A 49,736-nucleotide genomic window follows, 5' to 3' on the forward strand; every position below is an offset into this window, starting at 1 on the left:
AATTTGGTACGCGCATCCAAACGCACGGTTTCTGATAATGTCCGCACTTGGGCGTTAGCTGTGGTTGTATCTGCAATATAAGATGCTGGTTTTTTACCATCACCGCGCAGACTTGCAACTAGTTTAGTGGGATCTGAGTCGAAGTAGTGGGAAACATCCGTTAAGCTAATCTCGGAAGAATCCAGATTTTGGAAAGTTGCATCAGCAGTTTTCAATGTACTTTCAAAAATACCGCGCGATTCGTCCATAATTCCGGGGTTATCGGAATTGAAGGAGAAGGATTTCCGGTTGAGATACATTTCCTGCAACTCGGCTTCGCTATCCCAAGTGCTGTTTTCTACTGCCAAGTTGATATTTGACGAGTAGGAACCAGAAGCGTTGGAGAAAACGCGCGTTGCTGCTTGACGCAGATTAATCCCCATTTCTTCAGCTTGTTGCAAAGCGTGTTTGCGAACAAAGTTCATATCTAAGGGTTCATCTGCCTCGGCCGCCATCTTCACCCCTTGATCTAGCAGGTTCATTTGGTTGATGAACAAGTCGCGGAATACACCAGAACAGTTGATTACTACATCAATTCTGGGTCGTCCCAACTCTTCTAAAGATATCAATTCCAACTTGTTCACTCGTCCCAAGGCATCGGGAACTGGACGCACGCCCACCATCCACATAATTTGCGCTAGGGATTCACCGTAAGTTTTGATGTTATCGGTTCCCCAGAGGACGCAGGCGATGGTTTCTGGCCATTTTCCATCATTTTCAGACTTGTTACGGATTAAAAGCCTGTCTACAACGATTTTGGCTGACTGTACTGCTGCTGTTGTTGGGATGGATTGCGGATCTAAAGCATGGATATTCTTACCTGTGGGCAATACATCCGGGTTGCGGATGGGATCACCACCAGGGCCAGGTAAAATGTACTCACCTTCCAAGCCTCTGAGTAATGCTCCCAGTTCGTTATCGGCACAAACTTGTTGCAGGCAGAATTCCAAATACTCAAACAGGGGTTTTAGAGCTGCGGTGTCAATTTTGGGATAACCTGCTTTATGCAATGCTTCTACCCAAGGTTCCTTTTTGCCCATGTTGAAGAAATTCAACCGGGAAACCAGAGAAACTCGTCCTTCCGCGTCGATTTGCTCTTGGACAAGGGCGGTAACTGCTGCACGGGTTGCTAAAGTGATATCTTGCAATAACTGGACATCTTCTAAAATGCCTCTGTCGTTATTTTGGTAAATATCATCAATGCTACGCCCAATGCTGTTAGCGATAATTCCTGGTAAACCTTGAAGTCCTTCTTCTTGACGATCTAGACTAGCAATATTTACCAGAGTTGCGATCGCTTCTTCGGCACTTGGAGGTTTACCAATGACGTGCAAACCACAAGGCAATAACCGCGATTCGATTTCCATCAACTTGCGGTAGACGTTGCCAACAATATTATCGCGATCGTCGGCACTCATCTCCTTGGCATCGGTTTCTGGCAGGTTGATATCCTTATCCAGATTCACGATCCGGCATTTGTCCATGATGCTGTTGACAATGGAAACACCTCGTCCACTATCTTTCAAGGTTTGGTAGGAAGCAATTAATTCGCTGAGTTCCTTCAAACCTTTATACAAACCAGCATTTTCTGCCGGCGGTGTCAAGTAGGAAATTGTTTCGGCATAACTCCGACGTTTGGCAATTGTCGCTTCACTCGGATTATTCGCTGCATAGTAATACAGGTTGGGAATTGAGCCAATTAAGTTATCTGGATAACAATCACCAGACATCCCCATCTGTTTACCTGGCATGAATTCTAAGGAACCGTGTGTACCAAAGTGCAGTACAGCATCAGCTTGCCAAACTTGCTCTAGGTAAGTGTAGTAGGCAGCAAAACCGTGGTGAGGACTAGCTGAACGTGAGAACAACAGCCGCATTGGATCGCCTTCGTAACCAAATGTGGGTTGCACACCGATGAAAACGTTACCGAATTGCTTACCATAAATCAGCAGATTTTGCCCGTCGCTGTTGAGATGTCCGGGAGGTGGGCCCCAGTTTTCCTCTAGGCGGTGAGAGTATGGGGTCAGCGCCTCATACTCAGGAACCGACATTTTATAAGCAACATTCAGTTCTGGGCTGTTGTATTGTGCTTGGGCATCGTGAATGACTTCTTGCAGCAGCGCTTCGGCTGATTCTGGCAATTCTGGTAAGTCGTAGCCGTTATTTTTGAGGGCTTTCATTACCTCGTAGATGGAAGCAAATACATCTAAATAAGCGGCGGTTCCCACGTTGCCTTTATCTGGTGGGAAACTGAAAACGGTGATAGCGACTTTTTTATCCAGCTTCGGCTTGCGGCGGAGGTTAGCCCATTTTAAGGCGCGTTCGGCTACAGCTTCAACCCGATCGCGCAGTGCGATCGCTTTCCCTGTAGTTCCATCTCTACCCGATAATACAATCGGCTCAATTGCCCCATCCAATTCGGGAATCGCAATTTGCAAAGCTACTTGTATCGGATGTAACCCCAAATCGCTATCCATCCACTCTTCTGTGGTTTGGAATACTAAGGGTAACGCCACCATATAAGGACGGTTTAAGCGTTTGAGTGACTCAATTGCTTTGGGATGATCTTGTCTAGCTGGGCCACCCACTAAAGCAAAACCAGTCAGCGAGATCACTGCATCTACTAACTGTATCTTGGTAATTGGTTCATAGAAGTAGGCATCCACAGGCTTGGAGAAATCCAAACCACCAGCAAACACAGGTAATACCCGTGCGCCTAATGCTTCCAATTCCTGCACCATTGCCACATAATGGGCATCATCCCCTGTAACTAGGTGAGTGCGTTGCAATACCAACCCGACACAAGGAGCTAGAGGATCTTTGAGATCACTAGAAATATCCTTACGAGCTGTATACCAATTGAGGTATTCTCTCACATCCTCAAACATACTGGGAGCCAAAGGATGCCAAATCCCTAAATCGGGATAAACCACCGGCTGTTGGTATGTAGAAGGTGCAAAATCTTGTTTATCTATACCTTTAAATACATATTTATCAGCTAGCATCAGCAAGAAGTTTTCCAGATTTTCTGGAGAACCACCTAGCCAATACTGAAAACTGAGCATGAAATTTCGGGCATCCTGTGCCTTGTCCATCGGTAAAAACTTCAGCACTTGCGGCAGGGTTCGCAACAGCTTCAGCATTCCATCTTGGAAACCCGCACCGGATTTTTCCTTGCGTTTCCGCATGAATTGCGCGATCGCACTTTTTGACTGACCCAATTGTGCCAAAGAAAAGCTGCCCATTTTACTTAGGCGCATTACTTCTGGCATTGAGGGAAAGACAACAGAAACATCCAAGCGATCGCGGTGTGGTTCTACTGCTGCTACTACTTTCTGTGCTAAGTCTTCGATGAAAATGAGCGAGGCGATGAAGATATTCGCACTCTCAATTTCTCGTTTGAACTCCTCGTAATTCTCTGGGTCGCGGAGTTCCTCAATCAAGTACCCACTGATTTCAATCGCCAAGTCGGGATTGTTCGCGTTAATCGTGCGAACCGCTTGCGACAATGCGCTCTGGTACTGGGACTCAAGCACGACATAGACCACCTTGATTAAACTACGTCCGCGTAAGTTATCAGGCGCAATGTGTCTAATGGTGGACTTGACGTGTGTGAACATGCTTCTTCGGCTCCTTTGATGCGTGTTCTCTGAAGGAAGTTCCTAGCGGCATCATCAGCCACAGGTAACTTGTGATCTTTTAGGTAATATCTGTTTTTTATCAGAAAACGCTTACCCAGTAGGCATTTTATCGCCTATATGACACAAATCGATATAAAAAACGAAATATTTCTTTGTAATTGTTGACTTTATATAAAAGTATTCGCTCACATATTTGTAAACATTTTGTAATATTATTTAATGGTTAAATAGCTATTTAGTTATCTAATCTAGTTACAAAACAAAACTTGCCTATGCTGACTAAATATTTTTTAGTATGCATAGACAGACTTTAATTATGTAGTTGTGATACCATTTCTTTGTGAGGCCGCGCCAAATTTTCTTTCTTCCTTTGTGTCCTTCTCTGACGAGACGCTCCGCGAATGCGCCCTTTGCGGTTCGTTCCTTATATAATTTGGCGCATCTTTATACAGAATTGGTATGAGTTATGCTGGATGGCAGAGAGACGGGGTTTCTTTCGGGTTAAAGTGATAAATTATCAAAGATTACATTTCAGTTGAAAACCGCTATATCAACATCAACGCCAAACAACAGAAATTTGATATCTGCTTAAAAACAAGCAACTTTTATTTAGCTAATATTGGCTTGCTATTTAAAGTATCTATAATTCCATCATGGAATTTATTCACTGAAGATAAAATTCCATTTTCTTTATCATTCAGTAATGAATCTTTTACCTCATTCTTTTTATATTGGTTTATATGGTCAAACTTGGGTCAATTTTGTAGAACCATGTCAAGATTTAGTCACGGATTTAATGAAATTAAGTCCCAATAAACGCAAGTATTATGAACGGGGTCTCAGGGCTATGAAGCTTATTTTATCAGTATCATAGCCTTTTTTGTCGCCCCGTCAGGATCATTGGTTATTTACAAATAACTAATGACTAATGATAAATTCACAAGTTAATGCTTATTTACGACTTTGTGATTCATCTTGATTTTGAGTTTTTTGATGAGGAAAGCGAATTCCTACAAAGATATCGTACATAAACTCTAAAAAGTCTTTCTTTTGTAGTAAGCCTGAAGTTTGATAACAGCCTTTTTCATCTAACAAAGGCTTCATCAGATAGTATGTAGACTGATATTTGTACCAGGGAATACAAGTCCATAAATGATGAATTAAATGGTAGTTCTGACCTAAAATTAGGATGTTAAGAATTGGGCTAGGATATACACGAGCATTTTTCCAGCGATCGCGTTCCACAAAGGGACGATGGGGCAAATAATCGAAAAACAACCCCAGTATTAATCCCACTATACCAGAAGGTACAACCCAAAAATTGAGAACGTACATTAAAAAATGATATTGAACTGAGATATAAACAATTGCAACGACAATTAAACGGCTAATTAACCATTCCCATAGCTCATATTTGCGCCACAGTCGCCGTCGAAAGAAAAACACCTCATGGGACAAGAATCGAAATGCAATCAGCCACAGTGGGCCACCTGTAGAAACAAAATGATCTGGGTCATCTTTGGGATGGTTGACATGAGCATGATGCTGCAAATGTACTCGTGTAAACACTGGGAAAACAAACCCTAGCATCAAGGCGCTACCATGCCCTAGCATGGCATTAATTACTCGATTGCGGTGGGCTGATTGGTGACAAGCATCATGAATTACTGTTCCGGCACAATGCAAAGAAATAGTATTAAAACCAAAACATAGCCAGTCTGGCCATTCCCAAAGCCAGTAACCACAATGAGATGACACTAGTACTGTCACAGATGCAAAAAACAGTAGTAGTGTAGGATTGAAATCACCAGGAGGCGCTAAAAATTCCTTCGGTGGAGCTTTCAGCAGTTTAGGTGATTCTGAAGTTACTGTTCTTACTTCTGTATCTACTACGTCTTTAAAGATGACTTCCAAGTTATTGCCATTTAGCTTTTTAGAGTCATCAACGGCTGGGTCGATGATGATTAGGCTTTTGTCCGGGATGTCAAAAAAATTAGGATCTAAAGAGGTCATAATTTTCCTGGTCGTGATTCGTTGATAAAATGGGCTTGAAATCCCAAACTCAGCCAGCACAGAATAGATTTCTTGCCTCGATTAGAGAGATGAAAAGATTGAAAATTTAGCCAATACTCTTCTCTATTCAAATTAGGTAGGGACTGTAAGAGATAGGGAATAGAAAAAAATGTTAATTCCTTGCTAAACTACACACATAAACAAAATATTTGATTTTTCATTTCAAGAGTTACTCCTGTTACTCGTAATGCCAGCGACAACGGCATACACAGATTTGGGTTTGATATCGACATTTATCGATTTGCCCAGTCAATGTTTTTGACGATGTGCTGAAATTGTGCTTTGTTATTGCTTTTGTGAAAAACAATTTTCAACAATATAAAGAATACAGTTATTTTAATGATAAATGCAAGAGTTTTGTCGGAATTTGACGTATAATAAAAATATTTTAGATACAGATATCATACTTCTAACAAAAATGGATATTTTATTTCTTTAAAAAAATCATCCCTTTTCCTGTCAGATCGATAAGTATATATACTAGCGATCGCTTACCCCTTTCGATTCCGCGCAGTTGCTGTCTCCTGCTTTTAACCAAAACTCCATCGCGGGGGTGTCTTGGTAGCCAGAATAGAGAAAACTTAGCGCGAACCGTAACACTTATTTGTGGAGCATACCACTTCCTACTGCGATCGCTAGTTCGACGTTAACTAAAATATCAAATTTCCATACTTAACAATAAAGATTTTGCTATGCGTCAATTATTGCTAGTTTTGTGCAGTATCCTAACTCTCAGCAGTTTAGATACCTCCGCCATGACAATAGCAGGTACAACACCTGATTTATCTGAGATGCGCTTAGTTCAAAAGCTCAACTGCAATAATCCTCAAACTCAAGCAGCAATTAATGAATGTACGAAGTTATCTTATCAAAATGCAGATAAAAAACTGAATCAAGTTTATCAACAATTGGTATCTACATTAGAAAAATCTAGAAAACAGAAATTGATTGCTGCACAGGTAGCATGGGTCAAGTTTCGAGATACCAATTGTGAGTTTGAGAGAAGCAAATATGAGGGCGGAAGTATTGTCCCTACCATTTATTTTGGCTGTTTGGAAAATACCACAAAACTACGTACCCAACAACTACAAGAATATCTCAAACCGTAGTTTTTCAGTTTCCCCAGTCATATCGTGTTCGGGTAAAGACTTATCATTTAGAGGATGTTTGAAAAGTCATGATTGATGTATCAAATATTCTTTTACCCCACCCTAAGCCTCCCCTTATAAAGGCTACGGTGTACACACAAGTCTGAAATAGCTGATTAACCGAAGTTTTACCCCACCCTAACCCTCCCCTTGCAAAGGGGAGGGAACTAGATTTTCCGGTTTCCCCCCTTTACAAGGGGGGATTAAGGGGGGTAATTCGACTTGTGTATACACGGTAGCCTTTATAAGGGGGGATTAAGGGGGGTAATCATTCGATTAGTATCACATAGAACTTTTCAAACAACCTCTTAGACCGCAGGTGGTGCAGGGTGCAGGTGCAGGGAGAAAGAGGTTTTCCGATTTTTGCACAGATGCGGTAATCGTAAGTTATTAACCGAAGATCGCAATATCTAAATCCAAAGCTACGCCGAATAGCCTAATTGATAAATACTATACAAGTTTCTTAACTCGCAATGCCATTGTATCGGCACACAATGCTAATGCAGCAATCTAAAATCGGGTTTCATACTCAACTTGAAGTTGATTGTCATCCCCCACATCAGTTGAGCCTCGCATCAGAATTTCGTCATTGACTCGATAGAGGACATTGAAACGGAAAGAGTCATTGCTAGAAAGAGCGCGTGATAAAGAGGCAGAGAAATTTTTATTGATGTCAAACACACCTTCAGCTGATAAATTAAGAATTGAAGCTTTTGATGTTTTTGATTCATCATTATTAATAGATGGAGTCGGAAATATCCGAAACTCACTGAAACCAACAGCTTGTCCGACCGCAGTGATAGTTCCTTGTAAACTACCTAAAATGGTAGAACTAGCGAAATTAGTCAGTCCTTGGCCTGCATCTGCTTGACCACTGAAAGAACCCAGAATTGAGCCACCCAGCAAAGCAACTATTTCTCCCTTACTACGACTAGGTTCGCTCGTCAGTTCTAGGTTCTCAGCCAATTTACTAGCAGGGCCGTTCGCCCTAGCTTGAACGGTAACGCTACGTAAAGTCCCAAAGTTGCTTACAGAAACATCGCTGACTTCAGAAGACAAGGGTGATTCCAAAGTTTGAGTGTTCTTTGCTGATGCTTCCGGTACAATTGCCGTCAGTCGGACATCTAAAGTCGGGTCAAGTCCTTGACTTGGAATAAATCGCGCAGTTTGTTCATAGCCCCGCGCCAAGGTAAACTCAGTGGAAAATAAGCTCAGTCGTCCTCCTGTCAAACGAATCAATCCTTCAGGAAGCGGTTTTGCTAATGTACCATTGATAGTCAAGCCGCCTGTTGCGTCAAAGTTTAATATAGGCTGACTTAATGCCGCTCCTCCTGGTACAAAGCTTAGTAGAGATTGAGTTGTAACGCGAATATTTTTGTCTAAAATCAACTTTAAATCTGTAAACGTTACAGGTAAATTGCTTGGAGTTACTGCGCTAGTGTTTGCGTCGGCTGTCACCACTGGCTTAGTACTTGCGTCTGCTGTAGCCACTGGGTTAGCGCTATTGTCTGCTGTCGGTGTGGCGTTAGGGTTAGTCTGTTGTCTATCTAGATTTATGACCTTAGTATTAGCCTCAGTTGTAGCTGTTGATTTTTTAGTAGTAGTCGAGTTGCCAATAATTACCTGACCATTACTCAGTTTAATCTCTCCACCAATTACAGGTTTTAACGCTGTACCGCGAACCACGACATCACCACCAACACCGCCTTCATACAATCCTGCCAGCTTAAAATTGAGTTTGTCTGCTATTGATACTGTCAAGGGATTCGCTGCGGCTTGTTGAGCATCAAAAATTGGCAAGATGCCTGATGCAGTTACTTTCCCTTGATTGTAATTACCTTGGATATTTTCAACGCTTACCGTACTACCATTAAATAGCGCTGTTCCTGTGACATTTGTTAAAGGGTCGGATAAGGCTTGAGCGCGAAAGGTAGCATTATTAAGTGTGGCGTTGCCGTTAATAATTGGTTCATTTAAAGTACCTTGAACATTTAAATCTACTTTTCCTTGACCGTCTACCCAAGCGACTTGATTGTTGGTAAGCAGATTTAACAGTGCCAATCCTTCATTTTGCACATTGGCGTTGATGCTGATTTGATTGCTATCCGGTTGCACTTTGGCAAAAGGTAACGGAGCAGGTACGCTACCTTTAATGGCGACTGGCTGCGTTCCTGTCACGAGTAAGGTACTATCAAAATTCAAGCGAGCTTTGTTGTAATCAAAGTTTACCTCTCCGGTTTGCACGGGTTGTTTATTAAGAGTCGCATTCGCTAACGCCACTTTGCCTTTTACATTCGGGTCTTGCAAACTCCCTGCTAAAGTGGCATCAGCATTAACTTTCCCGGTGATATCTATGGGGTATTTTTCGATAAAAGGCTCTAAAAGTGATAAAGGTAGACTGGCTACATTCAATTTTCCAGATAGTTGCTCAGTTCCTAACTGTCCTGAAAACGCCACTAGTCCGCCATCAATCCCCACACTCAAGGGCGAAAGTGTGACAAGACCATTGGCAAAAGTGCCTTGAGCAACGAGTTGATTGATGGAATAATTACCCCATTGCCAATTAGCACCTTGAAAATTAAAGCCGACATTCAACCCAGATTTTAACGAGCCATTGGCTGTAATTGCTCCGCTTAATGCACCCGTTAATTCTGCAAGGCTGGGCAAAGATGGGGTTTGTTTTGTCTCTACTTGCTGTTCTTTGGCATTGGCTGCTGTAATATTCGAGAAATATCCTAACTGTGTTTTCAAATCTGCATTGGGCAAACTGATAGACTCTGTTTGAAGTGCTTCGGCTCCAGCTAAGGTTGGAGGCTGTAACCCACTATTAAGGTCTTTAAAGTCGTAGATATTAAACGCTTGTAAAAGTCTCTGGATTTTGGCTTGGGCAAAATTAGCTTGGAATTGAAATTGCGGGTCATTGCCCATTTGCACATTACCACTAAGAGCGATGTTGCTATCACCAATCTGCAATAGACCATTAGCCAAGCTAGCTGTACCATCAGCATAATTGATGCTGCCGCGAAATTCATCGGCTGCAACTCTGGCAACGCGAGGACGTGCGATCGCCACATCCCCCGCAATGGCATAATTATTTAGATTAACAACTAAATTTCCCGATAATTGCCCCGCCAAAGGTTTCAATTGATTGTTCGGTAAAAAGCCGCCAACAAGAGCGATGGGGAACTGTTGGGCGTTGATGAGCAAGTTATCTCCCTCAGTTCTACCTGTGGTAATTGCCCCATCACGTTTAACTAAAAATGAGGTGGGACGATAATCTGCACCTAAGTTAAGCGCTATCCTATCTTGTTTCCCAGCTAATCGCAGACTTGCCCCTTGTCCCCCTTGCAAATTCACGTTTCCGGTTAAAAGTGGGTCAAATGCCAAGTTACTGACATTGAAATTCCGCAGTCGGATATTCCCTTTAGCTTGAGGAACATCTGGAGTACCTGTAACTTTCCCATTAAAATCAAGTCGTCCTGCTATTGCTACATCCCCAGGAACTTTAAAGCCAGTATTTTGTAAGTTGAAATTCTGCGCCAGCACATTTAAATCAAATCTGGCAATTTGGGGCGCGCCAGTTGGGGGAGACTGAATAGCGATCGCACCATTAGCACTCAATCCTGGGGTACTTGCGTTTTCAACGATAATCTGCTGTCCATTCCACTGAAATTTTGCGGTAACAGGTTTTGCCAGCAGCGCTACCCCTTGAGGAAGGCTGATTTGTCCGGCGGCGCGAATATCTGCAAGTTGGAAAGATTTGGTTGTACCTGCTAACTGAATATTGCTATTCAGCTGTCCTCGCAATTGTGGTGAAAAGCGGCTGAGTTGAATTTGAGAAGTTTTGACAGATCCTTGCCAGCGTTGTTGTGCAAGTTCACCTGTAGCTCTAATTGTCCCCCCGGCGACGTTCACAACCGCATCGGGAAAGACGATATTCTCTCCTTGTTTGGTAACAACAACTCGTCCGGTGGTGGGATAGGTGGCACTCGGCGCTTGCACCCGCGCTACTGTTTGCAGATTGCTTAGAGTACCCGAAATATCCGCATTTGCCGAGACATTCCCAATGGTGATGGAGGGTGAGGAATTGTAGGCTTTAGCGATCGCATCTCCTGGTATATTTTTTGCTTGCACATTCAACGCCACCCTACCTTGGGGTGCAAGCTGAACTCGTCCGCTAGCTGTAACTTGCCCTCCCACATCTGGATTTGCTTGAACGCGAGAAACATTGACGTTTAAGGGTGTACCCAGAGAACCAGAAATTTTAGCGTTCGCAGATATACCACCAACATTAATGGGAGTGGAAATACCATAACCTTGAGCGATCGCATTTGCTGGGATACCTTGAGCTTGAATATCTACACCTACCTGACCTTGGGGAGCCAATTGAATTTGACCATTGGCGGTGATTTTCCCCCCGGCTGGCGGCGTTACCTGAACATTAGAAACATCAAGTTTCAATGGCTGTTTGCGAAGTGAGCCAGAAATTTGGGCTTTTGCAGAAACATTGCCCACTGCGATCGGGAGAGTAACGCCATAACCCCGTGCTAGTATATCTCCTGATATCCCATCAGCTTGAGCATTAAATATTACCCCATCTTTGGTTCCTAGATTAGCTTGACCGCCGCCTGTAATTTCACCACCAGCTGCGGGGACTATTTTCAAATTGGAGACAGTAAGTTGAGATGCAGTTTGAGATGCATTCAAGCGGAAATCAGTATTAATGGTTTTAAATTGAATGCGGTCAACTTGAATCGGTTTGGTGTTATTTACCGTACCGCTTAGAACTGGTTGTTGAAGTGCGCCTAGTATTTTAATATTTGCTTGAATTTCGCCACTAGCTGGGACTGACGAATTTACTTTTAGGGTATCTAAGATATTTTTCGCACTAACTGGTTTAATCTGAGCAGAGACATTAAAACCTGTTTGAGTATTAATTGTTCCATTAGCCAGAATGGGAACTTTGCCAAAGTTCGTACTCAGATTATCTAAAGTAACTGTCTGACCCTGAAATAGAAATTTCCCATTAAAATTAGAAATCGGCTGAGGAATATTTTGAATTTTTGCAGTGATTTGATTAGCTGTAGCTGTCCCGGTAATTGCAATGTCTGACAGTTTGGCTGGAATTTGAACCCCTAAGTCAGCATTTAAATACCCAGCTTGCAGAGCGATCGGTAACTGAATTAATCGAGTGATATCAGATACTTGTAAATTTTGTGTTTGTAGTTGAAGGTTAGTTTGTTGAGCTTTTACTTGGGTTTCGCCAACAATTTTAACATTCCCTCCCCTAGTGAGTTGAGTATTGAAGTCATAACCGATCCTTTGATTTTTGTCGGAAAATCGGGCAATACCACCAACTCGATCTAAGATTACTGAGCCTTTCGGTTTAGTTGCTGCGGTGAATGGCATCAACTCGATATTGCCATCTTGAATTTGCAGCGACTGTAACTCAGTTTGAATAAAGCCTTGTCCCTCCCCAGCCTTAACCTGGGCTGTCACCCAACGACCATCTTTATCCTGTTGAACGTAGACATTAGGTTGAACTAAGGTGACATTTAATTCCAGTTTTCGGCTAAGGAGGAGTTGCAACGGCGAGAATTGCACCTCCAAAGCTTTCGCTACCACCGAATCTCCATCGCTAGCAGTTGCTGGTATCGATAAAGAGCTAAATCTCAGACTAGTGAGCGAAAAACGTTCAACGTTCCCAACTTTTACCGAACGCCCCAGCAATTGCTGAAGATTTTGCTGCACTAATGGCGCTAAATCTTTGTATATATAGTTTCTAGCCCACCAAGCACCAACTATAATTCCAACTAGCAAAACCCCAGCCAGAGCCAAACTGGTACGTCCTAAAAGCAGGAGCCACAGACGACGATTAGATGGTTTTTGATTGTTTTCTGAATTTGGCGATCGCGTCATGATTATTACCAGTACCAGTAATTTTTCTGGAGTGAAGCTAGAGATAAATTAGTTAGTTGCATCAGCGAGTCACAAAATATGGTTTCACAATATCAGGACTTACGCAAGAACTTTGTGGCAAGCTGCTTTTATTTTCTAGAAGAGGGTGCGCCAATAAGACACATTTCGAGTGCATCTATCTTATTTGATGATTTTGTCTAATTCCTGAATTTATTTCGCTTAATAATTCGTTTTTCACCAGATATTAGCTTTGTTGATTTTCTTATTTGCCAAATTTGCCAGGATGAGGAAGATTATTGATTACTGCTTAAATTTGAACAGTATTTTCAGGCAATTTTATAACCATTTAAATTGATATCTTTGAGATATTATATCTTATTTACTTAATACCGTTTCTTTATAAAGCTGTATATATTTACCCCAAGCTACGCTGTTCTCCCAAAGCATCGGTTAGACTACAAAGAGGTCTTGTTAGATGCGTCTTAATAAATAATTAGTATAAAGTATAAATATTAATTATCCTTTAAAAAGTAGGTAGTATTTTATTATTAAATTACTTTGCGATCGCTCCTGTATATACGACCCTGGTTATAAACTTTAACCTCTGTAGAATCTAACTTAGTATAGATGACTATGGTAATTTAATTTCCCGAATAACAGGATGCGAATCTCTAGGGTACACTACATGAACGCACATAGGTGTCAAGTTAACGTGAAAGTTATATCCCACAAGGAACTGAAGTTCCAAGAAGAATAGCAAAAGTCATCTTCAGATGACTAAATATACCTAAAAATCCTTAGTCATCTTTTAGATGACTTTAACTGTTAGCCTTGAACTTGAATTCAAGGTGGGTGACGAAGCCAACAGTTAAGCTATTTGCTTAAGTTGACACCATATTTGATTAAGCGTAACCCTTCTAGTCTGAGAGCTTCAGGATAGAGAGCTTTGTAAATATTGCAATTTGGAGATTGAATATCGTAACGACCTGTAGCTTTAAAAGTTGCCAGAGAACAACCACCTGTACACCAATATTTCCACTCACAAGTACGACAACCTTCTTTTTCTTCAACTGACAAATTCTGAATACCTGCTTTATCTTGTCGCACAAGAGTTAAAGGATCTTGAGTTTTAGAAGAAGATATAGTTTTATGTAGCTGCATCTGACATTTAGCAATTTGCCCTTTGTAATCAAATACGAGATAGCTTTGCCCAACTCCACAAGTTCGTTTATGAGGAGATGCTAAATTAGCACGATCGATCAATGAGCCTAGTAAACTCCGATTAGGTAATTTCAATTCAATAACTTTGAATGCTGCCAACATTCCCTCAATTAACCGAGATTCTTCTAGTTGCAAGTCTTCGTAAGAAGTTGACAGTTCGTTTTCTCGATAGAAATTTAAACTAAAAGGTAGATTATATTCTAATATCCATTCCAGAAGATCGGGTAATCCTTCTGCATTCCGCCCACTAACTGTAATGGAAATATCTGGAATCAGACCATTTTGCAAAGCAATCTTAATACCTCGTTCAACATCTTGAAACGATCCCTTTCCGCTTGCATAAGAACGTTGGATATTATGGAAATTTGATAATCCATCTAGTGAAATCATGAGACGTAGATTTAAGGTTTGCAGCATCTCAATCATCTCAGGTGTAATCAATGTTCCATTACTGAGAACGACTCCATCTAATATAATATTTGTTTCTTTGCTAAGAGATTGAGCGTATAAATGCAGATCCTTAATTAAAGCAGAGCAAAGTAATGCCTCTCCTCCTGCATATTTCAGTTTGACGCGGCGGTAATGATTTAACTTAGCAGAGCGAAATGTAGATTCAATAGCTGCTTTACCTATATCTATTGACATATCCTTTGCTTCGTGCGGAAGATAGCAATAGTCGCATCTTAAATTACAGCGATCGGTGATATGCAACCAGGCTGTTAAAGTTTCTGGAATTTCATTTAAGTTAAATGAGGAATAATTATTGGGTGCAATTAAACGTGCTTGATATAGTTCTTGAATCGCTGCTTGTAAGTCTGTTGGGTCAATGTCAGGATGCTCGATTGCAATATCATCTAATTTATGAGGATTTGTAAATTGGTCGAGTAAATATATCGCTGATTTATTCAGAACTGCTACTTTATGATAAGTACCATAACAGATAGAATAAGTATCATCTAAATTCATCATCTGTGAATTAGGAACTCTCACAAATTCTGTGTCCAACATCCCTAGAGATAATTGGCTATCTGAGCTTAATTCTGTTAAAGGGGATAAGTCACAAGCACAATCACCTCCATCACAGTCGCATTGCCCAGTTGGTACATAAGTAGAATTGAGAGAAACTAAAATTTGGGGTCGATCAATTTTTTTACTAAACATGAGAAGATGGCTGTTTTGTCGCACGTATTCTAGTCAGAAACATTTGTTGATCGCACCATTCCTTAAGAGCTTTATGATCTTTCCACTGAGATTTTAGTTGCTGAATCAGAGTTTTAGAAAGTTCTATAGGCAACCGTTCAATTTTCTTTTGGAGTAGATTTAGCTCATGTTTGATCGAATACGGCCCGAAACCTCCATGTTGAAAGATTTGGGGTATTCCTTGAGCATATTTACTAAAAGCAAAATTGTAGTTAGCTTTTAGGAATTCAACATCACCTTCTATCCGTAACATCCGGCCAAAGTATAGTGTATGAATATTTTGATATGAGTGGAAGCGATCGCTAAGTTCTTGTGCATAGTCTGAAATATGCTCGTAGGCTTTTGCATAATAATCAAATTCAGCTTTACCTACAAGGCTATCAATAGCATATCGCGTGTCATTGTACTCTAAACTAGTCTGATAAGAGCGATCGTTGAGTTTTAGAGCTTGGTCTTGCAGGGTGCGATCGCCTGTTTGAAACCCAAGATGCCAATAGATACTGGCAATTTGGTGCAAAATTCCAGGTAATTCCTCTTCAAGTCCGTATTTCTCTGCCAGTCTCAGGCTTTTTTCTAAAGCATTTTGAGCAAGACTTAGTAGATTCAAATCCCACTGTACCTGTGTCACATCCCAAACAGCTTCATTTACTACCTCAGCACTAAACCACTGATTTAAGCCTAACTGAAAGTATGCCCGACACAATATTTGATTATCGTTTTCCTCATTGTCGCAACGGCTTAAGGCTCGTTCAAGTAGCTGTTTAGCTTTAAGATAATTACCATTATCTACTAAAATAGTCGCAGAGGCAATTTCGGCGTTAGCTATTTCGCGTTCGCTCTCAACACTCGACCACATATCAATAGCAGCCTTAAAACACTGTTCAGCTTTTACATAATCTTTTTGTTGCCCATACAAAAAGCCCAAGTTATTCTGAATACTAGCCATAACTTGAGTTAAACCTTTGTCAGGAATGTCAATTTCCATAGCAGCATCCCAACCTAATTTGTAATATTTCTCGGCTTCTCGAAAGTTATTAAGTTGTCGATGCAGATAACCAACTAAGTTAGCGACAGCCGGAATAGCGTATGATAGATTTTTGCCTTGAACTAGGGATAAACACTCTTGTTGATATCTTAAGGCTTCATTATAAAGATGTAACTTGGTATTTAGCATTCCCAAGACATTATAAATATCTGCTTGATGAGAAGAATTATCAGATTGTTCTGATAACATCCCCTCTAGCTTGATCAGTTCATTTTCTTTGGTACTTTTATCTTTAAGAGCGTGAACAATCTTTGATTCAAAAATAATCAGTTTAAATTTTTGATCTGAGGTTATTTCTGTTTCAAACTGTTTGGCAATTGCCAATAATTGATTTACAAAGCCAAATTTTTTCGATTGGCGGCGTATCCTATCAGTAACTTCATGCCAAGTTTCAAAGCCGATTGTCGGATCGGCATATAAAGCATTCCAAAGCCATCGCGTAGTATTGAATTCCCGCAGTTGTTTAACTTCTTCAATCAAAAACTCGATACTAGCGACTTGATGAAAATCATCAGAGTAACGTTGAACCTCCAATATCCTTTTTTGTGGACCTAAATCATAATCTTTTCGCTCAAAATATTTGGCAGCAATCCGACTATCTCGTTTTCTCCATTCCAAATCTGGGTCAATATCTGCCCATACATATTTCTCAACCAAGTCTCGCACAATATCATGTAATGATATTTGAGAACCACCGATTACTGGTTTGATAAAAAAGTAGCTTTGGGCATCAATAAATAATCTTTGAGCCTCTTCTGTAGATAGTTCTAATAAATTAGCAATATCAGAGCTATCTAATGGATAGATACGTGAAAGTAACAGAGTTAATCGATCCATTGATGTCCGAAGCTGCGTAATATGTCGAACCATTTCAGCTTCAAAGCCACCAGTTTTTTCTAACCGGCTGGGAATAGTTTCTATATCTTCACTCTCTAACCAATCTGGTATGACTTCCCGATAAGCATACTCTACTCCAAATTCAATCATTATCGGGCTACCACCAGAAAGAACTATGATTTTTTTAACCAATTCTTGTCCGAGAGTAAAGTGAAGTTGCTCCTCCTTACAAAGAATATATTTTTGGACATCATCATGAGTAAATTCATTTAATTCCAAATAAGCTAATTGGTCTTCTGTGAATGACTTTTCGAGAATTTGACGAGCAATACTAGGGCGACCTGCTAAAATAAATATGGCATTCTCTAGTTGATGGCATAAATTGCCAATACACTCCCAAACTTGCTCTCTTACATCTGCTTGTCCTAACTTCTCAACCGTATCAATTAGAAATACCAATCTCTGTTGGCTGGATTTTCGATTAATTTCATCAACCAAGAACTTTTCAAGTTGTCCGCGTTCTTGTTCGTATGCAATTTGACTGAGGCGGTTTTCATCTTCTCGCAGTTGTCGTAACCGCAGCAACCATTCTTTATATGTATGATCGTATAATTGTTTGGCGATTTGAGTGTATAAATCTTCTGCATCATTAAAAACAGGGATATCGCAATCGATAATTTCAGTTGTTCCAATTTGAACTTGGCTTAAACGTGATTTTAATGCGTGAATTAACCAAGTTTTGCCAATTCCACCTCTACCCTCTATTAATACTACACGCAGTTTCTGGGAATCCTGAACCAGGGAAATAATTCGATTTAGATGTTCTGCACGACCGACAAACTCTAATTTATTTAGTTCAGACATAATAGACTCCTATTTAATTCTTACAACAACCCAGTACACATCTATTCGCTACTTAGTTATTTTGAATTGCTTCATCAAACTTCTGAATCAAATATCTATAGGGTGCGTCATTGTATTCCTCGTTGTGTAGATAGTAATTGACTACAAACTGAAATTCCCAGTCATTTTCTACTTCCGATTTAAGGGTATAAATAAATTCATGAAATTGCTCTCTATCTGTATTGCGGAATATTCCCAGAGTTTCTTCAACGGTTTTATCAAAGAAATCATTACGGAGTTCTTGTCTATAAGCCAGACTATCAGGGCCAAAATTGATAAATCCAGCGTGTTTCTGAAGACTTTGAAAAAAATATTGCATAGACCAAGTACCCGCAACAGCAGAATTATTCTTTGATTTCAGTTCATGAATATATTCCCAGCAGATTTGAGCCGCTTCGCTACAAAGTTCTTGAAAGTTATCAGGCGATGTTTCTCGGAGAAGACCAATAACTAGCAGCCGCCGTGTCATTCCATCTTTGATCATCGTTTTATCACGAGTAAAAATAGATGTCTTTGTTAGTTCAAAACTTAATTTATAGCTATCCTCACTGAAAGGTAACTTAAATCTCCGAACCGCTTCCTTTAATACCCAAGTCCCATTGAGGATGGGAAATATACTCAACTTTTCAATAGATTCGTATAGATGATTATTTTCTTTTGTCAAGCTTTCTTTAATCTGATCTCTACACCTTTTGAGGTTTTGTTCCCATAATTGATTGCCATAAATGTTTAAAAGCCAACTTACCGGATAACAACCATCTCGATAAACTTTTAGTGCTTCAGCAATTCCCCCTGGATGTCCACCAGTTAAATATAATAAATGTCCTGCTAGTAAAGCCAGACTTTCAGAATTCATATCTATAGGCTGGAGATATTTTGTTGCTGTATCTTGAATTACTTCCCAGTTAAAAGGAGAGAGTGTTAGTTTAGGAAAAATCCGATCTAATGGGAGATCGATTAGACAGCGAGCTGCAATCACAACGCGAAGTCTCCGAGAATTATCTTTAAAAAACTTTAATTCTTTCAAACATTTTTCAATTCTCCATGCAAATTCTTTAAAGTCATTAAAAAGTTCATTTAAACGTTGTTTTTGTGGGGCACTGCCATCTAAATCAATTAGCAGTACAATACCTTTTTTCCCCTGAAATTGCCATTTAGCCCAATTTCTATGCAATACTGAGCCTAAACGTTCTCCCCAAGTTAAATCATGCCCTTCTGGAAGCGTCAGTTGCAGAGAACTTGCCAATCGTTTTTCTAAGTCTTCAATATTTTCATAACCAGAGATGGAAGCGTAAGCACAACACCATTCTAATTCTTGAAATTTCCCCAATATCTGTTTGAGAAATTCTGTTTTTCCGTAACCTTCAGGTGCTGTCACCAGACGATAAGGGGGAGAATTAGTGGCTGTAATTTCATTAATTGCCGCATCTCGATTCGTGAATGGGATCTTATCAGGCTGAAGCTCTAAGGAATGAGGATTTATCTCGCTTAATTCTGATTGAGCTTTTTCTATTTCCTTGAATTTATCTTGAAGTTGCTTTTGCAATTTACTTTTATCTACATTATTCAGCGTCCATCCTATTTGATTGCTGAGAGTTTCAGCCTCAGTGTTTAAATTAGCTATTAACTGTTCTAGATGGTTTTTTTGTAAATCTAAAGAGCTTTTCATTTTATTTAGGGATTAAATTAATAGTTTATGGCATTAAGTTCGCTTTCTACTTGCTCAAGCTCTTGTAGTATAGTATCAATTTGGCGTTGGAGTTTATTGCGATCGCCAGCATTAAGTGTATAGTTTAGTTGATTGTAAGCCGCCTCATAATCACTACTGAGAACGTCAAAGCGTTGTTGCAAAGTTTTGATTTTGAGTTGTTGTACTCTACTCTTAATATTCTGGATATGTGCATTTGACGAAATCGGCAAGTTTATTTCATCCCATGCTTCAATCAATACATCCGCAGGAATCATGAAAGCAGTTTTGATATCTTCTCGCCGCTTCTCTGCCGCTACTGCCATTCCAACCACTCCTACAAGGGTTTCATCCCATATCGGCGCGCCACTAAAACCCGGTTCTATCTTGTAGCCAGTTACCTTACTATCTTCTAATTGCACCCATCCCTTTCCTTGTCCGTCTCGCAACACACCTGTAGCCCAAACACCATCATGATGTCCGTCAGGAAAACCGAATATGCGGAAAGGATGCTGCCAAACATTGCTAGTTTTTATTAGCTGGATAGGTTGGGCTTCTTTAGGTAACTGCCCTTCTATTTGCAATCCGGCAATATCTTCAGGCTCAGAAGTTGATGCATTGCTAACTAGGGGTTGCCAAAAAACAACTTTAGCTTTTAGTTGTTGTCCTGATGCAATTAGCGGGAAATCTAAATAAATATCATGATTAGGAGCTTCAACTATATCCTCTGGTAAAGATAAAGCTGAGGTAACAACATGAGCGCACGTCAGGATGTAATTTTGAGTTCGCCCAGAGACTAAAAAACCTACACCAACTACCGCACCATTGGCATGAAAAATCCGGGCGATCGCTGACCTAAAAGTTTGAATATAATTATCTGTACTTGCTACCATATTATGCATTGTCTTGCTTCCATTTCAAGGTAATTTCGTAGTTAGCTTCAAGTACCATTTGCCCTGTAGCCGGTCTAGCAACACGTACAAGAGCATTACTATTTTCTGGCTCATCAACTTCAGCTAAAAGTTTTGTGCCATCTTTGAGAGAAAACGAACCCCATACTCCTACGGAGAGGCAAGCTACTAATACATTTAACAATTGTTATATTAGTTATATCTGTAGCTTGACTTCAATTAGTAATTATACTGACTCGGTGAAAAAATTACTTGAATTTTAAGTAAGTAGACAAGAATAAATTAAACTATGTTACGCAATGTAACATAGTTTAATTTCCGTATAATGTTCTGTGTCATTAATTTTGCAAGGTTTGTAGTCAGCGATTTATCGCTCAATTTTAAGCACTGAAGTGCTTACTACAAACTTTTATAACCCATCAGAATTAATGGAACAGACCAGTAGTAGTCTGGCAAGTTTAATTTGTTAGGTTGGTAGTCTGCGCTTTAGCGAAGACAGCGCCAACTACCAACCATATAACAATATAAGAGATTTGACGAAATTAGAAAGAGTTAATTTAAGTGTTCGTCGTCGAAGCACTAAGGAATTTTTACTGGCAAAGAGTTCATCAGTTCGGAGAACACTTAGCACAAAAATCAGGACTAAATTTGCAGTATTGGCTACCTGTTAATTGGTAAGCTGTACAATAAGGAAAACTGGTAAGTTTGATTTTGGCTGCTTGTAATTTGGAACCATTTGAGAGCGTTTCAGTAAGTTTGGTTTTATCAGCCAGAAGGATAGCTAAAAGCTTAGGTAAGACCATACAAGCAACAATATTGAGAAGTGTTAGCAGTATCGAGTCTGTCAAATTCATAGATAATCATCCCCTGTGAAACGTAGGCGATTGCTGTTCTGAGATGCAAACACAATCATTGCTTGCACTCTATGTAAATTAACTTTAACATAAATTTTTGTAAATATAAACGTGGAATTCCTGGAATTATCGTACACAGAAGGGAATGTTGATAATAAGGACGGTTATTGTAGCGGAATAACAAAATAAGCTCGAAAATAATAAGTTTAAAATCTTTAGGTAAGGTTTATGTCAAAAACCCAAACCGCGTCTTCTTTTTTATCTAACATTAGTGAACGAGAACGCCAAGCATTAAAGCGATTGGTAGATTACACAAATGTAGAATCGCTGCCAGAAGTTTGGCCTTTAGCAGCTCAAAAATTTGGTGATGTTGTCGCTCTCCGTAGCCCTCACAGTAAACCAGAAGTAGTAATTACTTATACCCAGTTAGCAGAGCAACTGCAACTATTTGCTGCTGGGTTACAGGCGTTGGGAGTAAAGGTAGGCGATCGCATTTCTCTAATTGCTGATAATAGTCCTCGCTGGTTTATTGCCGATCAAGGCATAATGACCGCCGGGGCTGTTGATGCGGTGCGTAGCTCCCAAGCGGAAAAAGAAGAACTGGTGTTTATCATAACCAATAGCGGCAGTACAGCGATCGTCGCTGAGGATTTAAAAACACTTAAAAAACTACAAGACCGCCTCAAAGATTTACCAATTCAACTGGTAATCCTACTTTCCGATGAAGCACCACCAACAGACGAAACCCTAAAAGTGCTGAACTTTAAACAGTTGATTGAAATTGGGGTAAATCATCATTTTGTGCCAGTCAAACAAAATCGTGAGGCTCTCGCAACCCTAATTTATACCTCTGGCACCACAGGTAAACCCAAAGGTGTAATGCTGTCTCATAACAACTTGATGCACCAAGTAACAACATTTGGGACAGTATTGCAACCAAATGCTGGCGATATCGTTCTCAGCATCCTACCTTCGTGGCACAGCTACGAACGAACTGTTGAATACTACCTACTATCTCAAGGTTGCACTCAAGTTTATACTAATTTGCGTTCTGTAAAAGGGGATTTGAGACAATTTAAACCCAACTATATGGTGGGTGTACCCCGCCTGTGGGAATCGATTTATGAAGGAGTGCAAAAGCAGTTCCGCGAACAGCCAGCGAATAAGCAACGCCTAATTAACTTTTTATTGGGTATTAGCGAAAAATATATCAAAGCGCGGCGAGTTGCTGAAGGATTAGATTTAAGTAATCTTCATGCTTCAGGTAGCGAACGATTAGCAGCTAGGATACAAGCATCGGCTTTATTACCCCTCCATGCCTTGGGAGAACGACTGGTTTACGCCAAAGTTCGGGAAGCCACAGGAGGAGAAGTTAAGCAGATGATTAGCGGCGGCGGTGCGCTTCCCAGACACATCGATAACTTCTTTGAAATTATTGGTGTGCAGATTTTGCAAGGTTATGGCTTGACAGAAACTTCTCCTGTTACTCATGTACGTCGTCCCTGGCGAAATTTGATTGGTGCATCAGGTCAACCATTACCCGCTACAGAAGCTAAAATCGTTGATCCTGAGACAAAAGCGCCTTTACCAATAGAGAAGCGAGGCTTAGTATTGTTGAGGGGGCCACAGATTATGCAAGGCTATTACCAAGATCCCGAAGCGACAGCGAAAGCAATTGACGCGGAAGGTTGGTTTAATAGCGGCGATTTGGGTTGGCTGACACCACAAGACGACTTAGTGCTGACAGGCAGAGCGAAGGATACGATTGTATTGACTAACGGGGAAAACATTGAGCCACAGCCAATTGAAGATGCCTGTTTGCGATCGCCATACATCGATCAAATTATGCTCGTCGGCCAAGATCAGCGCAGCCTGGGAGCCTTGATTGTCCCCAATGTCGAAGCCATAGAAAAATGGGTAGCAAGTCAGAATCTAACCTTAGATACGCCCGCAGATAGTCAAAAAATTGACTTCGAGAGTAGAATGATCCAGGATTTATTTCGGCAAGAATTAAATCGGGAAGTGCAAAATCGTCCAGGTTATCGACCAGATGACCGCATCGGAACGTTTAAACTCATTCTGGAACCATTTTCAATAGAAAATGGTTTGATGACCCAAACAATGAAAGTTCGACGACATATCGTCACGGAACGCTATCGCGCTATTATTGACGGCATCTTTGCCTGATGATTCCACCTGTTAACTGTAAAGAGTGAACGTGAAATATTTATGGATGTCTCCAAATCTAATTTGCTCCTGAAGCGCGTCGTCAACGTCAAAGTCATTGTTACTCCCCTCTGGAAAGAGGAAGTACAACAGCAATTGCAAACGCAAATCAATCAACTTGACCAGCAACTGCAACAGCTAGACGTTGAAGGACAAAGAGCGATCGCCGCAATTCAAAAGCAGAGTCTGCAACCACCCGGCCCCCAGACCCTCCAACAAATTGACAATATCCAACTCCAAGTCAATCAAAAGAAAAGTGAATTTTTGGAGCAAAAAAATCAGTTGCTGCAAAATCTCCAGCAAGTGCAGTTTCTCCAGCAAGATCAGGAAGTCAACCAATTCCAAATGGAAGGCTTTTTCCGAGTAGAAATCGGTGATAACCTGATTAGCAAAATGCAAGTCGAAATTGTTCTGCGCGATGGCGTTGTAGAAGAAATTCGCGGCGACATTTAAATTTTTCATTTGTCATTTGTCATTTGTTTTATGACTAATGACTAATGACAGATGTGATTTAACTTCGTGTGAGAGCGGCTCCCAATTGAACATTCTTCCTGGGAGCCAGCCCAAATAATTTGCCAGACTGGAGGTGAGCTAATAAAAAGCGATCGCCCAAAGGCTGTCATCTCAGCTCGATATTTAACCTTACCAACAGAATTATCACCCCGCTTGATTTGCGTAATCGTCACTAACGCCTGATTTGGCTGCGGATAAACTACCTCTATCTTTCGCGTTCCTGCCACTGCTATATCCTCAAAGGCATTCAGGGCGAGGGTAGTAGGATTACTGCCTTGGAGAGATGAGTTGAGCTTTTCTAAAGGTATAGTTTGATAATCAGAACGCTCTGAGAATTCTGCAACTTCCTGAGACTGATGTATTGCTCCCACCTGCTGGGTTTGCCCATCATTTGTCTCAACAATCGGTACAGATTTCTGATGCAGGGTAATATAAACTCCAGCACCAACCGTAGCAGAGATACTAAGTATCACAATTAAAAAGAATTTCAGCTTTGCCGACATAAAAGTAAACAGGAATTTCAAATAGGTTTATTACCAGTTTTGAATTCTAGATTGAACTGCATCTCTATCCTCTATTAGTGAGAAGCTCTTGTATCTTAAGTAAGTAGTGGTTATGAGGAATATAAATAGCAATCCGATTTAATCTGTGAGAAACTCGTGGTAGTTTTTTGCAACTCAATGACTAAAACGAGACCGAGAGATTGGCTAACCATTGAGTATAGCTCTGTATTATAGACCTCTAAGCCATATTTAGGTTCCTAGAGTCATTTGTTATTGGTCATAGCCTTTCAGGAGTGCTGAGTGCTGAGTGCTGAGTGGGAAATCTCACTTATTTACTCAGTACTGGCTCAACGCCCCGCTACTGCTAACTCTTAACTCCTAACTCCTAACTCTTAACTCCTAACTCCTAACGCCCAACCTAAAATATAAACAGTCTAAAACTCTCCCATCAAGATACAATTCGATCTGACAAAAGCTGTTAAAGTCCATAAACCATTGATTCCCAAACCACCCTATGAGCATTCATGAAGTATTTATGCCGGCGCTGAGTTCCACCATGACGGAAGGCAAAATCGTCTCCTGGGTGAAATCGCCAGGGGACAAAGTGGAAAAAGGCGAAACAGTGGTGGTTGTAGAGTCAGATAAGGCAGATATGGATGTAGAAACCTTCTATGAGGGATTTCTTGCCCATATTATAGTTGAAGCTGGTGAAACTGCCCCGGTAGGATCTGCGATCGCCTTCATCGCTGAAACGGAAGCTGAAATTGAACAGGCCAAATCTCTGGCCAATTCCGGCGGCGTGGCTACTACTACCTCTTCCCCGGAACCAGTCGCCGCCAGCACCGCCTCAACTGCAACACCTGCCTTAGCGTCTCAAAACGGCTCTAACCACAAAGAAGGAAGGCTTGTAGCCTCGCCCCGTGCGCGGAAGTTAGCGAAAGAACTCAAAGTTGATTTAACTACACTCCAAGGTAGTGGGCCCCACGGTCGCATTGTCGCCGAAGATGTAGAAGCATTATCTAATAAAGGCAAACAACCCGCCCCAGTTGCTCCACCAGCACCCGTACCAACCAGCACCCCAGTTGCACCCCCAGCACCCCGAACACCAGCACCCACGGCAGCAGTAGCGGCTGTTCCTGGTCAAATCGTTCCTCTAACTACCTTCCAAAATGCCGTCGTGCGGAATATGGTAGCTACTATATCCGTGCCAGTTTTCCGTGTCGGTTATACAATTACCACTGATGGATTAGACAAACTTTATAAACAAATTAAATCCAAAGGTGTAACTATGACAGCGCTACTAGCGAAAGCTGTAGCAGTGACGTTGCAAAAACACCCATTGTTAAATGCTAGCTACTCAGACCAGGGGATTGTGTATCATTCTGATATCAACATTTCCGTAGCTGTGGCGATGGATGATGGCGGATTGATTACACCTGTGCTGCAAAATGCCGACGCGGTGGATATTTATTCTCTGTCGCGGACTTGGAAATCTTTGGTAGAACGGGCGAGGGCAAAACAACTACAACCCCAAGAATATAACAGTGGTACATTTACCCTGTCCAACTTAGGGATGTTTGGCGTAGATAAATTTGATGCGATTTTGCCGCCTGGACAAGGTTCAATTTTAGCGATCGGGGCATCCCGTCCGCAAGTGGTAGCAACACCCGACGGTTTATTTGGCGTGCGCCAACAAATGCAAGTCAATATTACTTCTGACCACCGAATTATTTACGGTGCCCATGCTGCGGCATTCTTGCAAGATTTAGCAAAATTGATTGAGACGAATCCTCAATCTTTGACAATGTAATTTTGAAAAAACACCAAATTTAAATGTTAGCGCTATCAGCGAATAGCATTTTTCGTAGAATAGCGCTAACAATAAATAATGCCTACACTTAAATTTTTATGGACAAACTACTACCAATATTACCAAGCCCAGCAAATTTGTTCGCTATTTATTTACTTCTTATTCCAGAGGCTTAAAAATGCTTGAGAGATGGCTGGGGTAATCTGACTTTGTAAGTGATTTAATGCATCACGATGATTTGCATTGTTGTCATCATAATAAGTAAACAGATTAGTCAGCTTGACAATCTCTGGATTTTGATCGTTTGTTCCCCTCCATTTGTTAGTAACTTTGTGTAAAACGTCCTTGGGTAGATTTTGTTGTAAGTTATTTAATGCTGCAATGTAAGAAGGATTTTGAGGATTTTTTTGGAATTGCAAGCACAAATCTCTCAGTTTGAGTTGTGACTGAGGCGGAGTCTGCGGCTTATCTGTTAAACTAGCTTGCTGTAGAATTTGACGCTGTTCAATAGTAGCAATGCCATTTTCAGTTAAACCCTGAGATTTTTGAAATTTTTTGACTGCTATATAAGTAGCTGGCCCATAAAAAGGCTTATTTGGAGGAATTTCGGCATTTGTTGCAAAACCGTGAAACTTCAATCTATTCTGAAGTCCGATGACTGTATCTTCCATGACAGTTCGAGTTTCAGAATCAGCGTTACCATTAACGACAAGTTTTTGCGAATACTGTTTCTGAAACTTTTTAATCGCTTCTTCGGTAGGATCGTCTGTCAAGGAGTTATTATTCCGTTTCCAGGGAGCAAATTTAGTGAGATCCGGCTTAGGATCGATCTCAGGAGTTAAATATCCCAATCCGATCAATACGTGACGGATGACTTCAGGGCTACTAACGGCCATGCTTTTTGGTTCCTTTGCGATTAAACTACCATTTAATGTATCTTGTTTTACAAAAATTAGGTAAGTAGAAATAAATAAGTCTAACATTTCTTATTTGGAAGGTGTTTCAAAAGTTAAGCGATGTGTGACTACAAGCTGCAACTCTTTGAGATGTTCGCTGTAGGCGACTACAGACAGTGAATTTTTTAATCAAGATGCTTGGTGCATTTGAGCATAGGCTTCATAGACACCCTTCACGTTGTACCAGTTGAGGAAAATTCGGGCGATTTCTAAAGCCAATTGCGGTTTACCTAAATTAATCAGCCATTGCAATAGCGGTGACATTGTGCGTTCATTTAGCGTACCATTGAGTGAGAGAATACCCCAAAGTAAGCGATGTAGCCAAGTCATTTGAATCATCATTCGCACTTCCCATGTGGGATGCTTTTGATAGAATAAAACTCCCATCCGTCCGCGTTGAATTTCTTGGTCAATTAATCGGGGAATTTGCTCTAAGTTAAATGCTGGATGCCAGTGATATCCTACGGCTTTTGGACATTTAATTAGTGTCAAACCTAGTTTTTTCAGCCGCACACCTAATTCTAAATCTTCCCAGCCATAGAGTTGAAAGCTGGTATCAAAAAGTCCGGCTTTATCTAACCAATGTTTGGGAATTGCGACATTTCCCGTAGCAAAAAAAGCTGCTGAAAAATCTGTGACTTTGTAGGGTTCAGCCGTTGGATTGTTAAAATTACAAGTATTAATAACTGCACCGTAAGTGAAAAAGCGATCGCTTCCCAATTTTTCTTTCCCCTGCACTAGTGCGTCAGCATGAGCTTGCAGGAAATTATTCAGCACTACTAAATCACTATCAATAAAGATAATTGTGTCTCCCAGCGCCTGTTCTACCCCCAAATTCCGAGCCGCAGCCGGGCCAGCATGATCTTGCCCAAACCAGCGCACATGGGGAAACTCCTCTTTATGCGCTGTTAACCACTCCAATGTGCCATCAGTAGAACCATCATCTACCAAGACAATCTCGTAACCAGTAACCGAACTTGGCTGACTCAACTCCTGCACCTCCAAGGCGCGGAGGCACTTTTCTAAAATCGGTTGGCGATTATAAGTCGGTATCACAACGCTGAAAAACACAGTCTCACCCACAGCACTATTTACACATCTCTAGGATAGGACAGATGAGGTACTGACACTGTTCCTTTGCTGATTCTGGTTAAGAAAATGTGATAGTAAATAATTTTTAGTTAACCAAAATATAACCTAAATTTAATCATCGTAACCCATAATTAGTGAAAAACAGATTATTTATCTAAATAAAAACAATCTAACTCACTTTTATTTAAGTTGTCGCCATCAAAAAATTATTAGCTTTTTAAAATACAGTAAATTATCAATAATTACTCATTTTTTTTGTAATCAATCGAGTTTGTTTATCAGAAATTTTTCCTCTCACACCAAAGAAAAGTTTGATGTCTAAATTAAGTCGGAGAGAAATTTTAATATTTTTGGCTGGCAGTGCTGGTGCTGCTATTTTGGGAGAGAAACTCCTAAATGGTTTTGCCAACGGTGCAGAAACAAAAACCATCCCACTTAGCTTTACACCTGTACGCCTACCACATCCTCTACCAATTTATCAACAGCAAAAAAACTTCTTGCCAGCAGGAATAGCTCAGGGAGAAATAGTTAATGCATCTGCGGATATTAAGTTAAGTAGCTACAACGTTATTGATGATGTGGTAGTGCCGCCAGAGTACGAACGTTATGTAATTGTTAGTTGGGGCGATCGCGTCTTTCCTAACAAAGATGATTATTTCGGTTACAACAACGATTTCACTGGGTTTATTCCCCTTGGGAAAACTAACGATGTCGGGTATTTATGGGTGAATCATGAATACGTGAGTTTTCCATTTTCTAGTTTAGTAGTAGACGATTCATCCGATTTAAAAAAACTACCCGACGCATTTGAAAAAGTAATTGGTTGGGCTTTACCTTCCACCAGAAATATTGAAGTAGAAGGTGAATTTTTATATAACCAAGGTGGCTCAATCGTCCGCATCTCTCGCCAGAATACAAGTAAACGTTTTGCTGTAGTTAAAGATGCCAAAAATCGCCGCATTCATGGCCTTTCTGGGTTGGGAATCAATAGCCAACGCAATGATGACTACAAAAGTATCACGGCTTGGGGAAGTCGTAACCATCAAAAAGGTGACAAAAATTATTTAATTGGGACTGGCCAGGCTGCAACCCAAGTTTTTAATCTCTCCTCTGATGAATTGGGTAACAAAATTATTGGTACTGCTTTCAACTGTTCTGGCGGTAAAACTCCTTGGGGAACGATTTTATCTGCGGAAGAAAACTTCCAAAATAATGTCACAGAAGGAGTCAAGGCTAATGGTACTCAGACAGATTACACGGAAAAAACTATCGGCAAGACTTTTGGTTTAGTTGGCGAAAAATACGGCTGGATTGTCGAAATTGACCCCAAAAATCCGAAATTTCGCCCCCGCAAACACACTTCGTTGGGTCGTTTTCGCCATGAAAATGTTGCCCTGCGGGTTGAAAAAGGTAAGAAATTGGTTGCTTACTTGGGTGATGACAGACGTGGAGGACACACTTGGAAATTTGTCAGTGCAAGCACTATTTCTTCACCCACCAGTAAAACTAACAGTAGCTTATGGGAAAATGGGACTTTGTATGTTGCTCGTTACAATCCAGACGGTACAGGTAAATGGATACCGTTACTTTTAACTACTGCTACCAATCCAATTACGCCGACGGTTCTATCTTCTGTAGAATTTGCGGCGTTGCAGAAGGTACAAAAAGAAGGTCTTTTACCATTACCGAGACGCAATGGGATTGCAGGTGAAACCAAAGATGGTGGTACATTTAAATGCGATCGCACTAACGAAGCAAAAGCACTACCTGATTATCAAAATAAAAAGCTATCTGACTTCTACTCTAGCCAAGGTGCTGTTCTCAGTGATGCCTTTTTAGCTGCAAACTTAGTCGGCGGAACTCCCACAGCGCGTCCAGAAGATATAGAAGTGCATCCAACCACCAAAGAAGTATTCATCGCCTATACTGACGGTGCGCCGGGAAGCGATGGTTATCCTGATTCGCGGATTTTTCAAGTTGCCAAGTTAAGTACAGATGCGAATGCAACGCAGCAATCAGGAGGATTGTACAAGATTATTGAAGATAGTGCTGATGCTACAGGTTTAACCTTTAAATGGCGGAGATTTGCCCAAGGTGGCGAAGCCGGCTCGGTTAATGGTGCTGGTTTTGCCAACGTCGATAATTTAGTGTTCGACAATCAAGGAAATGTTTGGGGTGTCACGGATATGTCTACCGGCACTCACAACGGTTTTGATGTCGGTGCTGAGGGTAAACAAACCAAAATCGATCACACAGCTAGCGGTAATGTTTCTGATTTTACAGGAGTATTCGGTAATAACTGGCTGTTTTTTATCCCCACCAGTGGTAAAAATGCCGGACAGGTAATACCGTTTGCTCATGGGCCAGTGCGTTGTGAGATGACAGGGCCAAGTTTTGTGGGAAATACACTAATTATTTCAGTACAACATCCTGGTGAAGATTGTCCAATTAACGATGGCACAATCTTAAGTCGCAGTATTGAATTACTGGATTTAAATGGTACTACATTTAATCAAACTCGAAGTTTACCTCGTGGCAGTAGTTGGCCGAGTAATATCTCAAAAACTGATGGTGGTAAAGAGCAATCTACAGGTATTCCCCGACCATCGGTAATTGGTATTTGTCCAAAAAATTCTCGCAGTAAGTTTATTTAACCAAATCTTATCAAAACAGAATTCAGGAGTAAAACACGCTTTCTAGCTGGGTAACAGACTTACCTTGTGTAGCTCACCAACTTTAAATCTGCTGTATTTTGAGATTTAGTAGCGAAAAAAAGTTTTAATCAAATACAAAATAAATCCCCATTAATCAAGATATAACCTAATCTTAATTTTTGGTGATTAAGTTGGATGAAAAACTGAAAATTTTTGTCTAGTTATGTAACCTAAATAGCAAACAACCCTTTGTTTAATAACAGGTTACTTACTACTCAAAGTCTATGGCATTTCACGTAAATAATTGATGGCTTTTTCTGTCAGTAATCAAGATTTGCCTTGATGAAATTTTTGGTGTCACAACAGAGGAAAGTTTAATGTCTCAATTAAGTCGCAGACAAATTTTAGTATTTTTTGCTGGCAGTGCTGGTGCGGCTGTCTTGGGAGAGACGATTATAGATGGTGTTTCTAATATTGCCGGAGCAAATAACAGGCCACTGAGCTTTACACCAGTGCGCTTACCCCATTCCCTACCTGTTTATAAACAGCAGAAAAGCTTCTTACCAACGGGAATCGGTCAGGGACAGGTAATTAATGGATCTGCAAATGCGAAGTTAAATAGCTACAACGTAGTTGATGATGTGGTAGTGCCACCAGAGTATGAACGCTATGTAATTATTAGCTGGGGCGATCGCGTTTTTCCCAACAAAGATGAATATTTCGGTTACAACAACGATTATACGGGTTTTATTCCTCTGGGCAGAACCAACGATGTCGGCTATTTGTGGGTGAATCACGAATATGTGAGTTTTCCGTTTTCCGATTTAGCACCAGAAGCCCCTGCTGATGTTAAAGGATTGCCTACCACCTTTGAATCAGTGATTGGCTGGGCTTTACCGACCACCAGAGGTATTGAATTTGACGGCGAAGTTCTATATAACTTAGGCGGTTCCATCGTCCGCATCTCCCGACGTAATTCCAGTAACCGTTATGCTGTGGTTAAAGGTGATGCGAAAAATCGCCGCCTTCATGGTCTTTCTGGGTTGGGAATTAATAGCCAAAGAAGTGATGAATATAAAAATGTCACTTCTTGGGGAAGTCGTAGCTACCAAAAAGGCGATCGAAACTATCTCATCGCCACTGGCCCAGCTGCAACTCAAGTATTTAACCTCTCCTCCGATGGATTAGGTAACAAAATTATTGGTACTGGATATAACTGTTCTGGCGGTACAACTCCTTGGGGAACTATTTTAAGTGGTGAAGAGAACTTTCAAGGAAGTGTAGGAGGTTTTGTTGGTGTTACAGAATCAGTTAACCCTAATGGGACTCAAACAGGTTACATCGATGGTACTACTGGTAAGACCTTCGGTTTAGTTGGTGAAAAATACGGTTGGGTTGTCGAAATTGACCCCGTTAATCCAAATTTCCGCCCTCGCAAGCATACTTCACTGGGTCGTTTCCGCCATGAAAATGTTGCCATCCGTGCCGAAGCTCAGAAGCCATTAATCGCCTACATGGGTGATGATAGACGTGGGGGACACACTTGGAAATTTATCAGTGCAGGTGTGATTTCTTCACCAAGCAGTAAAGCCAACAGCAGTTTATGGGAAAGTGGTACATTGTATGCCGCCCGTTACAATCCAGATGGTACGGGTCAATGGATACCGTTAAGTTTAAACAGTCCCACTAATCCCATTTCGCCATCGCTAATTTCTTCGGTGGAGTTTGCTGCTTTGGGTTCTGCTCAAAGAAATGGTCTTTTACCTCTACCAAAACGCAATGGGATTGCAGGTCAAACTACAGATGGTGGTTCCCTTGCAGTCGATCGCACCAATGAAGCAGAGAGACTACCTGCTTATCAAGGTAAAAAGCTATCTGACTTCTACACTTCTCAAGGTGCTATTCTTGCTGATGCCTTCTTAGCAGCAAATTTGGCTGGCGGAACACCCACCGCACGTCCAGAAGATATAGAAGTGCATCCAACCACCAAAGAAGTTTTCATTGCCTATACTGACGGTGCGCCAGGAGGCGACGGTTATCCAGATTCGCGCATTTTCCAGGTTGCCAAGTTGAGTAAAAATGTCAACGCAACGCAACAATCCGGGGGATTGTACAAGATTATTGAAGATAGTGCCGATGGTACTGGTCTAACTTTCCGTTGGCAAAGATTTGCTCAGGGTGGAGAAGCTGGATCAATTTCTGGTGCTGGTTTTGCCAATGTAGATAACCTAGTGTTCGACAATAAGGCAAATATTTGGGGGGTAACAGATATGTCTACCACCACTCACAATGGTTTTAATGTCGGTGCTGCTGGGACAGTAACTACCATCGACCATACAGCTAGTGGTAATGTTTCCAACTTTACCGGAGTTTTCGGTAATAACTGGCTATTCTACATTCCCACTACTGGGACTCATGCGGGAGAAGTAATACCCTTTGCTCAAGGGCCAGTGCGTTGTGAGATGACAGGGCCAACTTTTGTGGGAGATACGCTGATTATTTCGGTACAGCATCCCGGCGAAGATAGCCCAATTAACGATGGCACGATTCTGAGTCGTGAGATTGAATTACTGGATTTGAATGGTGTTACATTCAATCAGGCTCGGACTGTGCCTCGTGGTAGTAGTTGGCCAAGCAACATCCCAATTGCTGACGGTGGAAAGGGTCAACCTAGAAGTCTTCCCAAACCATCTGTAATTGGTATCAAACGCAAGAATCCTACTGGCAATTTTACTTAACTATGTGTGTAGAGACGTTAAATAATAACGTCTCTAGATTAATTTTAAGTAGGACTATTAATTTGTTACTCTAGATAGTTTTTTCTTGCGTTTCATCCCTAACGCTATAGTACTAGCGATCGCTATACCACCAAGAGTCATTGGTTCGGGTACGGTGGTACTCTTAGAGTAAGTTACCGTACCCACCTCTGTTGTAGACAATAAGTCAGCACTTAGAATGCTATAAAACTTTGTTCCTCCTGTATTTGGATTAACTGGATCGTTACCAATGAAAAACCGATCTTCAACTAAATAGCTCAATCTTGACAGGTTGCCATTTGTGAAGCTGACTACAGGAGATGACGGGTAATCGAAATCACTTGCCTCTGTATACTGAGTACCTAAGTAGTCAAACAAAATAGATAATCCATTGTTAACGCCTAGAGTTTCCTCGCCTAACCCGGTTAAGGTTGAGTCATCATACCGAAAAGAGCCAAAATACTGACCGGGATTGCTACCAGATGTTGCATTCACGGTGAAACCATAATTAACTAAGGCCGCTTGCGTCGGTTTAGGGACAGCAGCAACCGAGACAGCAACAGCAAAAGCAGCAATGCTAATATTTTTAGCTAATTTCATCAGAAAACGCTCCGAAGCTCAAAAATGAATAATTCTGTAATTTAACTTAAATAAACTTTTAACCTATGTATATAGGTTAAGAAATAATAAACAAAAGATGATCGTGGTTAAATCTTTAAGTTTTTCAGCTATATATAAATTTTGTGTAAATTTATTTCAATGTGAAAAATTAGATCCTCGACTTCTTGAAGAGTCGGGGATCTGGACACCGCGCATTTTCACATCTAATTTAGAACTACCATACTTGCTAAAATCAAGCATGGAGATTTGCTTGTTCCTGCAACCACGGATCTATAGGTTGTCCATCTTTGCGACGTAATTCAATTTCCACTACCATCACTTCTTTGGAACCAGGAGGCGCGGGTTTTTTATGGAAAATAATATCATAATCTTCGGGATTGTGTTTATGTTCTTTCAACCATTCCTGTACCTTGGTTGTGGCAAAAAATGATTGCCCTTGCTCAAACATTCGGGTAATCTGCAATTGCAGTGTATAAGGATTTATCCGACTCATTTTCTACCGCCTTTGTTAAGTTAATTTTAGGGTAAGCAAATTACCTATCCTAGATAATCTTAATGTTAATGCGAAGTACTCACACCTGACACTTCGCGTATAGGTAGAACTTCCAGTTTCAACGCCTTGTTATCTGTATGAACAATGTCCGAACCTTGTTCGTTTGCAATCTCTCTTCCACTGGTTGATAAATTATTATTTGTACTGCTTGACTTTCACCATCTTTAGCAGTGGTTACAACTTAGAATGTTATAGTAGTACCTCACAAAAATTGTCACAAACTTGACTGCAATCTACCACTAAAGTTGTACGTACACTAATACCAATTCTGTATGAAGATGCGCCCATAGTACAAGAAATAAAGAACGAACCGCCAAGTACGCCAAGTACGCCATCGCGTAGCGTCTCGTAGAGAAGAAAGAAGAAATTAAGAGATTTGGCGCGGATTGACAAAGAAATGCTATAAGGACGAGGAAACGGATTAGTTAAGGATTGTTCAGAATTTTACACTGCTTCTACAACATTTAACCACTTAATTCTGTTATAGATTGGAGAGAGGCGCGTCGCTTCAAAAACTGACCAACAGACTGAGATCGTTGTTATGCAGAGCAAAAATCAAGCTGTTTTCGCTTTAATTCTAAAAAGCACTATTGTATTTTTACCCTTACTGTTATCCGTTGGAATTGCCAGTGGACAATCTGCACCATCACCCAATCCAGCACTAACTCCGACTCCGGTGTTATCGAGTCCAGAACGGGAAGAATTAGCACGACTGCGATCGGAAAAGCGAATTCAACAGCAAGTCCAGTCTGATTTTAAGAGTACTTTTAGTCGTACAACTATTTTACTTGATGTTTGGCTAGTTATATTAAGTCTCTTTCCAATCGCAGTCATTGCTTTATTATGGTTGCTGCGACGGGTGATAATCCGAGAAATTGTTGACAGGGCAATGCAACAAGTAGAGGGAATGGAAAAATTACAAAATCAGCTAACCACCGTTAAACAAGAAGCTGAAAATGTTATTCAAGATGCGAAAAAAATAAATTATGAATTAGAACAGGAAACGACTGCTTTACAACAAAAAATTAAAAATGAACAAGAAAATGTATCTATTCTGATATCAGATATAGATTTAGCTAAAGCGCAGGTATTAAGTAGATTAGAAGCTGAACTAAAAAAATCTCAAGAAAATATAGAAAATTTAGAGTCAAAATTTGCTTCGGGGTTATCTAAGTTAGAGTTTGATGCTCAACAACAAAAAGATATAGCACTGGAGAATTTAGGAAAATTAGCATCTGCGATCGCAGATGAATTATCTAAGTTAAAGTTAGGTGTGCAACAACAGCAAGAACTAGCTGTTGCTGATTTAGAAATATCAAAATCTGAGTTCACATCTCAACTTTCGGAATTACAGGTTGATACTCAACAACAAAAAGATATAATTTTTGAAAGTTTAACAAAATTACAATCAGAATTTGTAGAAAAATTATCCGAATTACAGGTTGATGCTCAAACGCAAAAAGAGATTGTAGTTGATAATTTAGGCGTATTTGACCGAGAATTCAAATCTCAATTATCGGAATTGCAACTCGATGCTCAAGAGCAAAAAAGTAAAATTATTACTAGTTTAGCAGCATTGCAGTCAGAATTTAAATTGCAATTATCGGAATTGCAACTCGATGCTCAAAAATGCAAAGAGTTAATCATTGAGAATTTAGAAAAATCTGGTTCGGAGTTTAGTTCGCAATTTTCAGAATTGCAATGGAATGCTCAACAACAAAAGATTCTAATTTTAGAGAAGTTAGAAAGATTAGAAACGGAGTTTGTCTCTCAACTCTCTGAGTTACAATTGGATGCCCAAGAAAGAAAGGATCTGATTCTTCAAGAACTAACTGAAATTACGCCGGAATCGATTTTAGAGGTGGTGAATTTTGAAGTTGAGGAAGAAATACAGGAACAGCCAGAACAACCAAAAATCAGTGCTGATGAGTATGTAAAACAGGGAGACGATCTGTTTTCTCAAAGGCGCTATGAAGATGCGATCGCAGCTTACAACCAAGCCGTTAAAATCCAACCCGATCAACCTGTAACTTGGTTAAAACGTGGTCTAACTCTGGCAAGATTGAAACGCTACAAAGATGCGATCGCGTCTTATGATAAGGCGATTGCGATTCAACCAGATTATCATCAAGCTTGGTGCGATCGCGGCGTTGCTTTGGGTAACTTAGAACAGCATCAACAAGCCTTTGCCTCATTTGAAAAAGCTACACAAATCAAACCTGACGATGCCATTGCCTGGTTAAACTGCGGTCTTTCTCTAGTAGCATTAGAACAATACGAAGAGGCAATCATATCCTTTGATAAAGCCTTAGAATTCCAACCCAATTCTCCCAAAATCTGGGATAAACGCGGTTATACTTTGGTAATATTGGGGCGCGATGATGAAGCGATCGCTAGTTTTAACAAAGCCTTAGAAATTAAACCAGATTATGCCAGTGCCTATTACAACAAAGCAGCCTGTTACGCACTGCAAAGACAAATTGACCGATCTCTATTAACTCTACAACAAGCAATTGAACTTAATCCCAGGTATAAAGAAGACGCAGCAACTGACCTAGATTTTGATGATATTGCTGATGATGAGCGCTTTAAACAGTTGGTTGCAGAATGAAATGTCATTTGTCATTTGTCATTTGTTATTCTCCCCCTGCTCCCCTGCTCCCTTGCTCCCCAGACATAGCTTTGAGTTTAGATGTAAAAGAATCAGAGCGATCGCTTTTTTCGGGAGTAAATTGCCCGATTGGGGCATGAATAGCAGCAGGTGGGAGTAGTTTCGGTTGTCGTTGACGATGGTTTGGCGCTGGACTTTCTGGTGCAGTTTGTCTTTGGCTGATAGCAGATGAACGCTCAAGGGTTGCTGAAGAGGCAAATTTCCCAGAAAGCGGAGACTTCAAGACGGTTTTTTTGTCTCTATCTTCCTGCTTCCCCTCTTCTTCACTTAAAGATGTCTTTGGTTCATAACTTTTTAGTTGAAGAGTTGCAGTATTGCCGTATTGATAGCTGTTGTGAGTCTTAGCTGGCGGTAATTGAGGACTCGTCACTTTCTCGACAGTAGAGTTTTTCTTGGCTGGCGGTAGGGCTGGTGCAGCCAATGAGGTTAAGCTTTGAGGAAATTTGCTACAAACCATCCGTTCAAATTCCATGTTGAAATGATATGTAGCCTGATCCCGGCGCTGCCAAAATATTAAAATTTGCTGCACGGAAACCGCTTTATAACGACCTTGATATAGTGCCTCAATCACTGCCAGGTGTAGCCAATTTAGTGGGTACTGCGTTTGCCAACGCTCAACTAGCTCATTGGCACTATACCCATTGAGATCGAAACTATAGTTAATTAATAAGGCGATCGCCAAGTTTGCAGAAGTATCTGGAAGTGTTGTTAACATGGGGCTATTAGTTTTAGGCAATAGGTCTAAGATTTGTCACCCACCGCATATTAGCCTAACGTGCTTTTAACTACATAGTTTTTTTTTCCATGAGTTACCAAGCCGATAGGCAGTGTTCCTTATTCTACTTGTCAACTTCTAGAATGCAACCCTACATAGGCTGATTTAATCGCAGATGTTCGCCCAATGGCAACTAATGCCTGATAAACCATCGCTGCAACTTCGGCGCGTGTTGCCGGACGTGAAGATGCAAGTACTTTTGGATCTGGATAGTTGACAACTATTCCCCGTTGTGTAGCAGTAGCAACGGCTTTTCGGGCAGAGTCGGGAATGGTATGACGATCGCTATATACTTCTAAAACATCGCTATCAACAGCTGGTAATCCCAGTCCGTTTACTAGAGAGACAATCACCTGTAGGCGTTGCACACTTTGATCGGGGCGGAAAGTGCGATCGCTAAATCCGCCAACGAAGCCACCGCTAGCCGCGATTTGGATAGCGCTATAAGCCCAAAAATCCTTGGGTACATCCGTAAAATCAGGTGTCGAGATTTTCGGAAATGGATTAAATGCGATCGCCACCAAAGCTGCATACTGGGCGCGAGTCATAAGTTTATCTGGCTGGTAGCTACCATCGGCAAAAGCATGAGTTAAATCCATCCTCGCTAATGCCTGAATAAATGATTTTGCCCAATGTCCATCTAGTTCCAGAGATGGGGATTCTGTCAGAGCGGCAGAGTCACTGGTGTTAACCGCAACTCGATTGCTGGGAATTAATTCGACCCAGCCCTTGACTAGAGCCGGATTTAATTGATTACCTACGGAAACTAGTTTTTGTGTAGTAGCATTATGTAAATCAAATTCACCATGATCGCGAAAAATATTATCAGCAGAATCTTGGATATTACCTAAATCGGGAACTGCATTGCCATTGACTAATAAACCACCTTGGGTATTTTTCGCAATGAGATTTTGACGCAGTACAGGTTGGGCGTTGCGAGAAAGTGCGATCGCTGTGCGATTTTCTGATAATTTATTATTAGCGATCGTCGGAGCGGCAAAGTCACTAATTGCTATCCCTAAAGGGTTTCTTTGAAATACATTCCGCAGTACTTCTCCCTGGCTATGACCTGCCATCACTAACCCGCTAGCAGTATTTTGCACAAATATATTATCTAAAATTGCGGGTTTAGCAGTCCCAGTGGTAAACACACCTTCCCGCCCACAGTTGCTCAGAGTATTGTTACTTAGAGTAGGTGCAGCCGATTCAATCCAGATACCAGTACCTTTGGCTGAAGGATTGGTGACAGTTACACCTAAAAGACTGGCATTATCTACCAAAAGCAGCGTTATATTTTGTATACCAAAACTGGGACTTTGAAACTCGCCACTCCCAAAAATTACAATCCCTGCACCTTTGTTAGCTTCATTACCCAGCACTGTCGTCCCTCCAGGGACAATCAGTGGAAACACCTCACCATTAGCAGCGCTGTAATTTCCCGACTCCAGATGAATTATCGTCGGGATTTTAATTACTTTTAAAGCACGGGTGAGGCTTTTAAACGGATTCAACCGTGAACCAGTATTGGTATCATTCCCTGTCATAGGGTTGACATAGAGTGTGACAACGAGGGTAGAGTTCACCATTGATAGTTGAGAGTCAGTTGTTTTAATTATGACAATCTTAAATAACAATACTTGTAGCAAACTTTTTCACAGTAATATCCTTGTGTATAAAAAATATATCCACGTGACTTTTTCTGACAAGCAGATCGTGTGTACACACAAGTTATAGACTCTTATGCAACATTACAAATTCTCATCTTAATTGCATTGTCATCCGAAACAATGCCATTGTCAGCCGAAACAATGCCATTGTCAGTCAAAACAATCGCATTGTCAGTCAAAACAAAGCCATTGCAACTCCAAAAGACTTGTGTGTAAAGTGTAGCGCCTGTAGGAGGGAGATTAAGAGGGGACAGTGCGATATTCTCCCTAGTACTAGTACAGCACGCCGGAAGTAAACCACCTATTTCAAATCTATGAAACGCTTACGCTGTATTCATTTTTAATTTTTAATTTTTAATTTTTAATTCCGCCTTGCGGTACTAGCCCTTTCAAGGTGGGTAAAAATTTTGTTCAAAAAATTTCTCTTTCATCTCTTACCTCTGTGTTCTCTGCGCATCTGTGGTTAGATAAATTACTTTGAAACCGCAGATTCACAGAGAACACAGAGAAAAAAAGAGATTTTTCAAGTCACCTTGAAAGGGCTGCTCCCTAGTACTTACGCATTGACAGACATAACCAAATATGCATTATCTCTCGTTACAGGGCTGCTGCTCTGTATAGAAACGAGATTAAACATTCTCATCCAGAATAGTTCCTTCTATATTGGCTCCATCCAAATTTGCTCCGCTTAAATTTGTCTGGCTCAAATCTGCTTCAGTGAGATTTGCCTGGGATAAGTCAGCTACGGTTAAATCTGCACCACTTAAATCGGCTCCATCCAGATTCGCCGCTATCAAGCTTGCTTCCTGCAAATCCGCTTCATTCAATTTAGTTTCAATCAATTTAGCAACCGTCAAATCAGCGTGACTCAAATTAGCTCCTTCCATTGCTGCTTCATCCAAGATTGCTCCATCCAAAATAGCTCCGCTTAAGTTGCTACCACTGAGATTGGCATTGCTCAAATCTGCTCCATTTAAATCTGCTTCAATCAAACTGGCGTGAGCTAAATTAGCGTGACTCAGATTAGCTCCATCTAAAATTGCTCGATCTAAAATTATGCCACTGAGATTGGCTTCCCTTAAGTTGGCCTCGCTCAAGTTGACACCAGTAAAGTCTCTGACACCTGCGGCATAGTTTTTCAGGAGTTGATCTGCTTTCATATCTGTCGCTGTGCTAAGGAACGTTTAATTAATTCGTAATTCGTAATGACGCTCTCTACGAGACGCTAAAAGGTACGCGGAGTCGCTACCGCTACGCTAACGTAATTCGTAATTTTTGAGTGTAATTGACCTTTGTGTATACGTGGCTTGTTTCAGTTTGGGTTTAAATAAGAGTCTGAAACAGTCTTTAATTGAGAATTACGTTAGCGCAGTAGTAAGGAGGCCGCAAGCGTCATTCTCAATTACAAACAAAGAATTTTGGACTATCCAGACAGGCATTAAAATCCCCAGCACGCGCCACCAAGGATTAGTGTGATGAATCAAACTAGAATGGATATTGAATCACATTTGTCTACAGTAGCTATTTTTAACTGCTGGCGCTACTACCTAGAGTTGTGAGTTAATTTCAGACTTGAGAGGGATGGTCGGAGACTGGGAACGAGACAATAATCTAAATTTTCTTGTGGGATGGCTGTCCTCACCCGTCCTACACGATTGTGCAGGATGCCCACCCCCCCAAGATAGATAATTTATTTATTGGATAGTCCTTAACTGGAAGGAAAATTTTGCTTTTACAAGAACGTTATCGTTTAATCAAGCAGATTGGTAAAGGGGGATTTTGTAAAACCTTCCTCGCTGTAGATGAGGGTGAGTTTCCTCCGGTTCCTTGCGTTGTTCAAGAATTCTCGCAGGAAGACGAAACATTTAAAAATTTTCAGCAAAAGGCGCAAAAGTTAGAGGAATTAGGAAAGCATCCCCAAATTCCCGCCTTATTAAATTATTTTCAGCATAACGGGCATTTTTATTTAGTGCAGGAGTTTATTACAGGAACTAATTTAGCTCAGGTGGTTGAAGAAGAAGGCGCTTTTAATGAAACTCAAATTTGGCAACTTTTAGAAGATGTGTTGCCAGTTTTTCAGTTTATTAGCGATCGCCAAATCATCCACCGCGATATCAAACCCCAAAATATCATCCGCAGATCCCCAATTACCAAGAAGGGGGATTTCGTTATAGTCGATTTTTCCACTGCGAAAATCGTCACTGAAATCGATCGGCTAACATCTGAAACCAGTATTGGCAGTCCAGAATATATAGCACCAGAGCAAACGAAGGGAAAAGCCGTTTTTGCTAGTGACTTATATAGCTTGGGTGTCACTTGTATTTACTTACTTACTCAGATTCCTCCCTTCGATTTATTTGATATTGCAAATGATTGCTGGGTTTGGCAACAATATCTGACTACAAAGGTAAGCGATGTCTGGCGACAAGACTCAAAGAATCTACGCTTGGCGCAAATTCTCGACAAGCTGCTGCAAAATGCTGTTAACCGTCGCTTTCAATCAGGCGATGAAGTTATGCAAGCAATGGGTATAGAATGTAAAACTGAAAATTTGAAATTACCAAATTCTCCTTGGCGATGCTTCCATACCCTGAGTGGAAATTCTGGTGTGTTGAGTAGGGTGAATACCATTGCCATCAGTCCTGACGGTTACACTTTAGCTAGTGGTAGTGATGACAAAAACATTAATTTGTGGGATTTAAATAACAAAAAAATCCTAGCTAGCTTATCAGGACATTCCCAAGCGGTAAAATCAGTTGCCTTCAGTCCTGATGGTCAAATTTTGGCAACTGCTAGCGACGATAAAACTATCAAATTATGGGAGGTTGAAACATTAAAGGAAATCTGCACCCTCTTGGGACACTCACACGCGGTAAAATCAGTTGCTTTCAGTCCTGATGGGCAGATTCTTGCTAGTGGTAGCTGGGATAAGACAGTCAAACTTTGGGATGTAAATACTGGCAGAGAAATTAGCACCATAACTGGACACCAATTACAGGTAAATTCAGTAGCATTTAGTCCCCAAGGACAGCTTTTAGCTAGCGCTAGTTATGACAGAACAATTCGCTTGTGGAAGATAGAAGGTTCGCCAAGAGAACTTCAAAACCGCCCATGCTATAGCTTGTTAAGCACCCTTTCGGGTCATGCATGGGCGGTTTTGACAGTCGCTTTTAGTCCCGATGGTCAAATTTTGGCGACGGGTAGTGATGATAACACCATTAAATTGTGGGAGGTAAACACTGGTCAGCTAATTTGCACACTAGTAGGCCATTCCTGGTCTGTGGTGGCTGTGGCTTTTACTGCCGATGGCGAAACGCTCCTAAGTGCAAGTTGCGATAAAACAGTTAAACTTTGGAGGGTAAGCACAGCAGAAGAGATTGTTACTCTCTCTGGTCATGTAGACTCAGTATCTGCTGTTGCTGTGAGCCAAGTTACACAATTAATTGCAAGTGGCAGCCGAGACAAGACTATCAAACTGTGGCAGCTTGTAGAACAGGACAATAGCTAATTTTGTAATATCAAGCGCTACCTGTAAAGGCAACTTCAGGAAATTTCAACTGAGCTTCTGCCATTGGACGGTTTCTGCCTTCCTCTTGCCAGTAGTTAATCACTTCTGTCGCTTTGTTAAGCAACTCAACACGATCCAGGTCAGTAATCCAATGTTTGGACTCTAATTCCTTTTTTAACTCTTCCCAGGCATCATTTCTGGGCCAAAAAAAGTACTTAGTCAAGGGACTAGTGCCTTTGCCTACAACTTGATCGACTGCGAGAGCAACGTTTTCGTCTAACCAGAGAATTTTCAAAATAAACTTGGTCAATCACACCTCCGGGAATTTCCGGGCATTATTTAACTAGGATAGCGATCGCTTATTTTAACGCAATACTCAATCAAATGACCAAACAGCGATCGAGAATGGTCTACCATAAGGTTTAGTCGGCGCTAACTAAAAAATGCTTATGACTGCTCAACTGCCCCAATCTCAAACAACATCTGGTTCAGATTTGTATGAGCAAGACTTTTACCTGTGGATTCAAACCACCGCAGAATTGCTCAAACAAGGTCGGCTCACAGAACTGGATTTAGAGAATTTGATTGAAGAAATTGAAACGATGGGCAGAAGTGAAAAGAAAGCACTCAGAAGCAATTTGGAAGTGGTGCTGATGCATCTATTGAAGTATAAATATCAAGCCGAGAAGCGCTCTGGTAGTTGGCGAGCAACTATTCGGGAGCATCGCAAGCGCATCAGACAAGCTCTAGAAGAAAGTCCTAGCCTTAAACCCTATTTTGATCAGGTTTTCGGGCTGTGTTATGACGATGCTAGACTCTTGGCTGCCGATGAAACTGAATTGGATGTAACTATCTTCCCGGAACAATCTCCCTTCACTCCAGAACAAGCCCTCAACCCCGATTTTTTACCGGAGTCATAATCTCACCCTGACCTAGAAGATTTTGCTGTTAATTTTGAATTTTTAATTTTTTAATTCGGAGCGAAGCGACGTGACTGCCCAACTGCCCCAATCTCAAACGATATCTGGTTCAGATTTGTATGAGCAAGATTTTTACCTGTGGATTCAAACCACAGCAGAATTGCTCAAACAAGGTCGGCTCACAGAACTGGATTTAGAGAATCTGATTGAAGAAATTGAAACAATGGGCAGAAGTGAAAAGCGGGCTTTGGAGAGCAATCTGGAAGTGTTGCTGATGCATCTGCTGAAATACCAAATTCAAACTGAAAGACGCTCAAAAAGTTGGCAGTACACAATATTGGAACACCGTAGACGAGTCCAAAAGGCACTCCTGGAAAGTCCGAGTTTGAAACCTCACTTCGATCAGGTTTTTGAGGAAAGCTATCAAACCGCTAGACGACTGGCTGTAATTGAAACTGGATTAGACATCGCTACTTTCCCAGAAAAATCTCTCTTCACGCCAGAGCAAGCCCTCGACTCCGATTTTTTGCCGCAGTCATAATCTGACGCTCTTACTTGGATGAATAATCAGTGAAAGCAAGCTATCGATAAAGCGATCGCCTTCTATTGGTATAATATCTGCACCATGCAGTAAGTTTCGCGTAGTCACAATATGCAGTAGCGTTCCGATAAACATTCTAGCTGCAACTTCTGGGTCGGCAATCTGAAGTTTAGGATGAGTTGCAAAGTATTGGGTTATAAAGTCAAGATTTGGTTTCTCAACATTTTGGATAAAAGCGCGCCCTAGTTCTGGAAAGCGACCTGATTCACCAATGACGATTCGGAAAAGTGCTATATCTTGTGGGTTATCAGCAGCACAGTTAAGCATTTTAATAGCATGACGTTTCAAGAATACAACGGGTTCTTCTTGGGATGAGGGGAAATCTTGTTGCTCAAAAAAGTTTACTTTCTCTGCCATTCGTTGAATTAGGGCAGTAAATAATGTCTCCTTATCGGCAAAACGTCGGTAAACTGTGGCTTTAGAAACCCCTGCGGCTGCCACAATTTTATCGATCCTGGCTCCTGCATAGCCATGCTCTATAAATTCCTGCATCGCTCCCCGCAGGATAGCTTCGGTTTTTTCTGAAGATAACTCCCGTTCTGCACTCTTAACAAAGTTGCTCATCACTCAATTTTCCCGGTTTGTTCGGCATCCACTAATACTATTGACTGATTTCCATCATATCCTATTGACAAGACGAAACAGTTTTGTTTTACTTAGTTTTATCTCAAACGAAACTGTTTCGTTTTACGCGATGCGATGAAAAGGTCATAAAGCTGCAAAAGGGAGGTTGAAGTATGCGATCGCTAGCACACATTGATCAAACAAACGATCCTCTGCCAATTGTGATTTTAGGGGGTGGTTTTGCCGGATTGTTTGCAGCACTCCATCTGCGAGATTTACATTCCGGCCCGATTATTTTGATTGACCAATCGTGGAGTTTTGTTTTTAAGCCACTATTGTATGAACTACTTACTAGCGAAGTCAAGCTAGAGTTAATCTCTCCCCGCTACGATGAATTGTTGCACAACAGTGGTATTACCTTTGTACTTGGTACAGTAGAAGCCATCGATCTGGAGCAAAAGCAGGTAAAGCTCAACTCTGGCTTAAAGTATTCCTACCGTCATTTAGTACTGGCATTAGGCAGCACTACAAGCTACCTTGGCATACCTGGGGCAAAAGAACACGCGCTATCATTCCGCACAGGCTATGATGTGTTTGCGTTAGGACAGCACTTACGAAACCGCTTGCAGATTGCAACTCAAACCGAAGATATAGAGGAACGCCGTGCTTTGCTGACAGTGGCCATTGTGGGTGGTGGCGCATCTGGGGTGGAAATGGCAGCAACGCTAGCGGATTTACTGCCAACTTGGTACATTCCTTTAGGCGGGAACCCCCAGGACATTCAGATTGTAATTTTACAGCGTGGTTCCGAGATTCTTAAAGAATCCACAAGCGATCGCCTCCGTGAAACTGCACAGTTAGAGCTACAACAGCGAACCGTCTCTGTCGGAGTGTTGTTAGAATCTGAGGTCAAAGCGATTCATCCGGGAGTTGTAGAATTTGAACGCAGTGGACAGCTAGAGAGATTAGCCGCCGCGACAGTAGTGTGGACAACTGGGAACGCAACGCATCCAGTGATTGACTCGCTAGCGATCGCGCCTGAAAACCGAGATAAACATAAGCGCCTCCTAGTTAAACCGACGCTGCAACTGCCAGATTTTCCCGAAGTGTTTGCGGGGGGAGACTGTGCCATCGAACCGTTGAATCCCCAACCTGCTACCGCTCAGGTTGCCTATCAACAAGGAGCTGCGATCGCTCATAATATTAAGGCGCTGATTAACGGGAAATCTCCTACCCCTGCAACGGTTAATCTGCGGGGTACGTTGATGAAATTGGGAATGCACGAGAGTGCTGTAGAAATCTTCGATCGCTACGAAATCAAAGGCCAGTTAGGTCAGGCAATTCGCCTAGCAACCTATCTCGAACTCATGCCGACTCCAGCCCGTAACTTTGTCAACCGGACGGGATGGTTTACTGAAGAGATTTTGAAGCAGATTGCTCGTGTATAAAGCAAACTTCAGCCTTTGGTAAGACTAATTATTAAAAGAAGAATAGTAATATGAACGGGTTCTCTCTAGCTGACCTCACAGCACAGCCTCAACTAGTAGCTCCAGTTATTCAACAACTCGAACAAGTCAAACTCACCTACACACAAGACCAGATTGATAGTTTGTCTGGAAACCTTTTGTTTGTAGCTTGTCTTTGTATTGTAGCAGGTTCCTTCTCTATGGGAGTTGTGGTTGGAAGACGGCATACAAGACACCACCAACTAATAGCAATTCGGCTGCGGCAAATTCAAACCTTAGAAAGAATTTGGCAAATGACTACTAAACGCAGAGATTAAACTGCCAATATTTTTTACATCATTCCTAGTAAAAATCATCGAAAACTTCAGTGCTTTAGGTGAAAAAGTAATTGAATTTATACCACTTTTAAAAATGTTTAAGAAAGATTCAAATCTGCAAACCTAGATTTAACAAATACCAAGGGAGTTAAATATCTTATGTCACCCGATCGCCCAATTAAATCTGCATCTTCCGAGCCAACTGCTGATCTAAAAAACACTGCTGTAAACGGCTCTAGTGCAGTCTTAGCACCAGAATCTACCGAGCCGATTAGTACTGAGGAAACTGCTTCTAAACGCCCTCCACAGCGCAAGAGATGGCTTTGGGTCATACTGGCTGTTCTGCTGATTGGGGGTGGGGGCTTTGTGGGCTGGAAATTATTAGGCAAGCGAGAAGCCCCGCCACCACCACCACCGCCTCTGCCCGTGAAGGTGCAGACTCTTGAATCAAGTCAAGTACAATCGACCTCTGACTTTGTTGGCACATTAGAAGCCCAAGAGCGCGTTTCGCTTCAGCCGCAAGTTCAGGGGCGAATCGAACGCATATTTGTATCTAGTGGCGATCGCGTCACCGAAGGAACCCCAATTGTCTCTCTAAGTTTAGATCAGACTACAGCCAATATCTCCAGCGCTGTTGCTGTGGTTAACTCCAATCGGGCGGCTGTAACAACCGCCCAGGCACAGCTAGAAGCCAAACGAGCCGATGAAGTCAAAGCAGCCGCAGATGTGAAATTACAGCAAGTGCAGTTCCAGCGAACCAAGGTGCTGGTAACTGAAGGCGCACAGGCAAAGCAAGAACTGGATATTGCTAAAAATAACTTAGATGCAGCGATCGCCACCCTAAATGCTGCCAAAAAGCAGGTAAATGCCGGACAAGCAAGTATTAATCAGGCACTATCGAACGTGCAGCAAGCCCAGGCTCAAGTTGCCTCAAGTCAAGTTAATCTGAAGCAGAAGCAAGTGGTTGCACCGCTTGATGGGATTGTTGGCGATTTCTCCGTCAAAGTGGGCGATTATGTGAATACTGGCGGCAACTTGACCACAATTACCAAAAACGATCTTTTGGATATGCGAATTTTGGTGCCGTCTAACAATGCTGCCCAATTGCGTCGGGGATTAGCTGTGGAGCTACTGGATACCAATACAGGTAAGCGTTTAACCATCGGCAGTATTAACTTTATTGCGCCACAAGTGAATACAGCTGCCCAATCTATCTTAGTCAAAGCTCGATTTACTAATGCAAATGGCAAATTGCGGGATGGGCAATATGTCCGCGCCCGGATTATCTGGAGCCAGCAGGCGGGGATTTTGATTCCGATTCAAGTGGTGAATCGCATTGGGGGACAGAGTTTTGTCTATGTGGTGGAAGAAGACAAGTCAAAGAAAAAGGTGGTGGAAGAAGACAAGTCAAAACAAAAACCGCGATTCGTCGTACATCAAAAACCTGTGAAATTGGGTGAAGTGCAAAACGATCGCTATCCGATTTTAGAGGGAATTAAACCAGGCGATCGCATAGCGGTGTCTAACATTCTCAAACTGCGAGATGGCGCACCCGTCCAACCACAACCTTAGTTTAAACGCATAGGCGTTTCGCCTTCCCGCAGGGTAGGGGCGCAGAGGTAAACGCAGAGGGACGCGAAGAATTAAGAAATGTTGTACTTATCTCTATGAAGATGCGCCTAATTATTAAAAAACCTCTGCGTCCCTTTGCGCTAACCTCCGCGTACCTTTGCGTTAAAAAAACGATATTAGGAATATATCATCATGTCGATCGCAGACCCCTTTATCAAGCGACCTGTTTTATCAACAGTTTGCACCCTCTTAATCTTGCTAATCGGTGGCATCTGTATTCCCTTGCTGCCGATTAACAACTTACCAGAAATTGCACCGATTCAGGTACAAACTACCAGCACCTATATTGGCGCAGATGCCCAAACCGTTGAAGACACCGTATCAACCTTGGTTGAGCGGCAAGTAAACGGGGTTGAGGGGATGCAGTACATGACTTCAAGCAGTGGTAACGACGGCTCCAGCACCATTTCAACTCAGTTTGACCCAACGAGTAACCGTAACATTAACCAAGTT

General features: G+C 41.4%; 33 protein-coding genes and 1 pseudogene. 15 read left to right on the plus strand and 19 right to left on the minus strand.

All coding sequences use genetic code 11. The features are described from left to right. Positions 1-3,659, minus strand: a 3,659-nt coding sequence (locus tag HWQ37_RS16545; RefSeq protein ID WP_292748735.1) for a magnesium chelatase subunit H, incomplete at its 3' end; no start/stop codon positions are given. A gap of 742 nt (positions 3,660-4,401) precedes the next feature. Here HWQ37_RS16545 and HWQ37_RS16550 point away from each other — a divergent pair. After that, positions 4,402-4,554 (plus strand): annotated as a pseudogene (locus HWQ37_RS16550) (IS4 family transposase); the annotation flags it as partial. A 77-nt stretch (positions 4,555-4,631) separates the two neighbouring features. Here HWQ37_RS16550 and crtR read toward each other — a convergent pair. Continuing rightward, positions 4,632-5,693: a beta-carotene hydroxylase gene (crtR, locus tag HWQ37_RS16555; protein ID WP_292748737.1), complete on the minus strand. Its 1,062-nt coding sequence runs from the start codon at positions 5,691-5,693 to the stop codon at positions 4,632-4,634. Positions 5,694-6,445: 752 nt separating this feature from the next. Here crtR and HWQ37_RS16560 point away from each other — a divergent pair. Continuing rightward, positions 6,446-6,862: a lysozyme inhibitor LprI family protein gene (locus HWQ37_RS16560; RefSeq protein WP_292748739.1), complete on the plus strand. Its 417-nt coding sequence runs from the start codon at positions 6,446-6,448 to the stop codon at positions 6,860-6,862. 549 nt (positions 6,863-7,411) lie between these two features. Here HWQ37_RS16560 and HWQ37_RS16565 read toward each other — a convergent pair. From HWQ37_RS16565 to HWQ37_RS16595, 7 genes are all read right to left on the minus strand, one after another. Next, positions 7,412-12,820, minus strand: a complete 5,409-nt coding sequence (locus HWQ37_RS16565) for a translocation/assembly module TamB domain-containing protein (RefSeq protein WP_292748741.1) — start codon at positions 12,818-12,820, stop codon at positions 7,412-7,414. An 873-nt stretch (positions 12,821-13,693) separates the two neighbouring features. Continuing rightward, positions 13,694-15,202, minus strand: a complete 1,509-nt coding sequence (locus HWQ37_RS16570; RefSeq protein ID WP_292748742.1) for a radical SAM/SPASM domain-containing protein — start codon at positions 15,200-15,202, stop codon at positions 13,694-13,696. Next, positions 15,195-17,987 (minus strand): tetratricopeptide repeat protein, encoded by a 2,793-nt coding sequence (locus HWQ37_RS16575; protein WP_292748744.1) that lies wholly within the window; start codon positions 17,985-17,987, stop codon positions 15,195-15,197. The genes HWQ37_RS16570 and HWQ37_RS16575 overlap by 8 nt, the downstream gene beginning before the upstream one ends. A 52-nt stretch (positions 17,988-18,039) precedes the next feature. Then, positions 18,040-19,695, minus strand: coding sequence for a hypothetical protein (locus HWQ37_RS16580; protein ID WP_292748746.1), 1,656 nt, complete (start codon positions 19,693-19,695; stop codon positions 18,040-18,042). A 17-nt stretch (positions 19,696-19,712) separates the two neighbouring features. Continuing rightward, positions 19,713-20,615, minus strand: a complete 903-nt coding sequence (locus HWQ37_RS16585) for a trypsin-like peptidase domain-containing protein (RefSeq protein ID WP_292748748.1) — start codon at positions 20,613-20,615, stop codon at positions 19,713-19,715. Further along, positions 20,608-20,808, minus strand: coding sequence for a hypothetical protein (locus tag HWQ37_RS16590; protein ID WP_292748750.1), 201 nt, complete (start codon positions 20,806-20,808; stop codon positions 20,608-20,610). The genes HWQ37_RS16585 and HWQ37_RS16590 overlap by 8 nt, the downstream gene beginning before the upstream one ends. A 424-nt stretch (positions 20,809-21,232) precedes the next feature. Then, positions 21,233-21,478 (minus strand): hypothetical protein, encoded by a 246-nt coding sequence (locus HWQ37_RS16595; RefSeq protein WP_292748752.1) that lies wholly within the window; start codon positions 21,476-21,478, stop codon positions 21,233-21,235. 228 nt (positions 21,479-21,706) lie between these two features. Here HWQ37_RS16595 and HWQ37_RS16600 point away from each other — a divergent pair, with 228 nt between their 5' ends. Together HWQ37_RS16600 and HWQ37_RS16605 are read left to right on the plus strand one after the other, a co-directional pair. Beyond that, the gene (locus tag HWQ37_RS16600) at positions 21,707-23,665 is read left to right on the plus strand and encodes an AMP-dependent synthetase/ligase (protein WP_292748753.1); all 1,959 of its coding nucleotides are present in this window, start codon (positions 21,707-21,709) and stop codon (positions 23,663-23,665) included. 42 nt (positions 23,666-23,707) lie between these two features. Then, the gene (locus tag HWQ37_RS16605; protein ID WP_012412623.1) at positions 23,708-24,157 is read left to right on the plus strand and encodes a YlqD family protein; all 450 of its coding nucleotides are present in this window, start codon (positions 23,708-23,710) and stop codon (positions 24,155-24,157) included. Between the two features lie 41 nt (positions 24,158-24,198). Here HWQ37_RS16605 and HWQ37_RS16610 read toward each other — a convergent pair whose 3' ends face one another. Continuing rightward, positions 24,199-24,720: a hypothetical protein gene (locus HWQ37_RS16610; RefSeq protein ID WP_292748754.1), complete on the minus strand. Its 522-nt coding sequence runs from the start codon at positions 24,718-24,720 to the stop codon at positions 24,199-24,201. A gap of 514 nt (positions 24,721-25,234) precedes the next feature. Between HWQ37_RS16610 and HWQ37_RS16615 the strand changes: the two genes are divergently transcribed. Continuing rightward, positions 25,235-26,530, plus strand: coding sequence for a dihydrolipoamide acetyltransferase family protein (locus tag HWQ37_RS16615; RefSeq protein WP_292748755.1), 1,296 nt, complete (start codon positions 25,235-25,237; stop codon positions 26,528-26,530). A gap of 152 nt (positions 26,531-26,682) precedes the next feature. Here HWQ37_RS16615 and HWQ37_RS16620 read toward each other — a convergent pair whose 3' ends face one another. Continuing rightward, positions 26,683-27,513 carry a peptidoglycan-binding domain-containing protein gene (locus tag HWQ37_RS16620; protein ID WP_292748756.1) on the minus strand — a complete coding sequence of 277 codons (831 nt, stop codon included), beginning with the start codon at positions 27,511-27,513 and terminating at the stop codon, positions 26,683-26,685. Positions 27,514-27,615: 102 nt separating this feature from the next. Beyond that, complete coding sequence (locus HWQ37_RS16625) at positions 27,616-28,569, minus strand: glycosyltransferase family 2 protein (RefSeq protein WP_292748757.1); 954 nt, start codon at positions 28,567-28,569, stop codon at positions 27,616-27,618. A 323-nt stretch (positions 28,570-28,892) separates the two neighbouring features. Here HWQ37_RS16625 and HWQ37_RS16630 point away from each other — a divergent pair, with 323 nt between their 5' ends. Further along, positions 28,893-31,232 (plus strand): PhoX family protein, encoded by a 2,340-nt coding sequence (locus tag HWQ37_RS16630; RefSeq protein WP_292748758.1) that lies wholly within the window; start codon positions 28,893-28,895, stop codon positions 31,230-31,232. Between the two features lie 377 nt (positions 31,233-31,609). Then, on the plus strand, positions 31,610-33,970 hold the full coding sequence (locus HWQ37_RS16635; RefSeq protein WP_292748759.1) for a PhoX family protein: 2,361 nt from the start codon (positions 31,610-31,612) through the stop codon (positions 33,968-33,970). A gap of 57 nt (positions 33,971-34,027) precedes the next feature. On the opposite strand, the gene HWQ37_RS16640 is transcribed toward HWQ37_RS16635, so the two are convergent. Both HWQ37_RS16640 and HWQ37_RS16645 read right to left on the minus strand, forming a co-directional pair. Beyond that, entirely contained in the window at positions 34,028-34,588 is a 561-nt protein-coding gene (locus HWQ37_RS16640; RefSeq protein ID WP_292748760.1) for a PEP-CTERM sorting domain-containing protein, read from the minus strand. A 253-nt stretch (positions 34,589-34,841) separates the two neighbouring features. Beyond that, on the minus strand, positions 34,842-35,102 hold the full coding sequence (locus tag HWQ37_RS16645) for a hypothetical protein (protein ID WP_292748761.1): 261 nt from the start codon (positions 35,100-35,102) through the stop codon (positions 34,842-34,844). A gap of 601 nt (positions 35,103-35,703) precedes the next feature. On the opposite strand from HWQ37_RS16645, the gene HWQ37_RS16650 reads away from it, so the two are divergent. Next, on the plus strand, positions 35,704-37,773 hold the full coding sequence (locus HWQ37_RS16650) for a tetratricopeptide repeat protein (protein ID WP_292748763.1): 2,070 nt from the start codon (positions 35,704-35,706) through the stop codon (positions 37,771-37,773). Positions 37,774-37,798: 25 nt separating this feature from the next. Here HWQ37_RS16650 and HWQ37_RS16655 read toward each other — a convergent pair whose 3' ends face one another. The 3 genes from HWQ37_RS16655 to HWQ37_RS16665 form a co-directional block, all read right to left on the minus strand. Continuing rightward, on the minus strand, positions 37,799-38,548 hold the full coding sequence (locus HWQ37_RS16655) for a hypothetical protein (protein ID WP_292748766.1): 750 nt from the start codon (positions 38,546-38,548) through the stop codon (positions 37,799-37,801). Between the two features lie 131 nt (positions 38,549-38,679). Continuing rightward, positions 38,680-40,194: a DUF1565 domain-containing protein gene (locus HWQ37_RS16660; protein ID WP_292748768.1), complete on the minus strand. Its 1,515-nt coding sequence runs from the start codon at positions 40,192-40,194 to the stop codon at positions 38,680-38,682. Positions 40,195-40,904: 710 nt separating this feature from the next. Continuing rightward, on the minus strand, positions 40,905-41,435 hold the full coding sequence (locus HWQ37_RS16665; RefSeq protein ID WP_292748771.1) for a pentapeptide repeat-containing protein: 531 nt from the start codon (positions 41,433-41,435) through the stop codon (positions 40,905-40,907). Between the two features lie 566 nt (positions 41,436-42,001). Here HWQ37_RS16665 and HWQ37_RS16670 point away from each other — a divergent pair. Beyond that, a complete protein-coding gene (locus tag HWQ37_RS16670; protein WP_292748774.1) occupies positions 42,002-43,783 on the plus strand; it encodes a serine/threonine-protein kinase in 1,782 nt (593 codons plus the stop codon). Between the two features lie 10 nt (positions 43,784-43,793). Here HWQ37_RS16670 and HWQ37_RS16675 read toward each other — a convergent pair whose 3' ends face one another. After that, positions 43,794-44,093, minus strand: a complete 300-nt coding sequence (locus HWQ37_RS16675; RefSeq protein WP_094333099.1) for a 30S ribosomal protein PSRP-3 — start codon at positions 44,091-44,093, stop codon at positions 43,794-43,796. Positions 44,094-44,232: 139 nt separating this feature from the next. Here HWQ37_RS16675 and HWQ37_RS16680 point away from each other — a divergent pair, with 139 nt between their 5' ends. After that, complete coding sequence (locus HWQ37_RS16680; RefSeq protein ID WP_292748778.1) at positions 44,233-44,703, plus strand: DUF29 domain-containing protein; 471 nt, start codon at positions 44,233-44,235, stop codon at positions 44,701-44,703. A 70-nt stretch (positions 44,704-44,773) separates the two neighbouring features. Beyond that, positions 44,774-45,244, plus strand: coding sequence for a DUF29 domain-containing protein (locus tag HWQ37_RS16685; protein ID WP_292748780.1), 471 nt, complete (start codon positions 44,774-44,776; stop codon positions 45,242-45,244). On the opposite strand, the gene HWQ37_RS16690 is transcribed toward HWQ37_RS16685, so the two are convergent. Beyond that, positions 45,239-45,868 (minus strand): TetR/AcrR family transcriptional regulator, encoded by a 630-nt coding sequence (locus HWQ37_RS16690; protein WP_292748782.1) that lies wholly within the window; start codon positions 45,866-45,868, stop codon positions 45,239-45,241. The genes HWQ37_RS16685 and HWQ37_RS16690 overlap by 6 nt on opposite strands. Before the next feature lie 173 nt (positions 45,869-46,041). Between HWQ37_RS16690 and HWQ37_RS16695 the strand changes: the two genes are divergently transcribed. From HWQ37_RS16695 to HWQ37_RS16710, 4 genes are all read left to right on the plus strand, one after another. Next, positions 46,042-47,316, plus strand: a complete 1,275-nt coding sequence (locus tag HWQ37_RS16695; RefSeq protein ID WP_292748784.1) for an NAD(P)/FAD-dependent oxidoreductase — start codon at positions 46,042-46,044, stop codon at positions 47,314-47,316. Between the two features lie 50 nt (positions 47,317-47,366). Then, positions 47,367-47,651: a hypothetical protein gene (locus tag HWQ37_RS16700; protein WP_292748786.1), complete on the plus strand. Its 285-nt coding sequence runs from the start codon at positions 47,367-47,369 to the stop codon at positions 47,649-47,651. Between the two features lie 159 nt (positions 47,652-47,810). Next, a complete protein-coding gene (locus HWQ37_RS16705; protein ID WP_292748788.1) occupies positions 47,811-49,223 on the plus strand; it encodes an efflux RND transporter periplasmic adaptor subunit in 1,413 nt (470 codons plus the stop codon). A 192-nt stretch (positions 49,224-49,415) separates the two neighbouring features. Next, positions 49,416-49,736 (plus strand): efflux RND transporter permease subunit (locus HWQ37_RS16710; protein ID WP_292748791.1); only part of this gene is annotated, 321 nt, incomplete at its 3' end.

The organism is Nostoc sp. NMS4, from assembly GCF_017115095.1.
In the GTDB taxonomy this organism is placed as follows: Bacteria; Cyanobacteriota; Cyanobacteriia; order Cyanobacteriales; family Nostocaceae; genus Nostoc.

Coding starts and splice junctions, on each gene's coding strand:
- HWQ37_RS16615 (WP_292748755.1), top strand. CDS start 25,235: ATGAGCATTCATGAAGTATTTATGCCGGCGCTGAGTTCCACCATGACG.
- HWQ37_RS16635 (WP_292748759.1), top strand. CDS start 31,610: ATGTCTCAATTAAGTCGCAGACAAATTTTAGTATTTTTTGCTGGCAGT.
- HWQ37_RS16600 (WP_292748753.1), top strand. CDS start 21,707: ATGTCAAAAACCCAAACCGCGTCTTCTTTTTTATCTAACATTAGTGAA.
- HWQ37_RS16630 (WP_292748758.1), top strand. CDS start 28,893: ATGTCTAAATTAAGTCGGAGAGAAATTTTAATATTTTTGGCTGGCAGT.
- HWQ37_RS16560 (WP_292748739.1), top strand. CDS start 6,446: ATGCGTCAATTATTGCTAGTTTTGTGCAGTATCCTAACTCTCAGCAGT.
- HWQ37_RS16660 (WP_292748768.1), bottom strand. CDS start 40,194: ATGGTGAACTCTACCCTCGTTGTCACACTCTATGTCAACCCTATGACA.
- HWQ37_RS16585 (WP_292748748.1), bottom strand. CDS start 20,615: ATGCATAATATGGTAGCAAGTACAGATAATTATATTCAAACTTTTAGG.
- HWQ37_RS16645 (WP_292748761.1), bottom strand. CDS start 35,102: ATGAGTCGGATAAATCCTTATACACTGCAATTGCAGATTACCCGAATG.
- HWQ37_RS16605 (WP_012412623.1), top strand. CDS start 23,708: ATGGATGTCTCCAAATCTAATTTGCTCCTGAAGCGCGTCGTCAACGTC.
- HWQ37_RS16565 (WP_292748741.1), bottom strand. CDS start 12,820: ATGACGCGATCGCCAAATTCAGAAAACAATCAAAAACCATCTAATCGT.
- HWQ37_RS16665 (WP_292748771.1), bottom strand. CDS start 41,435: ATGAAAGCAGATCAACTCCTGAAAAACTATGCCGCAGGTGTCAGAGAC.
- HWQ37_RS16595 (WP_292748752.1), bottom strand. CDS start 21,478: ATGAATTTGACAGACTCGATACTGCTAACACTTCTCAATATTGTTGCT.
- HWQ37_RS16610 (WP_292748754.1), bottom strand. CDS start 24,720: ATGTCGGCAAAGCTGAAATTCTTTTTAATTGTGATACTTAGTATCTCT.
- HWQ37_RS16705 (WP_292748788.1), top strand. CDS start 47,811: ATGTCACCCGATCGCCCAATTAAATCTGCATCTTCCGAGCCAACTGCT.
- HWQ37_RS16570 (WP_292748742.1), bottom strand. CDS start 15,202: ATGTTTAGTAAAAAAATTGATCGACCCCAAATTTTAGTTTCTCTCAAT.
- HWQ37_RS16640 (WP_292748760.1), bottom strand. CDS start 34,588: ATGAAATTAGCTAAAAATATTAGCATTGCTGCTTTTGCTGTTGCTGTC.
- HWQ37_RS16700 (WP_292748786.1), top strand. CDS start 47,367: ATGAACGGGTTCTCTCTAGCTGACCTCACAGCACAGCCTCAACTAGTA.
- HWQ37_RS16650 (WP_292748763.1), top strand. CDS start 35,704: ATGCAGAGCAAAAATCAAGCTGTTTTCGCTTTAATTCTAAAAAGCACT.
- HWQ37_RS16575 (WP_292748744.1), bottom strand. CDS start 17,987: ATGTCTGAACTAAATAAATTAGAGTTTGTCGGTCGTGCAGAACATCTA.
- HWQ37_RS16655 (WP_292748766.1), bottom strand. CDS start 38,548: ATGTTAACAACACTTCCAGATACTTCTGCAAACTTGGCGATCGCCTTA.
- HWQ37_RS16580 (WP_292748746.1), bottom strand. CDS start 19,695: ATGAAAAGCTCTTTAGATTTACAAAAAAACCATCTAGAACAGTTAATA.
- HWQ37_RS16695 (WP_292748784.1), top strand. CDS start 46,042: ATGCGATCGCTAGCACACATTGATCAAACAAACGATCCTCTGCCAATT.
- HWQ37_RS16620 (WP_292748756.1), bottom strand. CDS start 27,513: ATGTTAGACTTATTTATTTCTACTTACCTAATTTTTGTAAAACAAGAT.
- HWQ37_RS16690 (WP_292748782.1), bottom strand. CDS start 45,868: ATGAGCAACTTTGTTAAGAGTGCAGAACGGGAGTTATCTTCAGAAAAA.
- HWQ37_RS16680 (WP_292748778.1), top strand. CDS start 44,233: ATGACTGCTCAACTGCCCCAATCTCAAACAACATCTGGTTCAGATTTG.
- crtR (WP_292748737.1), bottom strand. CDS start 5,693: ATGACCTCTTTAGATCCTAATTTTTTTGACATCCCGGACAAAAGCCTA.